Origin of the sequence: Bacillus sp. DB-2, from assembly GCF_003315125.1 — a bacterium.
Taxonomy (GTDB): Bacteria; Bacillota; Bacilli; order Bacillales; family Bacillaceae_G; genus Bacillus_A; species Bacillus_A mycoides.
On the sequence record NZ_QNRN01000008.1, the window covers coordinates 228362 to 274582 of the forward strand.

Consider the following 46221-nt stretch of genomic DNA (forward strand, 5'->3'; position numbering starts at 1 on the left):
TGCAATAAAAGGAATGGAATTATAAGTGTTTTTCTTTGCTTTTACGTGAAACATTGAATACAATGTGGGTTGGTGAGAGAACAGGATACGAAAGGAAGAATTATATGGAGATAAAAGAAATCTCTGTTCCACTACAAGGTGTTGTAGCGGACTATATGAACGGTAAAAAAGAGATACAGTCATGTTTTGATTATCTGTTAACAGAGGATGCTTTTAAACAGCGTTTACATGATTTACGTGAGAGAGAGTTTTTCCGTCAAGATTTAGTAACGCATTTATTAGAATATAATACACAATTGCAAGCGGGAGAATTTACAATTCAAAATATAAAAGCGCTTGAAGATGAAAATACATATGTAGTTATAGCTGGACAACAAGCAGGGTTATTAACTGGTCCGCTTTATACAGTTCATAAGATCATTTCAATTTTACAGCTTGCAAAAGAAAAAGAAGAGAGCTTAGGGGTTCGGGTTGTTCCTGTCTTTTGGATTGCTGGTGAAGACCATGATATGGATGAAATTAATCATACATTTGTAACGAAAAATAAAAAAATAAAAAAGACCATTTTTCATGATCGTTATCCGAAAAAGGCGAGTGCTTCTGAGTCTGAGTTTTCTATTGAAGACTGTAGAAAATGGGTCGAAGAGATTTTTAAAACATATCCGGAAACGAATTTTACAAAGGATGTATTACAATTTGTTGATGATGCTTTAGGTAAATCGCATACATATGTAGATTTCTTTGCGCACCTTATTACGAAAATGTTCGCAAATTCTGGTTTAATTCTTGTAGATTCACATCATCCTGCATTAAGAAAATTAGAAGTGCCGTTTTTACAACAAATTATAAGTAAATATAAAGAAATTCAAGTAGGGCTTCGTAATCAACAGGAAGTACTTAAGGAATTAGGATTTAAACCGATTATTGAAACGAAGACAAATGCAGTACATATATTTATGGAAATTGATAATGAGCGAGTATTGCTTGAAGAGAATCAAGGGAAATTTATTGGAAAAGATGGAGTGCATTCATTTTCGTATGAAGAATTGATGGAAGAGATGGAAAGAAGTCCAGAACGTTTTAGTAATAATGTTGTAACGCGCCCTCTTATGCAAGAATATGTGTTTCCTACGTTAGCGTTTATTGGCGGTCCAGGGGAGTTAGCTTATTGGAGTGAATTGCAACAAGTGTTTCATACGGCAGGTTTCCAAATGCCACCTGTTGTTCCGCGCCTTACAATTACTTATATGGAGCGAGATATAGCGACAGATTTATATGATTTAGATTTGCAAGAAATTGATCCATTTCTAAATAATATAGATAATCTGCGTGACAATTGGCTTTCTAATCAAATAGAGGAACCGATAGACGAGCGATTTATAGAAGCGAAAAAAGAAATAATGGATATTCATACATCATTACAACAATTCGTGAAAAAAATAGATCCAGGGTTAAATGAGTTTGCTGGGAAAAATGAACTGAAAATTAATGAGCAAATTGAACTGTTAGAAAAAATGTTGAAAAGAAATGTTGAGAAGAAACATGAGGTTCAACTGAATAAATTCCGCCGTTTACAATTTGCGCTTCGTCCATTAGGAGCACCGCAAGAACGTGTGTGGAATGTTTGTTATTATTTAAATCAGTTCGGCCTTGATTTTGTTGACCGGGTAATGGAACAATCTTTTTCGTGGGATGGAAAACATCATGTAATAAAACTATAGAATCTTGCTCTTTTGAGCAGGATTTTATTTTTATTCTGTTGAATTAACTGTGAAGTGAAATATTTCTGAATTATCCATCTTATGTTAATGTAATGAATCGCTATGTATCAGGTATATATATATGACAAAATAGCACAAAATGTAAACGGATTATTATCTTTTTCGACAGGTTTTTGTTTAAATTCCCGCAAAAAATGATAAAATTTAGTATATAATAAAATAAAATAGCGATTTGTATAGCGTACTACCTTGTTGGAAGTTAAATGAGTCGTTCTTTAGTAGCATTTCATCCTCTAGTAGTAAATTGTGTTTGTAGAGTGAGAAATGTATTTAACATAATTAATTGGAAAAAGAGTAGGTGCAGCAATGTTCAAACACGTAACAGTACTTTTGAAAGAAACAGTAGATGGCTTAGATATAAAACCGAGTGGTACATATGTAGATTGTACACTGGGTGGAGGAGGACATAGTTCTTATTTACTATCTCAGCTAACAGATGGTGGAAAGTTAATAGCATTTGATCAAGATGAAATAGCGATTCAAAATGCGAAGGAAAAATTTTCTTCTTATGGTGAACAATTTGTAACAGTGAAGAGCAACTTCCGTTATTTATCTGAAAAACTACATGAATTAGGTATTACAGAAGTAGACGGGATTTTATTCGATTTAGGTGTTTCATCCCCACAATTAGATACACCAGAGCGTGGCTTTAGTTATCATCATGATGCACCGTTAGATATGCGGATGGATCAAGATGCCCCATTAACAGCATATGATGTTGTGAACAGCTGGTCATATGAACAACTCGTAAGAATTTTCTTCCAATACGGAGAAGAAAAATTTTCAAAGCAAATAACAAGGAAAATTGAAGCTTATCGCGAGAATAAGGCTATTGAAACGACAGGAGAATTAGTGGAATTAATTAAAGAAGGTATTCCAGCTCCGGCACGTAGAACAGGTGGACATCCTGCGAAGCGAGTATTTCAAGCGATTCGTATTGCTGTAAATGATGAATTAAAAGTATTTGAAGAAGCGTTGGAATCTGCAATTGATATGGTCAAGCCTGGTGGAAGAGTTAGTGTTATAACATTCCATTCTTTAGAAGATCGTATTTGTAAAACGACGTTTAAGCGAAATAGCACAACGCCGCAATTACCACAGGGACTACCGATTATTCCGGATGAATTTAAGCCGAAATTAAAGCTTATTACAAGGAAACCGATTTTACCTTCTGACATTGAATTAGAAGAAAATAATCGAGCGCGTTCTGCGAAGTTGAGAATCGCTGAAAAACGATAAAAAGGAGAGAGAGGTATGACTAATTTAGCTGTAAAGTATAAACAACAGGCGCAAGAAGAGGTACAAATTCAAGCGCCGCCACAGCAGATGGTTAAGCCAAAAGTTAAAACGAAAATTACAAGAATTGAAAAGCTATTGTACGTAACGTTTATTGGATTTTTATTATATGCCTGTGTAGCTTTTATTGGGAATAAAGCGGGCCTATATCAAGTTAATGTAGAAGCAGCGACGATAGAAGAACAAATTGTAAAAAAACAAAAGGAAAATCAAGAATTGCAGGCTGAAGTAGAGAAGTTAAGTCGTTATGAACGTATCGCTGAAGTTGCAAAAAAACACGGGCTAGAAATTAATGCGAATAACGTGAAAGGCCTAAAGTAAGGCAAATAGGTGTGAAGAAAAGATGAAGAGAAATATGACCAAATTTCATACCAATAAGGGAGCAGGTTATTTTATGATATTTTTCCTCCTGCTCTTTTTGCTGTTATTAGCCCGATTTTTTTACATACAAGTAACAGGAACAGTGGACAATCATGATTTGAAAAAACTTGCTGAGCAGAAACATAGTAAAAAAGGAGTTCTCGAAGCGAATCGAGGAACAATTTATGATCAAAATGGTCATGTACTAGCGCAAGACGCAAATTCTTATAAACTTGTAGCCGAGTTAAAAGGAGCTAACGCCGTTAAGGATAAAGAGGATACTGCAAAGAAAATCGCAGGAGTACTCGGAAAAGATGAAGATAAAATTTTAGCTACTTTAAATAAAGAAGGCAAAAGTCAAGTGGAATTTGGAACATTGGGTAAAGACTTGACGAAAGAAAAGAAAGAACAAATAGAAGCATTGAAATTGCCGGGAATATCTTTTATTACCGAAAATGCGAGAGTTTATCCAAACGGTGATTTTGCATCTTACGTCATAGGTCATGCGAAACCTGATGAAAATGGAATCTCAGTCGGTCAATTTGGCTTAGAAAAGAGTTTGGATAAATATTTAGGTGCTTCTAATGGTGAGGTAGCTTATACAGGTGACCGTAAAGGAGTATCTCTTGACGGTGGGAAAGTGAATGTAAAGGCACCTAAAAATGGAGATAATGTGTATTTAACGCTTGACCAACGTATTCAAAGTTATTTAGAAGACGCAATGAAAGAAGCGAGTAAACATTATGAACCAGAAAATTTAATAGGGATTGTTGCGGATCCGAAGACAGGGAAAATATTAGCGATGTCTAGTAAACCTAGTTATGACCCTAATGATCGTCAAATTAAATATTTCTTCAACGACGCCATTGCAAATGCGTTTGAACCGGGATCAACAATGAAGATTTTCACATTAGCGGCGGCGATTAATGAAGGTGTATACAATGGGCAAGACTTTTATCAGTCTGGTACATATCAAGTTGGTAATCGCAAAATAAAAGATCATAACGGCGGCGCCGGATGGGGTTCTATTACTTTTGATGAAGGGGTAGAGCGATCTTCAAACGTAGCGTTCGCAATTTTAGGGGATCAAAAACTTGGTCCAGAGCGTTTTCGAAAATATATTCACGGTTTTGGATTAGATGAAAAAACAAACATTGATTTATCTGGTGAAGGGTCAAATACAATTTTATTTGATCAACAAATACAACAAGTAACAACGGCATTTGGACAAGGTTCTACAGTTACACCAATTCAACTTGTACAAGCTGCAACAGCAATTGCAAATGATGGTAAAATGATGAAACCTTATACAATTGATAAAATTGTGGATCCAATAACAGGTAAAGTACAGCTAGAGCATAAACCAGAAGAAGTAGGAAAACCTGTTACCAAAGAGACAGCCGCACAAGTAAGGCAATTACTAGAACGTGTTGTTACATCACCGAAAGGAACAGGAACTGCATATAAAGTTGATGGGTATTCAGTCGGGGGGAAAACAGGTACAGCACAAATTCCTGACGGGAAAGGTGGCTATATGACGGGAAGAGAGAATTATATATTCTCATTCTTAGGTATGGCACCGATGGACGATCCGCAACTTGTTGTGTATGTGGCCGTTAAACAACCAAAATTAAAAGATGATGAAAACGGGGCTAAACCTTTAGCTGATATCTTTAAATATGTAGCGAAAAATAGCTTAGAGTACTTAAAGATTAAGCCGAATGAAGTAAAAGACCCGAAAAAATATGTGAAAGAACAACAAACTGTCGTTCCAGATGTAACCGGAAAAACGATGGAAGAAGCGAAAAAAACAATTGATAAAGCAAAACTTCGTCCAATCGTATTAGGTGAAGGTAAAGTGCAGCAGCAAGTGCCAAAAGCAACTGAACAAACATTAAAGGGTGATCGAGTCTTCTTAGTAGGAGATAAGCCTACAATGCCAAATATACAGGGATGGGCACTGCGTGATGTTATGAATTTAGCAAAAACATTAAAGCTTAACTTAAAACCTTCTGGTACAGGATATGTAACGGAACAAAGTGTGGCGGAAGGGACATTGTTGCAACCTGGTACAGAATTAGGTGTAACACTCGTACCACCACTTGAACCGCAACAAGAAGCAGAAAAGCCATAATGGTAATAGGGAAGAAGTTCTAATTAAATAAGTACAAGCATATATTGGAACAAGCTAGGCGTAAGGGAGGCTTGTTCCAATATGCGTGTATCAAATGTAACAGTTAGAAAACGACTTATTTTTATACTTATATCGGGTATACTCATTTTCACCATTATCGATATTCGTCTTGGATATGTGCAATTTTTTCTTGGAAATATGTTAACGGATCGTGCGAAGGATTCATGGAGTCGTAATATTACTTTTGAACCAGAGCGAGGGAAAATTTTAGATCGAAATGGTGTGGAGCTTGCTACGAATAAAAGTGCACCGACCGTCTTTGTTGTGCCGAGGCAAATTGAAAAACCAGCAGAGACTGCAGAGAAGTTAGCTGCAGTATTAGGTGTGGAAAAAGATGATGTTTATAAGCGGATTACAAAAAAAGAATCGATTGTAAGGCTTGATAAAGGCGGAAGGAAAATATCGCATGACAAAGCGAAAGAAGTACGCGGATTAAGTTTAAAGGGTGTGTACATCGCAGAGGATTCTATCCGGTACTATCCATTCGGTAATTTTTTATCACACGTATTAGGATTTGCGGGCAGTGATAATCAAGGGCTTATGGGACTAGAGAAATATTATGATAAAGAGCTAAATGGTGATAAAGGTCATGTGCGATTTTTTGCAGACGCGAAAGGACAGAGAATGCCTAACGTTGGAGATGATTTCAAAAAACCAGAAGCCGGTTTGAATTTAGGATTAACAATTGATTCACGCATTACGAGGATTATGGAAAGAGAAATGAATATTGCGGAATCAACGTATAATCCTGACGGTATGATAGCAATTGCAATGAATCCGAAAAATGGTGAAATTTTAGGTATGTCAAGTCGACCAAGTTTTGATCCAGCAGATTTCCAAAGTGTTTCTCCGGAAGTATATAACAGAAACTTACCTGTATGGAGTACGTATGAGCCGGGGTCAACATTTAAGATTATTACATTAGCTGCAGCCTTGAATGAAAATTTAGTAGACTTAGAGAAAGATACATTTTATGATGATGGGGCAGCTGAAGTTGGTGGAGCTAGATTGCGGTGTTGGAAAGCTGGAGGCCATGGTAGCCAAACGTTTTTAGAAGTAGTTCAAAACTCTTGTAACCCAGGATTTATTGAACTCGGTGATCGTCTTGGTAAAGATCGATTGTTTAAATATATTCGCAATTTCGGGTTTGGACAGAAGACCGGAATTGATTTACAAGGTGAAGGTAGCGGGATTTTATTTAATTTAGATAAAGTTGGTCCAGTCGAGCAAGCGACGACTTCATTTGGGCAAGGTGTTTCTGTTACACCGATTCAACAAGTAGCAGCTGTAGCGGCCGCTGTAAATGGTGGAACTTTGTATCAGCCATATATAGCGAAGGAATTTATTGATCCGAAGAATAATCAAGTTGTCAGCAAAAAGACACCTGTTGCGAAAAGGGAAGTTATTTCCAAGGAAACTTCTGAGAAAGTTCGTTACGCATTAGAGAATGTTGTAGCGAAAGGTTCGGGTAAAGGGGCTTATATTGATGGATATCGTGTAGGTGGAAAAACTGGAACTGCTCAAAAGGTGAAAGATGGAAAATATTTAGATAATAACTATATTGTATCATTTATCGGTTTTGCTCCAGCTGACGATCCGCAAATTGTTGTTTATGTAGCAGTGGATAATCCAAAAGGAGTCACTCAATTTGGTGGAGTTGTAGCAGCACCTATTGTTGGGAATATTCTTCGTGACGCACTTCCTGTAATGGGAGTGGAACCGAGAAAAGAGCAAGTTGAGAAAGAATATAAATGGGGCGATACACCAACTGTGGAAGTTCCAAATTTAATTGGTATGAAAAAGAAAGATTTACAAACGCAACTTGTAGACTTGAAGCTTGATATAAGTGGTGATGGTGGGAAAGTAATTAAACAATCACCAGAAGCAGGAGCTAAAGTAAAAGAGGGTTCAAAAGTTAGAATTTACTTCGGGAATTAAAGGTAACTGATTGTGTTTTATGGTACAATTGGTGGAAGTGAGTTCTTTATAGAAAAATTGCTTTATTTGAGACGATAAGTGTCTCATTAATAAATAAATCTATTGATTAGACTATAGTAGCACTTACCTCCTATTTTTATATAACTAGGAGGTAACGTGTTACTTGCTAAAATAAGAGATAAATAAACAATGTAGAGAGGGTTTAGTGAAATGAAGTTGCATACACTTGTATCATGTTTGCATGATTTTCCAGTTGTTCCAACAGAAAATCCAGAAATAACATCTATTGAAGCGGATTCACGTAAAGTGAAAGAGGGAAGCTTATTTATATGTATGAAAGGATATACGGTTGATAGCCATGACTTTGCTAAGCAAGCAGCCGCACAAGGAGCGGCTGCTATTGTTGCGGAAAGACCAATTGATGTTGACGTTCCAGTTGTACTTGTGAAAAATACTTTTCGTTCGCTAGCGGTTTTAGCTGATTATTTTTATGGCCAACCAACACACAAGTTACATTTAATCGGTATTACAGGTACAAATGGAAAGACAACAACATCGCATATTATGGATGAAATTATGCGCGCACATGGTCATAAAACAGGGCTAATTGGAACGATTAATATGAAAATCGGTGATGAAACATTTGAGGTGAAAAATACAACACCAGATGCACTAACACTTCAACAGACATTTTCAAAAATGGTTGAACAAGGTGTGGATAGCACAGTAATGGAAGTTTCGTCTCATGCTTTAGATCTTGGCCGTGTACACGGGTGCGATTATGATGTTGCAGTATTTACGAATTTAACACAAGATCATTTAGACTATCATAAAACGATGGAAGAATATAAACATGCGAAAGGGTTGCTTTTCGCACAGCTTGGCAATAGTTATCATCATAATCGTGAAAAATACGCTATATTAAACAGTGATGATCCAGTAGCAGAAGAGTATATGAGAAGTACAGCAGCTACTGTTGTAACATACGGTATAGATGTTGCAAGCGACATTATGGCACGAGATATCGTAATGACGAGTGGCGGTACAACATTTACACTTGTAACACCGTATGAAACTGTAAATGTTACGATGAAATTAATTGGTAAGTTTAATGTATACAACGTGTTAGCTGCTACAGCAGCAGGTCTTGTTTCAGGAGTGAGCTTACAAACAATTATTGATGTAATTAAAGAGCTTGCTGGCGTTCCTGGACGTTTTGAAGTTGTTGATGGTGGACAAAATTACACAGTTATTGTTGACTATGCGCATACACCTGATAGCTTAGAGAACGTACTAAAAACAGCAAAACAATTTGCAAAAGGCGATGTATATTGTATCGTTGGTTGCGGTGGTGATAGAGATAGAACGAAAAGGCCAATAATGGCAAGTGTCGCAATCGAATATGCAACTCACGCAATTTATACATCAGATAATCCAAGAAGTGAAGATCCGAAGGCTATTTTAGATGATATGGTAAATGATGTAAATAGGGGTAATTATGAAGTAATTGTCGATCGAAAAGAAGCGATACGTTCCGCTATCTCGAAAGTAAAAGCAGAAGATATTATTATTATTGCTGGTAAAGGGCATGAAACGTATCAAATTATTGGTAAAGAAGTTCATCATTTTGACGATCGTGAAGTTGCTAAAGAAGCAATCACGGAGCGTTTAAACAACGAAGTGTAACAGCATGAGAGGAGGACTACATGTGCTTGAACAAGGTTTATTAGTAACGGCTGGGGTAGCATTCTTAATTTCTGTTGCCCTTTCGCCATTATTTATTCCATTTTTAAGAAAGCTAAAGTTCGGACAGAGTATTCGTGACGAAGGACCGAAGTCACACCAAAAGAAATCAGGGACACCAACGATGGGTGGTATTGTCATATATGTATCTATGATGGTGACTACGCTTATTATGGCGATTAAATTTAACAATTTAGGTGCAGAAGTATCATTGTTGTTATTAGTTACATTTGGGTACGGATTAATCGGATTTTTAGATGACTACATAAAAGTAGTAAAGAAAAGAAATCTTGGTTTAACATCAAAACAAAAATTGATTGGTCAGCTTGTAATTGCTATTGCGTTCTTTTTAATTGGAAAAGGGCAAGCATTTCACACTTATATCATGATTCCGGGAACTGATGTTAAATTTGAATTAGGTTGGGCGTATTTTGTTCTCGTATTATTTATGCTTATTGGTGGATCAAATGCGGTTAATTTAACAGATGGTTTAGATGGTTTATTATCAGGAACAGCTGCTATTGCATTCGGAGCATTTAGTATTATTGCTGTAGCTCAAGAACAATTTGGGGTAGCGATTTTCTGTATGGCAGTTGTAGGAGCTGTACTTGGATTTTTAGTATTCAATGCGAATCCAGCGAAAGTATTTATGGGGGATACAGGTTCTCTAGCTTTAGGTGGTGCTATCGCAGCTGTAGCGATTTTGTTAAAACAAGAATTGTTACTCGTTATTATTGGCGGTGTATTCGTAGCGGAAACTTTATCTGTTATTATCCAAGTTATTTCGTTCAAAACAACAGGAAAGCGTGTCTTTAAAATGAGTCCATTACATCATCATTATGAATTATGTGGTTGGTCAGAGTGGCGCGTTGTTGTAACGTTTTGGTCTGTAGGATTTTTATTAGCTGTGCTAGGAATTTATATCGGGGTGTGGATGTAATTGAAAACTGTAACTGAATATCAAAATAAAAATGTTCTTGTATTAGGTATTGCTAAAAGTGGTTATGCAGCAGCTACTTTATTAAAAAAATTAGGGGCAAACGTCATTGTAAATGACGGGAAACCATTAGCGGGTAATGTGCTTGCAGCTGAGTTACAAGCGGAAGGAATGGATGTTGTATGTGGTGGGCATCCATTAGAATTGCTGGAGAGAAACATTTCACTTGTCGTAAAAAATCCAGGAATTCCATATTCTAATCCACTCTTAGTGGCGGCGAAAGAAAAACAAATTCCAATTGTAACTGAGGTTGAATTAGCATATTCCATTTCAGCAGCACCGTTTGTTGGGATTACGGGATCTAACGGTAAAACAACAACGACAATGTTAACGTTTGAAATGTTAAAAGAAGGACAAAAGTACCCAGTTATTGCGGGGAATATAGGTACTGTAGCTTGTGAAGTTGCACAATTGGCGAAGGAAAATGAAGTTGTCGTTACGGAACTTTCATCGTTTCAATTGATGGGAGTGGAATCGTTCCAACCAAAAATTGCAGCCTTTTTAAATTTATTTGAAGCGCATTTAGATTATCACGGGACGAAGAAAGAGTATGGTTTGGCGAAAGCGAATATTTTCAAAAACCAAACTGAAACAGATTATAGTATAATTAACGCAGATGATGCAGATGTCATGGCGTTATCGGCATATAGTAAAGGAAAGAAAGTATTATTTTCGGCGACGAAAATAATTGAAGATGGTGCGTATATAAAAGATAACGCTCTTTATTTTAAAGGCGAAAAAGTAGTTAAAGTAAGTGATATTGTTTTACCTGGTAAGCACAATTTAGAAAATATTTTAGCAGCAATGAGTATTGCTAAATTATTAGGTGTTTCTAATGAAGCAATTACTGCTGTGTTAAAAAGTTTTACAGGTGTAAAACATCGCTTAGAATATGTAACAACGATTAATAATCGTAAATTTTATAATGATTCAAAAGCGACGAATATGCTAGCGACAGAAAAAGCATTATCTGCATTTACACAACCGATTGTATTATTGGCTGGTGGACTTGATCGTGGTAATGAATTTGATGATTTAATTCCATACTTTAAACATGTCAAAGCGATTGTGACATTTGGACAAACTGCACCAAAATTAGTAAGAGCGGCAGAAAAAGCAGGATTAGATGTAATTGAAAGTGTCGATACTTTAGATGATGCAGTAGTGAAGGCGTATGCTCATTCTACCGATGGTGATGTTATTCTTCTTTCACCAGCATGTGCAAGCTGGGATCAATTTAAAACATTTGAAGAAAGAGGAGACATTTTTATACAAGCTGTGCATAAACTTATATAAAGTAAATCAAAACATCAGTAGGCTAACACCTACTGATGTTTTGTTACATAGGGCAAAGGTTCTGCCCAAAGAGGTGGTGTTCATGGGTAATGAAGAAAACGCCTGATTTTATTCTCATCATCGTTACACTTGCATTGTTAACAATTGGAATGATTATGGTTTATAGTGCGAGTGCGGTTTGGGCCTCTTATAAAATGGGGGATTCATTCTTTTTTGCAAAAAGGCAATTGTTATTTGCAAGTCTTGGGGTAGTAGCTATGTTTTCTCTCATGAAAATTGATTATTGGGTGTGGCGTACGTATTCAAAAGTAATTTTACTAGTTTGTTTCGTTCTTCTTATTCTCGTTCTTATTCCTGGAGTAGGTCTCGTTCGTGGAGGGGCGCGAAGTTGGATTGGAATCGGAGCATTTTCTATCCAACCGTCAGAGTTTATGAAATTCGCGATGATTATTTTCTTAGCAAAATTTTTAGCGGAACGACAAAAATTAATTACATCTTTTAAACGAGGTTTACTACCGGCTCTTAGTTTTGTATTTCTTGCTTTTGGGATAATTATGTTACAGCCAGATCTTGGTACGGGAACGGTAATGGTTGGGACATGTATTATTATGATATTCATTTCGGGAGCAAGGGTCTTTCACTTTGCAATGTTTGGTTTGCTTGGTGCAGCGGGATTTGTAGGGTTAATCGCATCAGCACCATATCGAATGAAACGCATTACATCATATTTAGATCCGTGGTCGGATCCGCTCGGAAGTGGATTTCAAATTATCCAATCGTTACTCGCAATTGGACCTGGTGGTTTATTTGGGCTTGGACTTGGACAAAGTAGACAAAAATTTCTTTATTTACCTGAACCACAAACAGACTTTATATTTGCGATCTTATCCGAGGAATTAGGTTTTATTGGTGGTTCATTTGTGTTATTATTATTTAGTCTATTATTATGGCGCGGGATTCGTATAGCATTAGGAGCGCCAGATTTATATGGTACGTTTTTAGCAGTAGGTATTGTGGCGATGATTGCGATTCAAGTAATGATTAATGTTGGTGTTGTAACAGGACTGATGCCTGTTACGGGTATTACTTTGCCATTTTTAAGTTATGGTGGATCAAGTTTGACCTTAATGTTAATGGCAGTAGGTGTATTATTGAATATAAGTCGCCATTCTCGCTATTAAACCCTGTTTAAAAGACAGGGTTTTTCGTGTGTGTGTGAAAATGCAATATGTATATAGAAATAAATACGATTGAATAAGAACAGAGAAGTGGAGGAATCAGTAGTGCGAGTATTAGTAAGTGGTGGGGGTACTGGAGGACATATTTATCCAGCTCTTGCTTTAATTAGAGAAATAAAAAAACTAAATCCTGAAGCAAGATTTTTATACATTGGTACAGAGAATGGATTAGAGAGTACCATCGTACCGAAAGCGGGTATTCCGTTCCAGTCTATTGTTATAAGTGGATTTAAACGAAAAATATCTCTTGATAATGTAAAAACAGTGATGCGTTTCCTAAAAGGTGTTCAAGATAGTAAACGATATATTCGTCGTTTTAACCCTGATATTGTGATTGGTACGGGTGGATACGTATGTGGGCCAGTTGTATATGCTGCGGCTAAATTAGGTATTCCGACTATTGTCCATGAACAAAATAGTGTACCTGGTGTAACGAATAAATTTTTAAGTCGTTATGTCGATAAAGTTGCAGTTTGTTTTGAAGCAGCTGCAGAACATTTTCCACAGTCAAAAGTGGTTATGACAGGTAATCCACGTGCATCAGAAGTAATGGACCAAAATGGAATGAAAGGAAAACGTTCGGTAGGACTATCCCTTTCTAAAAAATCCGTGCTTATTTTTGGTGGGAGCCGCGGGGCTAGACCGATTAACGATGCTTTTGTAGAAGCGATTGAACAATTTGGGAATAAAAGTTACGAAGTATTATATGTAACAGGCGAAGTACATTATGATAAAGTTATGGAAGCCGTGAAACAAAAAGGGAATCCGAATAATGTTATTATTAAACCTTTTATTCATAATATGCCAGAGGTACTGACGGGTGTAGATCTTGTTGTTTCAAGGGCAGGGGCTACAACGCTTGCAGAATTAACAGCGTTAGGAAAACCGAGTGTATTAATTCCAAGTCCGTACGTAACAAATAACCATCAAGAAAAAAATGCACGATCAGTTGTTGATAAAGGAGCAGCTAAAATGCTACTTGAAAAAGATTTAACATCTGAAACGCTTATTCGTGACATTGATGAGATTTTATTGGATACACAAACATTACAAAATATGAAACTGGCTACTAAGCAACTTGGTATTCCAGATGCAGCAAATAAGCTATATGAAGTAATGAACAAGCTTATTAAAAAATAACATTAGGTGAACGCCCTGCATATTACTGTAATAAGGAGACTTGATATGGGGGAGATTGTCTATGGAACAATTAGTAAAAGAGCTTTTAGAAGCAAATGTTGGTCGCGTGCTAGTTAATGAACCGTTAGCGCGTTACACGACTATGAAAATAGGCGGACCAGCTGATATTTTAATTGTACCAAAGCATGTTGCTGGTATTGAGAAGACTCTAGAGTTAGTAAAGAAGTACAAGACAGGGTGGACTGCAATTGGTCGTGGTTCAAATCTTCTCGTATCTGATCAAGGTATAGAAGGTGTGGTTATTCGTTTAGGAGAAGGATTAGACCATTTAGAAGTCGAAAAACATAGAGTAAGAGTCGGTGCTGGATATCCCCTTATTAAATTGTCAACTTTACTTAGTCGACAGGGATTAGCGGGCCTGGAATTTGCAAGTGGTATTCCAGGAAGTGTTGGCGGTGCAGTGTATATGAATGCAGGCGCTCATAAGTCCGACATATCGAGTGTATTAACGAAAGCTCGTATTTTGTTTGACAATGGAACAATTAATTGGTTGACGAATACCGAAATGGGCTTTTCTTATCGCACATCTGTATTGCAAATGAAACGCCCTGGTATTGTTTTGGAAGCTGAATTCCAATTGGAGGTAGGCGAACGCGAGGGAATTGTAAGAAGCATGCAAAAGAATAAAGAGTATCGCCGTGAAACGCAGCCTTGGAATCACCCTTGTGCAGGAAGTATATTTCGAAATCCAGTCCCCTATTTTGCAGGAGATTTAATAGAAAAATCAGGGCTTCGTGGTTATACAATAGGTGGAGCTCAAATTTCTGAAATGCATGGGAATTTTATTGTTAATACTGGTGTGGCATCAGCGCAAGATGTATTAGACTTAATCGCATTGGTAAAGCGTACAATTAAAGATAAATTTGGTGTTGATATGCATACAGAAGTAGAAATAATTGGAAGATAACGGTTGTTCGTTCCGCTCATTATCATTTATGTTATAATAAGAAGATAAGAACGGCATGAGGAACATGCCGTTCTTTATGTTACATAGGGGGATCGTACATGAAAAATAGTAAAGTGATTAAACTACAAGATCGTGTACCAAAATTAAAGAATCAAAATAAAAAAAATAAGAAACCTGTTAATCATCGGTTAATTTTATACATATCGATTTTATTTTTATTAGTACTCTTTTTAATTTATTTTCGGTCTCCGCTTAGTAATATAAAAAAGATAAGTGTCTTTGGAAATCATTATATGACAGATGAACAAGTTATGAAGGAATCAGGTGTGACATATGATACGAGTTATTTCCGAGTAACAGCACATAAAGCAGAAGAAAACTTAACGAAACGAAAAGAAATTAAAGAGGTAAATGTAAAAAAACGTTTCCCAAACAAAATTGATGTTCATATCGAAGAATATTTAACAATTGGCTATATAAACAAAGATGGGAAATTACAACCGTTATTAGAAAATGGGAAAACACTCGATGTACTTCCGAACGGAAAGCTTCCAGTTGCAGCACCAATTTTTGAACCATTTAAAGAGGAAAAAATGAAGGAATTAATTGCAGAACTAGAAAAATTAACGCCAACTATTTTAAGGTCTATTTCTGAAATTCGTTATACACCAACGAATGCAAATGAAGATCATCTTACTTTATATATGAATGAAGGATATGAAGTGAGCACCACTATTCAAAATTTCGCAAAGCGAATGGAAGCTTATCCACTTATTTTAAAAACAATTGAACCTGGTAAGAAGGTTTTAATTGACTTAGAAGTGGGGGCATATACGAAGGAACTAGGTGCTGAAGAAAAAAAAGAATAGAATGATAGTTTTTACTGCGTTATTACGTATGAAATGAAACAAACGTTCTTTTATATGGATGCTAATTTGCAAGAATGCTTAATTTGATGAAAAAAATGTAAATTTTCTTAGATTCATACTAGGATTGGTACAAGTTTCACTTTTCTACAAGTACATCTTAGTGTAGACTTATACTTGGCGGTAATCTTTACACTTGAAATATAATTATTTCAAGATAGAGCAGTTATTTACAGGTTACTGCGATATTCTTAAATGAATGTTAAATAAAAATAAGAAAAATATAGGGTTAAAAAAGGGAAACGTATAAAGACGTTGAATATTTTTCTTATAAATAGTAAAGTTGCGATTGTTGTTCCATATATTGAGTTGTATGGTATAAATAAAGAAGGAGGTGCCAAAGAATGAACAGCAATGAAATATATGTTAGTCTTGACATCGGTACATCCAATGTTAAAGTCATCATTGGTGAAATGGTTAATGATAGCTTAAACATTATTGGTGTTGGAAACGTAAAATCAAATGGTTTGAAAAAGGGATCGATAGTTGATATAGATGAAACTGTTCGATCAATTAAAAAAGCAATTGAACAAGCTGAGCGCATGGTGGGTATCCACATTGAGCAAGTTGTAGTAGGTGTCAATGCAAACCAGGTACAGTTGCTCCCGTGTCACGGAGTAGTCGCTGTTTCAAATGAAGATCGTGAAATCGGGAATGAAGATGTCTTACGCGTTCTAGATGCAGCGCAAGTTGTGTCAATTGCTCCTGAACGTGAATTTATTGATGTGGTACCTCGACAGTTCATTGTAGACGGTCTTGACGAGATTAACGATCCACGCGGGATGATCGGTGTAAGATTAGAAATGGAAGGTACACTTATTACAGGCTCGAGAACTTTACTACATAACCTACTTCGTTGTGTAGAAAAAGCAGGTCTTGAAATTGTTGATATTTGTCTGCAACCTTTAGCGGCAGCGACAGTTGCGTTATCTTCGGATGAAAGAAATAGAGGGGTAGCACTTGTTGATATGGGTGGAGGATCTACAACCTTATCTATTTTTAAAGATGGAGAGTTGCAAGCAACGAGCGTATTGCCATTAGGTGGAGATCATATAACGAAGGATATAGCGATTGGGCTGAAAACTTCAACAGAAAATGCAGATCAAATTAAGCTGAAATATGGACATGCTTTTTATGATACAGCATCTGAAGAAGAGATGTTTACGGTTCCTATTATGGGAAGCGATCAAACAGAACAATATTCTCAGTTGGAATTATCGGATATAATAGAGGCTCGTGTAGAGGAAATTTTAATGTTTGTTCAAGATGAAGTGCATAAGTTAGGAGTAAAGCAAGCTGCTTCTGGATATGTACTAACTGGTGGGATAGCTTCTATGCCAGGTGTTCTTGATCTTGCATACGATATTTTACATGAAAATGTTCGTATAGCAACTCCTGATTATATTGGTGTTCGTGAGCCTCAATATACAAGTGGAGTTGGATTAATTAAACATTCTTATCAAAAAGCTAAATTACGTGGGAAAAATGTGCAGGAAAAGCAAGAACATTTTGAACCAATACCAGCACCAATGCCGGTACAACAGCAACCTGCGAAACAAAAAACTCGTAATCAAAACAATACTAATCAAAATGATGACCGCATGATGTCAAAAGTAAAACGTGCATTCCGTTATTTATGGGATTAAAATTGGACACGAAAAATGAGGTTCTAGGGGGATTTCGACATGTTAGAGTTTGATACTACTCAAGATCAATTAGCGAATATAAAAGTTATCGGTGTCGGCGGTGGCGGAAACAATGCTGTAAACCGTATGATTGAACACGGTGTACAAGGTGTAGACTTTATCGCTGTGAATACTGATGCACAAGCATTAAATCTATCAAAAGCTGAAACGAAAATGCAAATTGGTGGAAAATTAACGCGTGGACTTGGTGCAGGCGCAAACCCTGAAGTAGGGAAAAAAGCTGCAGAAGAAAGTAAAGAACAGATTCAAGAAGCGCTTCGTGGCGCGGATATGGTCTTCGTAACTGCTGGTATGGGCGGTGGAACTGGAACTGGTGCAGCTCCAGTTGTCGCTCAAGTTGCAAAAGAACTAGGCGCGTTAACAGTTGGTGTTGTAACACGTCCATTTACATTTGAAGGGCGTAAACGTGCAACTCAAGCTGCATCTGGTATTGCGTCATTTAAAGAAAATGTAGATACACTTATCGTAATTCCAAATGATCGCTTATTAGAGATTGTTGATAAAAATACGCCAATGTTAGAAGCGTTCCGTGAAGCAGATAACGTATTACGTCAAGGTGTTCAAGGTATTTCTGATTTAATTGCTACACCAGGTCTAATTAACTTAGACTTTGCAGACGTAAAAACAATTATGTCTAATAGAGGTTCTGCTTTAATGGGTATCGGTTCTGGTAATGGTGAAAATCGTGCTGCTGAAGCTGCGAAAAAAGCGATTTCTAGTCCATTACTAGAAACATCTATTGATGGAGCTCAAGGTGTTATTATGAACATTACGGGCGGCGCAAACTTAAGTTTATATGAAGTACAAGAAGCAGCAGACATTGTAGCTTCAGCTTCGGATCCAGAAGTAAATATGATCTTCGGTTCTGTTATTAATGAAGGATTAAAAGATGATATCGTTGTCACTGTAATTGCAACTGGTTTTGATGATAGTGCTTCGACACAACCACCAAAACCAATTATCCGTCCGACTGCGAATCACACGCAACAGCAACAACAACCAGTAGCTCAACCTTCAAAACAACGTGAAGTTAAGCGTGAAATGAAACGTGAAGAGCCGGTTATGCATGATCGTCATACAGATTCAGATGACATCGATATTCCAGCATTCTTACGTAACCGTCGTAGACGATAAAAGAAAAGGAGCTTTTATGCTCCTTTTTTTGTTGTCTAAATGGAAAAGATCTGCTAAGCAGATCTTTTTTTATTATTTTGCATATGGAGAGCCCAGTCCTATTTTTAAGCCATAAGCTGTGATAAATAAATTGAAACTTTAATTAATCGGGGGTGTTCATCCGAAAATGATTGTTAGCCCGACTCTCACTTAACTTCTGTACTTTTTTATAGTTGAATTTTGAGGCAGGGTCTTACTGCCCGCAAATAGCAAGATAGACTTTGTATATATATAATTCAATTATTATGTATACAAGTAAGAAATTTATATTATTCTATGAAAAATACATTTTTATTTTTTACCGACAGATTATGTCTAGAAATCACAAAATAACAAAAAAACCCCTCCACCAATTGACACACTTTCCTATTGGATATGCATTATACTAGTCTCAACTCAAAAAAAGAGGTGAATTGTTTGGTTGTTTACGCCGACATTGTTTGGTTGTTAAACGCCTGCATTGATTTTCTTTTACTTTTATTAACAGCCACCGTGTTAAAAAAGAGAATCAAAAGATGGAGGCTTGTGTTAGGGGCATTTATAGGTTCAACTATTGTTATTTTCGCCTTTACGCCTTTTGCTTCTATGATGACACATCCAATTATGAAACTATTGTACTCGTTACTTATTGTGTATACAGCATTTGGGTTTTCGACATTTAGAAATTATACACAAACTGTTTTTACTTTCTATTTTGTAACCTTTATGGTTGGTGGAGGATTAATTGGAACGCATTATTTTTTGCAAACGAACGAAATGGTAAATGGGTTAGTTCAATCTAAATCAGTTTCTTACGGTGATCCAATTAGTTGGTTGTTTGTTATTTTTGGTTTTCCAGTAATTTATTATTTTTCTAAAAAGCGTATAGAAAGCGTAGAGGTCACAAAGATACACTATGATCAAATCGTGAAAGTGAAAATTCAATTAGCTGGAGAGGAACTAGAACTAGCAGGTCTAATTGATAGTGGGAACCAACTTTATGACCCGTTAACGAAAACACCCGTTATGATTATGCATATTTCATCATTAGAACATTGTTTGCCAGCTTGGTTAACAGAACAAATTTATTCCAAAACAGAAATTCCTCAAATACCAGAAAATGATTCTGGGTGGGCGACGAAACTACGTTTAATTCCTTTCCGAGCAGTAGGAGTAGAGAATCAATTTTTATGGGCAATTAAGCCAGATTGTGTGCAAGTTCATCATGAAGGTTTGGTTGTTGTAAACAAAGTACTGATTGGATTAAATACACAACAATTATCTACCAATGGAGAGTATCAATGCATTGTACATCCGAAAATGTTGATTTCGCAAAAGATGGTAATTGCTTAATTATGAGAGGCGGGATAATATGGTGAAATTTAAATTTTATTTGGTATACCTTTGGTATAAAGTATTGCTGAAATTAGGAATTAAGACCGATGAAATTTATTATATTGGTGGAAGTGAAGCGTTGCCACCGCCGTTAACGAAAGAAGAAGAGGCAGTTCTTTTGAATAAATTACCAAATGGAGATCAAGCTGCGAGGTCGATGCTTATTGAACGTAACCTAAGGCTTGTTGTATATATAGCAAGAAAATTTGAAAATACAGGGATCAATATTGAGGATTTGATTAGTATAGGAACAATTGGTCTTATTAAGGCAGTGAATACATTTAATCCAGAAAAGAAAATTAAATTAGCAACATATGCATCTCGTTGTATAGAAAATGAAATTTTAATGCATTTGCGTCGAAATAATAAAAATCGTTCGGAAGTTTCTTTTGATGAACCGCTTAACATTGATTGGGACGGAAATGAACTGTTATTATCAGATGTTTTAGGTACAGATGATGACATTATTACAAAAGATTTAGAAGCTACTGTAGATCGTCATCTTTTAATGAAAGCATTGCATCAATTAAATGATCGTGAAAAACAAATTATGGAGCTTCGGTTTGGACTCGCTGGTGGCGAAGAGAAGACACAAAAAGATGTGGCTGATATGCTTGGGATTTCACAGTCTTATATTTCTCGTTTGGAAAAAAGAATTATAAAAAGATTACGAAAAGAATTTAATAAAATGGTGTGAAGAATAAGACCAGTCGGTATCTAGACTGGTCTTATTCTTTTTTTGTGCATTAGGAAATATGATATTTGTGAAAAATGATGGAAAAACCGTATGCATAAAATCCCCTTCAAAGGAAATACTTTACACTGTACAGCAACTCCCGATAGGAGGGAACACTTTGACGAGAAACAAAGTAGAAATTTGCGGTGTTGATACAGCTAAACTTCCAGTACTAAAAAATGAAGAGATGCGTAAATTATTTCGTGAAATGCAAAGTGGAGAGATAAGCGCCAGAGAGAAATTAGTGAATGGAAACTTACGTCTTGTACTGAGCGTCATCCAAAGATTTAATAACAGAGGAGAATATGTTGATGATTTATTTCAAGTTGGTTGCATTGGACTTATGAAATCCATTGATAACTTTGATTTAGGCCAAAATGTAAAGTTTTCAACGTATGCTGTGCCGATGATTATTGGAGAAATACGCAGATATTTGCGTGATAACAATCCAATTCGTGTATCTCGCTCATTACGAGATATTGCGTATAAAGCGTTGCAAGTAAGAGAAAAATTGATTGCTGAAAATTCAAAAGAACCAACAGCAATGGATATTGCGAAAGTTCTTGAAGTGACACATGAAGAAATTGTTTTTGCGTTAGATGCTATTCAAGACCCAGTTTCATTATTTGAACCGATTTATAACGATGGAGGAGATCCTATCTTTGTTATGGATCAATTAAAGGATGAAAAACAAAAGGACGAGCAGTGGGTTGAAGAACTAGCGTTGAAAGAAGGGATGAAGCGTTTAAATGATCGTGAGAAAATGATTATTCGAAAACGGTTCTTCCAAGGAAAGACACAGATGGAAGTTGCCGAAGAAATTGGGATTTCTCAAGCACAAGTATCACGTTTGGAGAAGTCTGCTATTAAGCAAATGAATAAGACGATTCAAGGATAAGGTCCTCACCAGCTATGGTGAGGCCTTTTTTATATATAATATTTTGCGCTCATAGTAGAGTGGGGAGGTTCATATAATGAAAATAAAATGGATGTTCTATTAGTAGCGGTTATATACTGTTTATCCACTTCAAAATTCGGCTGAAGTAAGAAGAGCCGGAGCTACCCGTAAAAATCCGATTAGCATGGACTAATAATCAGTAGGGATGGGGAAAATCCCACTGATTAAGGTTTCACTTTATTTGAGAGCGTACTTACGATTTATGATATAAGGGAGAGGATGGAACATGATACGAATTTCGGATTTTCAAATGAAGGATGTTGTAAATATTTCAGATGGAAAAAGGCTTGGAAATATTGGAGATATTGATTTTGATATAGACACAGGAAAGATTAGGGCAGTTATTATTTCCAAGCAGACACGTATGCTTGGACTCTTTGGAAAGGAAGTAGAATTTGTGATTCCTTGGGAGCGAATTATGAAAATTGGGGAAGATGTCATACTTGTCAGAGTAGATAATATTAATTCTGTAACAGAATCAATACAAACACCGACAATTTCATAAAGAATATTACAGATTCCTCTTTTTTTTTCAGTTGTCATTATGAAAAAATAAAAGTATGGTAAAATAGACAGGAAGTACCATGCTTTTTTCTGTTATTTTAATTAAAAGGAGTCGCTTTATGAGAGAACCATTTAAATATGCGGACGGTATACTGTATTTACAAGCGTGGAAAGAACTTGGAAACATTACTGTTGGATTTACGACAAAAGATGGTGGAGTAAGTACAGGCTCCTTTCATGCGATGAATTTAGGATTACATGTGAATGATATCGTGGAGAATGTTCATGAAAACAGACGCATTTTAGCGAATAAGTTACAAAAACCATTAGAAAAATGGATTTGCTCTGAACAAGTTCATGACCATCATGTTGAGAAAGTAGGACTGCAAGAAAAAGGGAAAGGCGTTTATTCATATGAAGACGGTATTCCGAAAACGGATGGCATTTATACGACTAACAAAGATGTTCTCTTAACATCTTGTTACGCTGATTGTGTTCCGCTCTATTTTTATGCACCATCACATGATATGATAGGACTTGCGCATGCTGGGTGGAAAGGGACTGTAACAGAGATTGCGAAAGAAATGATTCAAAAGTGGAATGCAGAAGGTGTTTCAAGTGATGAAATTCATGTCGCAATTGGTCCTGCAATCGGATCATGTTGTTATGTTGTTGATGATCGTGTATTAACAGCAGCAAAGCAAGTAGTAAACGGATCTGTTCCCTATAAATTAATTTCTGATGGTCAGTATGCAATTAATTTAAAAGAAGTTAATCGTATATTATGTGTACAAGCAGGCATAAAAGAAGAACATATTGTAATGTCATCTCTTTGTACAAGCTGTGAAGAACAATTATTTTTCTCTCATCGTCGTGATCAAGGTAAGACGGGGAGAATGTTGAGTTTCATAGGTTTTAAGGAGGAGTGAAGTAAGTGACAGTGCAAGGGAATTTAGCAGATGTAAACGAAGTAATTAAAGAATCTTGTGTACGAGCTGGACGTTCGATGAAAGATATTAAGCTCGTTGCAGTTACAAAAACTGTAGGGATTGAAAAAACAAGCGAAGTAATTGAAACAGGAATTATTGATTTAGGTGAAAATAGAAATGAAGGTTTCTTACAAAAATACGAGCATTTCGGTTCAAAAGTGAATTGGCATTTTATTGGATCATTGCAAACGAGAAAAGTAAAAGAAATCATTAATGAGATTGATTATTTACATTCATTAGATCGTCTTTCGCTTGCAAAAGAAATTCAAAAACGTGCTGATAAGAAAGTTAAATGCTTTATTCAAGTGAAAACATCATCTGAAGAATCAAAGCAAGGATTGGCGATAGAAGAAACAATTTCTTTTATTCAAAGTTTGCAAGAATTGGATAAGATTGAAGTGGTAGGATTAATGACAATGGCTCCGTTTACAGGAGAAGAGGAAGAGATTCGTCGCTGCTTTAAGGAATTGCGCATGCTACAGACAGAGGTGCAGGATCTAGAATTATTACATGCACCATGTAAAGAATTATCAATGGGAATGTCAAATGATTACACGATTGCAATTGAGGAAGGCGCTACATATATTCGTTTGGGAACGGTTTTAGTAGGAAAAGCGTAGGAGGAAGGAGAAAGTTATTATGAGTTGGTCAAAAGTAAAATACTTCTTTTTTGACACACCGGAAGAAAAAGAAGCAGCTCAATATAGTTATGAAAAGGAGCAAACAGACATGAAAAAGCAACAAGATCCCCCAGAACAACAAGATGTTCCGTTTGCGAAAGTGCAACCGAAGCAAAATGTAGTGAGTATTGAAACAGCGAAGCAATCTTCAAAAGTTGTTTTACTAGAACCACGTACATATTCGGAAGCGCAAGGCATTTCGGATCACTTAAAAGGTAGACGAGCTGTTGTAATTAATTTGCAAAGAATGTCTACAGATCAAGCTGTACGTATCGTTGACTTTTTAAGTGGTACTGTATACGCTATAGGCGGGGATATTCAAAAAATAGGCCCGAAAACATTTATGTGTACACCTGAAAATGTTGATATCGTTGGTGCGATTTCAGAGTTATTCGGTGAAGAAGAAGAGACAAATATAAAGAGGTGGTAATACGCCATGACAACAGTTTTAACAGTGTTACTTACTGCTATCGAGATTTACTCGTGGGCACTAATTATTTACATTCTCCTATCATGGTTTCCTGGCGCAAAGGAATCAGCTTTTGGAGATTTTCTTGCGCGTATTTGCGAACCGTATTTAGAGCCATTTAGGAGGTTTATTCCACCATTTGGTATGATTGATATTTCTCCACTTGTTGCTATTGTTGCCTTGAAACTTGCTAGAGGTGGTTTAGTGAGTTTATTCAACTATTTTTTATAGTGTGAGGTTAAATACATGAGCATCTATGAGCATTTTAGACCTGATGAAGAGGTCTTTGTGGATAAAGTATTAGAGTGGAAACAGGCTGCTGAGTACCATCAAGTCAAGTTAACAGATTTTCTTGATCCAAGACAGCAACAAATTGTTTCTATGGTAATAGGGCAAGGAGATGTAGCTGTACGGTTTGATGGTGCGATGCCTGAAGCCGAACGGAAAAGAGCACTAATTTATCCAGATTATCTAGAATTAAATGAAGAGGAATTTCAAGTAGAAGTATTAGAAATTGACTATCCTTCCAAGTTTTTCACGCTAGAACATAGGCAAATATTAGGTGCATTCATGTCGCTTGGTTTAACAAGGGAAAAATGTGGTGATATTTTGCTTCAAGAAGACCGTGCCCAAATTGCAGTTGCCAAAGAAGTTGTATCGTATATTGAAATGAACTTACAATCAATAGGGAAAATGAAAGTCACACTCTCTCCTATACAAGTAGAGAAAATTTTGCGTGTAGGTGAAAAATGGGGAGAAAAATCTGGGACTGTTTCGTCACTTCGTCTAGATGTTTTATTAGCTGAAATGCTACATATATCTAGGCAGAAGGTACAGCCTCTTATAAAAGGTGGCTTAGTAAAAGTCAATTGGAAAACAGTAGAGCAAACTTCGTATGAATGTTTTCCTGGGGATGTTTTCTCGGTTAGAGGGTATGGACGAAGTAAATTATTTTCTGTAGAAGGTAAAACGAAGCGCGACAAATGGAGAGTTTTGTATGGTATACTAAAATGATTGGTTTTTTAGAAGGAAATTCTCTTATTTTGTCGAAGAAAAGATATAATTGAAAGAGGAAATTTAGATAACTACTTGGAGGTGGCGTTGTGCCGTTAACACCATTAGATATTCATAACAAAGAATTTGGTCGCGGGTTTCGTGGCTACGATGAAGATCAAGTAAATGAGTTTCTTGATCAAATCATCAAAGATTATGAATTAGTCATTCGTGAGAAAAAAGCTTTAGAAGAAAAGGTTGCACAATTAGAAGGAAAGTTAGATCATTTTTCTAATATTGAAGATACGCTGAACAAATCTATCATTGTCGCACAAGAGGCTGCTGAAGAAGTGAAGCGTAATGCACAAAAAGAAGCAAAATTAATTGTACGTGAAGCAGAAAAAAATGCAGATCGTATCATTAATGAAGCGTTAGTGAAATCAAGAAAAGTTGCTTTTGATATTGAAGAGTTGAAGAAACAAGCGAAAGTATTCCGAACTCGTTTCCGTATGTTATTAGAAACACAACTTGAAATGTTAAACAACGATGATTGGGATAAACTAATTGAATTAGAAGACGAAGTGGACGAACTGTTGAAAAAAGAAGAAACAGTGTAAGCTTGACGTTTTTCTCATTATTACATATAATTTTAAACAACATATTTATTAAGAAAAACGAAGATAGGGATAAGTACCTTTTTCATACCTTATATAGCGAACTGAGGATGGTGTAAGCTCAGGATAAGGAGATGATGGGAATATCACCCTGGAGTTCCGCGCTGAACAAATTTAGTAAGCGTAGGCGTATATTCGCGTTAAGAATATAAAGAGGACCTTATGCATTTGTATATGGTCTACTAGGGTGGTACCGCGGGAGACTTTCTCGTCCCTTTTTGGGGATGAGAGGTCTCTTTTTTATTCCCTTTTTTAAGGTCTGTCGTTTATATATTTAAGGAGGAATTGAGCATGGAGTACAAAAATACATTACTAATGCCAAAAACAGAGTTCCCAATGCGTGGGAATTTACCAAAACGTGAGCCTGCAATGCAAGAAAAATGGGCTGAAATGAATATTTATGAAAAGGTACAAGAACATACGAAAGGCCGTCCTTTATTTGTACTACATGATGGACCTCCATATGCAAATGGTGATATCCATATGGGACACGCACTAAATAAAGTGTTAAAAGACTTTATTGTTCGTTTTAAATCAATGACTGGATACTGTGCACCATATGTACCAGGTTGGGATACACACGGTTTACCAATTGAGCAAGCTTTAACAAATAAAGGTGTAAAGCGTAAAGAAATGACAGTTGCTGAGTTCCGTAAGTTATGCGCAGAGTATGCATATGAGCAAGTAGAACGTCAACGTGAACAATTTAAGCGTTTAGGTGTACGTGCAGATTGGGATAATCCATATATTACTTTAGAGCCAGCTTATGAAGCACAACAAATTAAAGTGTTTGGTGACATGGCGAAAAAAGGTTATATCTATAAAGGACAGAAACCAGTTTACTGGTCTCCAACGAGTGAATCAGCTTTAGCAGAAGCTGAAATTGAATACCAAGATAAAAAATCAGCATCTATTTACGTAGCATTCCCTGTAAAAGATGGAAAGAACGTATTAGAAGGTGATGAGAAATACATTATTTGGACAACAACGCCTTGGACGTTACCTGCAAACTTAGGTATTTCTGTTCACCCAGAACTTGAATATGCTATTGTGAAAGTAAATGATGAGAAATATATCATCGCTTCTGAACTATTTGAGACAGTTGCAAAAACGTTAGAGTGGGAAAATGCTGAAGTTGTGAAAACGGTAAAAGGTAGCGAACTTGAGTATACAGTTGCAAAACATCCATTCTACGATCGTGACTCATTAGTTATGCTAGGAGAGCACGTAACAACAGATGCAGGTACAGGTTGTGTTCATACAGCACCAGGACACGGGGAAGATGACTTCGTTGTTGGTAAAAAGTATGGCTTAGAAGTACTTTGCCCAGTCGATGATAAAGGTGTATTAACAAATGAAGCACCTGGATTTGAAGGCTTATTCTATGATAAAGCTAACAAGCCAATTACGGAAAAATTAGAAGAAGTAGGCGCGTTACTGAAACTAACATTCATTACGCATTCATACCCACATGATTGGAGAACGAAAAAACCAATTATTTTCCGTGCGACAGCGCAGTGGTTTGCATCTATTGAAGCGTTCCGTAAAGAATTATTAGAAGCTGTTGCGGAAACAAAATGGGTACCAGCATGGGGAGAAACTCGTCTTCATAATATGGTTCGTGACCGTGGTGACTGGTGTATTTCTCGTCAGCGTGCATGGGGTGTGCCAATTCCTGTATTCTATGCAGAAAATGGTGATCCAATTATTACAGATGAAACAATTAATCATGTAGCAGATTTATTCCGTGAGCACGGTTCTAACGTATGGTTCGAGCGTGAAGCGAAAGATTTATTACCAGAAGGATTTACACATACAGGTAGTCCAAATGGTGAATTCCGTAAAGAAACAGACATCATGGATGTATGGTTCGATTCAGGTTCTTCTCACCAAGCGGTATTAGAAGAGCGCGAAGACTTACAACGTCCAGCTGATTTATATTTAGAAGGATCTGACCAGTATCGTGGTTGGTTTAACTCTTCATTATCAACAGCAGTTGCTGTAACTGGTAAAGCTCCGTATAAAGGCGTACTAAGCCATGGTTTCGTACTAGATGGTGACGGACGTAAAATGAGTAAGTCCATTGGAAACATCGTCGTACCGAAGAAAATTATGGATCAATTAGGCGGAGACATTTTACGCTTATGGGTATCTTCTGTTGACTATCAATCTGATGTACGTATTTCAGATGATATTTTAAAACAAGTAGCAGAAGTGTATCGTAAAATCCGTAACACATTCCGTTTCTTATTAGGAAACTTAGATGATTTTAATCCAAGTGAAAATACAGTAGCGGTAGCTGAACTTCGTGAAGTAGATCGTTACATGTTAGTGAAGTTAAATGACTTAATTACAAAAGTAAAAGATGCATATGAAACATATGACTTTGCTGCTGTATATCATGCAATTCACAACTTCTGTACAATTGATCTAAGTTCATTCTACTTAGACTTTGCAAAAGACATTTTATACATTGAAGGTGCAGATCACGCGGATCGTCGTGCAATTCAAACTGTATTATATGATGTTCTTGTTGCATTAACGAAACTTGTAACGCCAATCTTACCTCATACAGCTGATGAAGTATGGCCATATGTTCCTGGTGCAGAAGAAGAAAGCGTACAGTTAACTAATATGCCAGAAGCTACAGAAGTAGAGGGTTCAGAAGCGTTAAGAGCAAAATGGGATGCATTTATGACATTACGTGATGACGTTTTAAAAGCGTTAGAAGTAGCTCGTAATGAGAAGGTAATTGGTAAGTCATTAAATGCGAGCATTACGCTATATCCGACTGCAGAAATGAAGGCTATGTTAGAGTCTATTAGCGAAGACTTAAAGCAATTATTCATCGTCTCTGAGTATAAACTTGGTGGTACAATTGAAGAAGCACCAACAGAAGCACCAAAGTATGAGCATACAGCTGTAGTTGTAGCACAGGCGACAGGTGAGACGTGTGAACGTTGTTGGGTTGTTTCAGAAACAATTGGTAAAGATGCAGAACATGAAACATTATGTGAGCGTTGTGCAACGGTTGTTAAAGAAAATTATGTAAAATAATGAAAAAAAGCTGACTGCTCATAATAGCAGTCAGTTTTTTGTTGATGATATATCGAAATAACTTTCACTCTCTTTCCTATGAAGGAAAAATGTGTGTGAGGTAAGCGTGGAAATTTCGGACACACTAATTGTACATTGCAGCTGGGAGGAATGTACACGTGAATGAAATTTATATGGAAATAAAAGAAGAATTGCAATTGATGAGAAAAGAGTTGCAAGATAGACTGGCTAAAGAAGCAATGCACACATACTATATGGAATTTGGGCAAGAACTTGGATACGAAATAAAGGAAGAGACAAAGAAAAAATTGCTATTACATGATATAAAAGAGGATTTAAAAGATGTAGAACGTGCATTGTTTAAAATGGAAATAGATATGTACGGTATTTGTGAAGAAACTGGAAGAGCGATTTCTACAAAACAAATGAAAACAATGCCGACTGCTCGTACTATTCATGAATTTTTCTATGAAAAGGTAAATGTATGAATACGCACAACGATATTATGTTACCTTTTTTTAATTTATTTTATTCTTCTACAAAGGTTCATTGTGAAAAGGTAGCAGCTATGCTAAAATTTTGAGGTACACTGTCTTTGTGGGGGAAATGAAAATGATATATTATGTAATAGCGTTATTTGTCATTGCCATCGATCAAATATCGAAGTGGCTAATTGTAAAGAACATGGAATTGGGTACGAGCATTCCGATTATCGATAATGTATTATACATAACATCTCATCGAAATAGAGGAGCTGCCTGGGGTATTTTAGAAAATAAAATGTGGTTTTTCTACATTATTACAGTCATTTTCGTAGCATTTATCGTATTTTATATGAAAAAATATGCGAAAACGGACAAGCTTCTAGGTATTTCATTAGGTCTAATTTTAGGCGGAGCAATTGGCAATTTTATTGATCGTGTATTTAGACAAGAAGTAGTGGATTTCATTCACGTGTATATTTTCTCGTACAACTATCCGGTATTCAATATAGCTGACTCAGCATTATGTATTGGAGTTGTATTAATTATTATTCAAACAGTATTAGAAGGAAAGAAAGCGAAGGAGTAATTGAATGAGTGAAGTAGTACAAGTAACAGTTGCAGAAGAACAAAAAAGCGAGCGAATTGATAAATTCGTTGCAGAAATAAACAGTGAATGGTCACGTTCACAAGTGCAGCAATGGATTAAGGATGCTGTTGTGACAGTAAATGGGAAGTCGGTTAAAGGGAATTATAAAGTAAAAGTAAATGATGAAATTACAGTAACAATTCCCGAGCCAGAAGAGTTAGATATTCAACCGGAAGATATGAATTTAGAAGTTTATTATGAAGATGCCGATGTACTAGTTGTAAATAAGCCGCGTGGCATGGTAGTACATCCAGCACCAGGGCATACGAAGGGTACGCTTGTAAACGGACTTATGCATCATTGTACAGACCTATCAGGTATTAACGGTGTAATGCGTCCTGGTATAGTGCACCGTATTGATAAGGATACATCTGGATTATTAATGGTTGCTAAAAATGATGTGGCGCATGAATCACTTGTAAATCAACTTGTAGCAAAAACGGTAACAAGACGCTATAAAGCGATTGTACATGGTGTAATTCCACATGATAAAGGAACAATTGACGCTCCAATTGGTCGTGATAAAAAAGAACGTCAAAGTATGACTGTTGATGAAAATGGTAAGAATGCAGTTACACATTTCCAAGTGTTAGAGCGATTTAAGGATTTCACACTTGTAGAATGCCGCTTAGAAACGGGACGTACACACCAAATTCGTGTTCATATGAAATATATTGGTTATCCACTTGCAGGGGATCCAAAGTATGGTCCGAAGAAAACATTAGATATGAATGGACAAGCACTTCATGCAGGGATTTTAGGTTTCGATCACCCTCGTACTGGTGAATATATTGAGTTTGAGGCACCGATTCCAGAAGTGTTTGAAGAAGCGCTAAATATTTTACGGAAATAGTGTTGACAAATCATAAGAAAACTGAGATACTGACAACAGTTAAATAATGATCCTTTAACACAGCCCCGTGAGGTTGAGAAGGTAACGGTTTGAAATACTTAGGGTATGTTGTACCCTTTTTTCAAAAGTCCTCTCGCACACGCTGAGAGGACTTTTTTTTATACCATTACTCTCACGCAAGAAAAAAAGCTTGGAGGTGTAGAGCATGCAAGAGAAAGCTGTCGTTTTAGATGACCAAATGATTCGCCGCGCTTTAACACGAATTAGTCATGAAATCGTGGAACGAAATAAAGGTGTCGATAATTGTGTTCTTGTCGGAATAAAAACACGTGGAATTTTTATTGCACAACGTTTGGCAGAACGAATTGGTCAAATTGAAGGAAAAGAGATGGAAGTAGGAGAGTTAGATATTACGTTGTATCGTGATGATTTAACACTACAATCGAAACATAAAGAACCACTTGTAAAAGGTTCTGATATTCCTGTAGATATTACGAAGAAAAAAGTTATCCTTGTGGATGATGTGTTATATACAGGAAGAACAGTTCGAGCAGCAATGGATGCTCTTATGGATTTAGGTAGACCATCACAAATCCAATTGGCTGTTCTTGTTGATAGAGGTCATCGTGAATTACCAATTCGCGCTGATTATGTAGGAAAGAACATTCCAACATCTAGTGAAGAGCGTATCGAAGTTGATTTGCAAGAGACAGATCAACAAGATCGAGTAAGCATATACGATAAGTAAAGCCCTTTTAAATGTAGTCCTGTGAGGCTGCCAAAGGGTCTTGGCTTTCATATGTCAAATTTGGCATACGAAAGTGTAGGACTCTTTGTGCACAGGCACAAAGAGTTTTTTTATTGCAAAGAATTAAACTGAAGGAGGATGTAACAATGGAACAAAAGCCAGTGTTAGACGTTAATGAAGTACCGAAACCGGGAAAATGGTTATTTTTAAGTATACAACATTTGTTCGCGATGTTTGGATCAACAGTGCTTGTTCCGTTTTTAACAGGATTGAATCCGTCAGTAGCATTAATATCAAGTGGATTAGGAACGCTAGCGTTTCTTCTTATAACAAAAGGTCAAGTACCTGCCTATCTAGGATCATCATTCGCCTTTATCGCACCGATTATAACAGCGAAAACAGCAGGTGGACCTGGAGCAGCAATGCTCGGTGGTTTGTTTGCAGGACTTGTGTACATCTTAATCTCACTCGGAATTAAGAAGTCAGGATCAGGGTGGATTATGAAATTACTTCCGCCAATCGTAGTTGGTCCAGTCGTAATGGTAATCGGTCTAGCTTTAGCACATACAGCAGTTAATATGGCGATGAACGGTGCGGATGGTAAGTATAGCATTACACACTTTTCAGTAGCATTAGTAACATTAGCAATTACAATCATTTGCTCCATATTCGGGAGAGGATTTTTCAGTATCATACCAGTGCTACTTGGAATCATCGGCGGGTATATATTCGCTTACTTCCAAGGGCTAGTAGATTTAAAGCCAGTAGCTGAGGCAAAATGGTTTGTCATACCAGACTTCACAGTACCGTTTGTAACATACACTCCGGAGTTTTCATGGAAAATTGTACTCTTAATGGTACCAGTTGCACTAGTAACAATTTCAGAACATATCGGACATCAAATTGTACTTGGAAATGTTATTAAAAGAGATTTAATTGAAAAACCAGGCTTACACCGTTCAATATTCGGTGATGGGGTAGCGACATTAATCGCATCACTAATAGGTGGACCACCGAATACAACGTACGGTGAAAACATCGGTGTGCTAGCAATTACGAGAGCATACAGTGTATACTTATTCATCGGTTCAGCAGTGTTCGCAATTATGTTTGGATTTATCGGGAAAATTTCAGCACTGATTCATTCGATTCCAACACCAGTTATGGGTGGTGTATCAATCTTACTATTCGGTGTAATCGCATCAAGCGGTTTACGCATGATGGTAGATGATAAAACAGACTTAAGTGACAAACGAAACTTAATGATTGCATCAGTAATACTAGTAATCGGTATTGGCGGGGCGGTACTGCACGTAGGTGAATCGTTCCAAGTAGAAGGAATGGCGCTAGCAGCAATTGTAGGTGTACTATTAAATCTACTACTACCGGAAACGAAACAAATAAAACAATCTAAGCAGATTGCTTCATAATAATAACCTTTTAATTCAGTCCTGTGAGACCGGAAAGGGTGGCTTCTTTCATGCACCCTAGTCTCACACGACTAGGGTATTTTTATACAGGTATTGTTATAAAAATACAAAAGTGGTAACATAAAAATCAGAAAGATGAGGGATGACGATGAGCCATTTGTTAACGATGAGTGAATTATCGGAAGTAGAAATTTCAGAAATTCTAAAAGACGCAGAAGATTTCGCGAATGGAAAAGAGAGCAAAACGACAGAGCAAACATTTGTTGCGAATTTGTTCTTTGAGAATAGTACGAGGACGAGATTTAGCTTTGAAGTTGCTGAGAAGAGATTAGGGCTTGAAGTATTAGACTTTTCCGCAGATGCATCTAGCGTACAAAAAGGAGAAACTTTATACGATACGATAAGAACACTAGAATCAATCGGAACAAAAGCGGTAGTCATCCGCCATGAGCAAGATCGTTACTTCGATGAATTAAAAGATCAGGTGAATATTCCAATCTTGAACGCTGGAGATGGATGTGGAAATCATCCAACGCAATGTCTACTCGATCTTCTAACAATTAAACAAGAGTTTGGAAGATTTGAAGGTTTGAAGATTGCAATAGTTGGGGATGTTCGGCATAGCCGAGTAGCACGTTCTAATGCAGAAGCATTAACGAAACTGGGCGCGACAATTTACTTTGCAAGCCCAGAAGAGTGGAAAGATGAAGAGAACACATTTGGAACGTACAAGAGTTTAGATGAACTTGTTCCAGAAGTGGATGTGATGATGTTACTTCGTGTACAACATGAGCGTCATGACCATTATGAAACAGACATTATGAAAGAATATCACGAGCAACATGGGTTAACAGTTGAAAGAGAAAAACGTATGAAAGAAGGAAGCATTATTATGCATCCAGCCCCTGTAAACCGTGATGTTGAAATTGCAAGTGAACTTGTCGAGTGTGAACGCTCACGCATATTCAAGCAAATGGAAAACGGGGTCTACGTAAGAATGGCTGTACTAAAACGCGCATTACCAAATGTATTAGGAGGAATGAAACATGAATTATTTGTTTAAAAACGGTCGTTATATGAATGAAGAAGGAACAATTGTAGCAACAGATCTTCTCGTACAAGACGGTAAAATTGCGAAGGTAGCAGAAAATATTACGGCAGATAATGCTGAAGTAATCGATGTAAATGGAAAGTTAATCGCACCTGGATTAGTAGATGTACACGTTCATCTTCGTGAACCAGGTGGTGAACATAAAGAAACAATTGAAACAGGAACACTTGCAGCAGCAAAAGGTGGATTTACTACAATTTGCGCAATGCCAAACACACGCCCAGTACCAGATTGTAAAGAACATATGGAAGACCTGCAAAAGCGTATTAAAGAAAAAGCACATGTAAATGTATTACCATATGGAGCAATTACAGTACGCCAAGCGGGTTCTGAAATGACTGATTTTGAAACGTTAAAAGAACTTGGAGCGTTTGCTTTCACTGATGATGGCGTAGGCGTGCAAGATGCAAGCATGATGTTAGCTGCAATGAAGCGTGCATCGAAATTAAATATGGCAGTTGTTGCACACTGTGAAGAGAACACACTTATTAATAAAGGATGTGTACATGAAGGGAAGTTTTCTGAGAAACACGGATTAAACGGTATCCCATCAGTATGTGAATCCGTACATATTGCCCGGGACATCTTACTTGCGGAAGCTGCAAATTGTCACTACCACGTATGTCACGTAAGTACAAAAGGATCTGTACGTGTAATCCGTGACGCGAAACGTGCTGGAATTAAGGTGACAGCAGAAGTAACACCGCATCACTTAGTATTATGTGAAGATGATATCCCATCGGCTGATCCTAACTTTAAAATGAATCCACCGCTTCGAGGAAAAGAAGATCATGCAGCGTTAATTGAAGGACTATTAGATGGAACAATTGATATGATCGCAACTGACCATGCACCGCATACTGCAGAAGAGAAAGCACAAGGGATTGAAAGAGCACCGTTCGGAATTACTGGTTTTGAAACAGCATTCCCGCTTTTATATACAAACCTTGTGAAAAAAGGAATCATTACATTAGAGCAACTGATTCAATTCTTAACAGAAAAACCGGCTGACACATTCGGTTTAGAAGCAGGGCGCCTAACAGAAGGTAGAACAGCTGATATTACAATTATTGATTTAGAACAAGAAGAAGAAATTGATCCAACAACATTCTTATCAAAAGGAAAAAATACACCATTCGCAGGTTGGAAATGCCAAGGTTGGCCGGTTATGACAATCGTTGGTGGTAAGATCGCATGGCAAAAGGAGAGTGCATTAGTATGAAAAGACAACTTATCTTAGAAGATGGAACAGTATTAATTGGAAAAGGTTTCGGAGGAGAAATCGAAAAGTCAGGTGAGGTTGTATTTACAACTGGGATGACTGGATATCAAGAAACTTTATCTGATCCATCATACTGCGGTCAAATCGTAACATTTACGTATCCATTAATCGGAAACTATGGCATTAACCGTGATGATTTTGAGTCAATCCACCCATCTGTAAATGGTTTAATCGTAAACGAAATTTGTGATCACCCATCAAACTTCCGTAATGAAATTTCATTAAATGATTACTTGAAAGAAAGAAATATCCCAGGATTAGCAGGAATTGATACGAGAAAATTAACAAGAAAAATTCGTCAATATGGAACTTTACGCGGACGTCTTTGCAATATGGATGTGGATGTAGAGGACATCGTTAGCCAATTGAAAGCAACTGTCTTTACAGATCATGTGAAACGCGTATCAACAAAAGATCCATACCCAAGTCCAGGCCGTGGACATCGCGTTGTACTTGTAGACTTCGGAATGAAACATGGTATTTTACGAGAATTAAATAAGCGTGATTGTGATGTAATTGTTGTACCTTACAATACAACAGCAGAAGAAATTTTACGCCTTAGCCCAGATGGAATTATGTTAAGTAATGGACCTGGGGACCCAAAAGATGTACCAGAAGCAATTGAAATGTTAAAAGACATTATTGGTAAAGTTCCTTTATTCGGGATTTGCTTAGGACATCAATTGTTCGCCCTAGCATCTGGTGCGAATACTAGTAAGTTAAAATTCGGTCACCGTGGTTTAAATCATCCAGTAAAAAATCTTGCAACTGGAAAAGTAGCAATTACATCTCAAAACCATGGTTACGCAGTAGAAGAAGAATCAGTTGGAAATACAGAACTTGAAATTACACATGTTGCTTTAAATGATGGAACAGTAGAAGGTCTTCGTCATACGAAGTTCCCAGCATTTACAGTGCAATACCATCCAGAAGCTTCTGCAGGACCAGAAGATGCAAATGATTTATTCGAAGATTTCTTAGCAATGATTGAAAACTTCAAGAAAGAAGGGGAAGAGTTATGCCAAAACGCCTAGACATTAACACAATTTTAGTAATCGGATCAGGACCAATTGTAATTGGGCAAGCAGCAGAGTTTGATTACTCTGGTACACAAGCTTGTCAATCTCTTAGAGAAGAAGGTTACAAAGTAATCCTTGTTAACTCTAACCCAGCAACAATTATGACAGATACTGCAACAGCAGATAAAGTATATATAGAACCATTAACATTAGAATTCGTAAGCCGTATCATTCGTAAAGAACGTCCAGATGCACTCCTACCAACATTAGGTGGTCAAACAGGCCTAAACATGGCGGTTGAACTTGCGAAATCAGGCATACTTGAAGAGTGCGGAGTTGAAATTTTAGGAACAAAATTATCAGCAATCGAGCAAGCCGAGGATCGTGACTTATTCCGTACATTAATGCAGGAATTAAATGAACCAATTCCATCTAGCACGATTATTCATACGCTGGAAGAAGCGCATGAATTTGTAAAAGAAATTGGTTATCCAGTTATTGTTCGCCCAGCATTTACAATGGGGGGAACAGGTGGCGGAATCTGTAATAATGAAGAAGAACTAATTGAAATCGTATCAGGTGGATTAAAACATAGTCCAGTAACACAATGTCTATTAGAAAAGAGTATTGCTGGTTGTAAGGAAATTGAATATGAAGTAATGCGCGATTCGAATGATAACGCGATTGTAGTATGTAACATGGAAAATATCGATCCGGTCGGGGTTCACACAGGTGATTCTATCGTTGTAGCACCGAGCCAAACATTAAGTGACCGTGAGTATCAAATGTTACGAAACACTTCATTAAGAATTATTCGTGCATTAGGAATTGAAGGTGGATGTAACGTTCAGCTTGCACTTGATCCACATAGCTTCCAATACTATGTAATCGAAGTAAACCCGCGTGTAAGTCGTTCATCTGCACTAGCATCTAAAGCAACTGGATATCCAATTGCGAAGCTAGCGGCAAAAATTGCAGTCGGTTTAACATTAGATGAAATTATAAATCCAGTAACACAAAAAACATACGCTTGTTTCGAACCAGCATTAGACTATGTTGTTTCAAAAATTCCGCGCTGGCCATTTGATAAGTTTGAATCAGCAAACAGAACACTTGGTACACAAATGAAGGCAACTGGTGAAGTTATGTCAATCGGACGTAACTTAGAGCAATCATTATTAAAAGCGATTCGTTCTTTAGAACTTGGCGTTTATCACCTAGAGTTAGACCACTTAAAAGAGCTTGATAAAGAAACTATGAAAAAGCGTATTATAAAAGCTGATGATGAGCGACTGTTTATTGTAGCGGAAGCAATTCGTCAAGGTGTAACGAAAGAAGCAATCAACGATTGGTGTGAAATGGACTTCTTCTTCTTACAAAAAGTTGAAAATATCGTAAACATGGAACGCGAAGTAAAAGAAAATGTAGGAAATATGGAAGTATTACAATCAGCGAAAGAAATGGGCTTCAGTGACCATTACATCGCTAATGCTTGGAACAAAACAGAGCGTGAAATTTACGATATGCGCAAAGAAAGCAATATAACTCCTGTTTATAAAATGGTAGATACTTGTGCTGCAGAGTTTGAATCTGCAACACCATACTACTACAGCACATATGGTGACGAGAATGAATCGGTTAGAACAGATCGTAAGAGTGTAGTAGTTCTAGGATCTGGTCCAATCCGTATTGGTCAAGGTGTTGAGTTTGACTATGCAACAGTTCACTCTGTATGGGCAATTAAAGAAGCGGGATATGAGGCAATCATTGTTAATAACAATCCAGAAACAGTTTCAACAGACTTCAGTATTTCTGACAAATTATACTTTGAACCATTAACAATCGAAGATGTAGTGCACATTATCGATTTAGAAAAGCCAGAAGGTGTTATCGTCCAATTTGGTGGACAAACGGCAATTAACTTAGCGGCTAAATTAGAAGCACACGGTGTGAAAATCTTAGGAACATCACTTGAAGATTTAGACCGTGCAGAAGATCGTGATAAGTTTGAAGCAGCTTTAACAAAGCTTGGTATCCCGCAACCAGTTGGTAAAACAGCAACGACTGTAGAGCAAGCAGTAGCGATCGCTGACAAAATTGGTTACCCAGTATTAGTAAGACCATCTTACGTACTAGGTGGACGTGCGATGGAAATCGTATATCGTCAAGAAGAATTACTGCACTACATGAAAAATGCGGTTAAAGTTCACGCAGATCACCCAGTATTAATCGACCGTTATATGGTTGGTAAAGAAATTGAAGTAGATGCAATTTCAGACGGTGAGAATGTATTCATTCCAGGTATTATGGAACATATCGAACGCGCTGGAGTTCACTCTGGGGATTCAATTGGAGTATATCCACCACAGAGCTTATCTGAAAAACTAAAAGAACAAATTATTGAACATACAATTGGGCTTGGAAAAGGTTTAAACATTGTTGGATTACTAAACATTCAGTTTGTAGTATTCAAAGATGAAGTGTATGTAATTGAAGTAAATCCACGTGCGAGCCGTACAGTACCATTCTTAAGTAAAATTACAGGCGTACCGATGGCAAATATCGCAACGAAAGTTATTTTAGGTCAAAACCTTGTAGAACAAGGATATGGAACTGGCTATCACCCAGAAGAGAAGGAAGTGTATGTAAAAGCACCGGTATTCTCATTTGCGAAACTACGCTCAGTTGATACAACATTAGGGCCTGAAATGAAATCAACAGGGGAAGTAATGGGTAAAGATTTAACGCTTGAAAAAGCATTATATAAAGGACTTGTTGCTTCAGGAATTAACATTCCAACGCACGGATCAGTAATCATCACTGTAGCGGATAAAGATAAAGAAGAAGCGCTGGAAATCGCAAAACGCTTCCATGAAATCGGCTATAACTTATTAGCAACAGCAGGAACAGCACAATCGCTAACAGAACAAAACATTCCGGTGCAAGTTGTAAACAAAATTGATTCTGAAGACTACAACTTACTTGATATTATTCGTCAAGGGAAAGCGCAGTTTGTAATCAATACATTAACAAAAGGCAAACAACCAGCGCGTGATGGTTTCCGCATTCGCCGTGAATCAGTAGAAAATGGTGTGGCTTGCTTAACATCACTTGATACAACGAGAGCAATCTTGGGAGTATTAGAATCTATGACATTCTCAGCTCATTCAATGAAAGAAATTACGCAAACGAAGCGTCACGAGGTGGTACATGCATGATGCAAAAGCAAAATATGATCGTCGTTAACCAAAAAGAAATCGCAAAAAACATTTACGAATTAGTGCTTCAAGGGGATTTAGTGCAGCAAATGAACGATCCAGGGCAGTTTGTACACATTAAGGTAGCAGAGGGCATTACGCCCCTTCTGCGCCGCCCAATTAGTATTTGTAATGTCGATCAAGACAAGAACGAATTTACAATGCTATATCGTGCGGAAGGACAAGGAACAAAAACATTAGCGAAAAGAAAACAAGGCGAACTTGTAGATGTGTTAGGACCACTTGGGCATGGATTTCCTGTAGAAGAAGCGGAATCTGGACAAACGGCTCTATTAGTTGGTGGGGGAATTGGTGTACCACCACTATATGAATTGTCACAGCGTCTTGTAGCAAAAGGAGTACGCGTTATTCACATCTTAGGTTTCCAAACGAAAGATGTTGTCTTCTATGAAGAGAAATTCGCAGAACTTGGTGATACGTATGTTGCAACAGTTGATGGTACACATGGTACACAAGGGTTTGTAACAGATGTAATTGATAGCTATGGAATTGACTTTGACATTCTCTACTCATGTGGACCTTTAGCGATGCTTCGTGCATTAGAAGGACGCTATAAGGAGAGAAAAGCCTACATTTCATTAGAAGAACGTATGGGCTGTGGCATCGGAGCATGTTTCGCGTGTGTATGCCATTTACAAGCAGATCCGAGTGGACATTCTTACAAGAAGGTGTGTAGCGACGGACCAGTATTTCCAATCGGGGAGGTTGTACTATGAACAGATTGCAAGTTGAATTACCAGGGTTATCATTAAAAAATCCAATCATCCCAGCATCTGGTTGCTTCGGATTTGGTCGTGAGTATGCACAGTTCTATGATTTAAGTGTACTTGGATCAATTATGATTAAAGCGACAACAGAACAACCTCGTTATGGAAACCCGACGCCTCGTGTTGCTGAAACACCAGGCGGAATGCTAAATGCAATCGGTCTTCAAAATCCTGGGTTAGAAAAGGTAATGAATTCTGAATTACCTTTTCTCGAGCAATTTGATCTTCCGATTATTGCAAACGTTGCTGGTTCACAAGCTGAGGATTACGTAGCGGTTGCGAAGGCAATTTCAAAGGCACCTAATGTTCATGCGCTAGAATTAAATATTTCTTGTCCAAACGTAAAAACGGGTGGTATCGCTTTTGGTACAAATCCTGAAATTGCTGCTGATTTAACGAAGCGAGTAAAAGAGGTTTCTGAAGTACCGGTATATGTGAAATTGTCACCGAACGTGGCAAACATTGTGGAAATTGCAAAAGCAATTGAAAATGCGGGTGCGGACGGTTTAACGATGATTAATACATTGCTTGGTATGCGTCTAGATTTAAAAACTGCAAAACCAATTTTAGCAAACCGTACGGGCGGACTATCAGGGCCTGCGATTAAGCCAGTAGCAATTCGTATGGTACATGAAGTAAGTCAAGCGGTTAACATTCCGATTATCGGAATGGGTGGTATTGAAACAGCGGAAGATGTAATTGAATTCTTCTATGCTGGTGCAAGCGCGGTTGCAGTTGGAACGGCGAACTTTATTGATCCGTTCGTATGTCCGACAATTATTGAAGAATTACCAGCATTACTAGATGAATTAGGATTTGATCACATTTCGGAATGTCAAGGAAGGAGCTGGAAGTAAGTATGTCACAGTCGCTAATTGTTGCACTAGATTTTCCAGGGAAACAAGAGGTAGAACAATTCTTACATCACTTTGAAGGGGAAGAGTTATTTGTCAAAGTGGGTATGGAGTTATTTTACAAAGAGGGTCCTGCAATTATTACGTACTTAAAAGAAAAAGGACATAAGATTTTTCTAGATTTAAAACTTCATGATATTCCGAATACGGTAAAAAGCGCTATGCGTAGCCTAGCTAGTCTAGATGTAGATATGGTAAATGTTCATGCTGCTGGGGGAAGCAGTATGATGAAAGCTGCGATTGAGGGATTAGAGGAAGGTAAGCAAGAAGGAAAAGAGAGACCGATTTGTATTGCAGTTACACAACTAACAAGCACTTCGGAAGCTATGATGAAAAAAGAGATCGGCATTGAGAAAACGTTAGAAGAAGCGGTTGCTCATTATGCAAAATTAACGAAAGAAAGTGGACTTGATGGTGTTGTTTGTTCAACACTTGAAGTACCAAAATTACGTGAAGTATGCGGAAATGAATTTGTAACAGTAACACCGGGGATTCGTCTTGCAAGCGATGATGTAAATGACCAGGTGCGCGTAGCAACACCGAAACGTGCGAGGGAACTTGGTTCAAGCTACATCGTAGTTGGACGTAGTATTACAAAAGCAGAAAATCCGCTTGAAGCGTATAAAACAGTAAAACAACAGTGGGAAGGTGTAACAGTATGAAAAAAGAAATCGCATCGCATTTATTAGAAATTGGAGCAGTATTTTTACAACCGAATGATCCATTTACTTGGTCTTCTGGTATGAAATCACCAATTTATTGTGATAATCGTTTAACTTTATCTTTTCCAAAAGTACGCCAAGCGATTGCAGCTGGATTAGAAGAGTTAATTAAAGAGCACTTCCCAACTGTAGAAGTTATTGCAGGAACAGCAACTGCTGGTATTGCGCACGCTGCATGGGTAAGCGATCGTATGGATTTACCGATGTGCTACGTACGTAGTAAAGCAAAAGGTCACGGTAAAGGGAACCAAATCGAAGGAAAAGCTGAAAAAGGTCAAAAAGTAGTAGTAGTAGAAGACTTAATTTCAACTGGCGGTAGTGCAATTACATGTGTAGAAGCACTTCGCGAAGCTGGCTGTGAAGTATTAGGAATCGTATCAATCTTCACGTACGAGCTTGAGTCAGGAAAAGAGAAACTAGAAGCAGCAAACGTAGCATCATATTCTTTAAGTGATTACAGTGCATTAACTGAAGTTGCAGCAGAAAAAGGTATGATCGGACAAGCTGAAACGAAAAAATTACAAGAGTGGCGTAAAAATCCAGCTGACGAGGCTTGGGTTACAGCGTAACACTCATATATAAAAAGACGACTGCGGGGGAACGCGGTCGTCTTTTTATATCATTGCTAAAATTTCATGTAAAGAACATATAGTAGGAACATCGTACTTGGGCTGCGAGTTATTCCGATTTAACCATATCCCTTGCATTCCGGCCGTTGTACTACTAATTGCATCTGTTTCTAATCGATCGCCAATATAATAGCAATCTTTCAGTTCAAGGTTCGATTGTAATCCAACCATTTTAAAAATTTCTGGATTTGGCTTTGATAAACCAATTTTACTAGAAGTAAAAATATACTTGAAATATTGTAGAATGTTTAAAGCTGTTAATTTTTCGATTTGTTGTTCATAATCGCCATTACTAATGATACCTAATGAGTATCCTCTTTGCTGCAAGGTTTGTAATGTATAGAGTACATCTTCAAACGCAATCCAGTTGTTCTTATATAGTTCTATATATTGATTGAATCTGTGCTGAGATTCCTCGAGGGGTAAGTTTACTCCATATGTTTTAAATAAATGATACATTCGCATCCCTTGTTGTTCTTGAAAGGATAATTCTTTGGAGAAAAATTTGTTGAAATATTCTTCTGATAATGCATGCCATAGTTTCGTGGCCTCTAATTCGCTTCCAGAAAAAATATCATTGTACTTCTGGAAAAAATGTGAAATGCCATTTCTCTCAGCGGCGTCATAATCAAGTAAAGTTCCATCGATATCAAAGAAAATCATATTGCAATCTCCTTACTAATAACTACTTAGTATTTGCCGCAACTTCATATCCTCTCACAAATAATAGAGTCATATAAGAAATGATAAATGAGAAGATGCTATACATACCAACCCAAAAGAAAAACTTTGGAGTAAAGGCGAAAACACCTATTATTAAAAAACTAGCAAACGTTACAATTGGCATTACGTAATACGTTTTCGTTTTACGCGTTCCAATAACAGAAACGATAAAGATAAGTAATGGACAAATTAATAAGACGAAAATCAATTCATTCATAGTTATGTCCCCTTTTCTAATTGCAGTAATCTGTTCTTCGTAAACGTTTTGAAATAAATACTCTCCTAATATAATTTCGCTAACATATAAATAATCCCTTTTGAAAGTCAGCAATTAATGATGAATTTTACAATAAAAAACGTAAGCAAGAGAATACTTGCTTACGTTATAGGATAAACATCGCAACGATAGTGGTGACGATTAAGCCGATAATAACAGGTAAAAAGTTTCGGCGTGCGAGTTCAAATGGATCTACTTTACAAATGGCAGCGGCAGGAATAAGCGCCCAAGGAATTAAAGTCCCGCCCCCGGTCCATATGGCTGCAATTTGCCCGAGTGCTGTTAATGTAGCTGTTCCATGCCCAAGTGCTGTTCCGAAAAGGTTAGCAATTGAACCAGCAAGCGAAATACCAGAAAAGCCAGATCCGTCTAACCCGGTAATGACACCAACGATAGTTAATGTCCCAGCCGATACATATTGATTTAAAGGAACCGTTTGAGATAAGGCGATTCCTAAGTCATTAATAATTCCATGTGAACCTTTCGGTAAATAGTTTCCGATAATTTTTACAAAGCCGCTATCTCCTAAATAAAAAAGTGCAGCAATTGGAATAACTGGACCGAAAATTTTAAATCCAAATTGTAGTCCTGCTATAAAATAATCGGTCGTTTTATTCAGGCCATTTCCTTTGTAGGCGATGAGAGAAATGATGATAATCATAATAACAGTCGTCCCGCCGATAAGTGCGGTTGCGTCGCTTCCTTGTAGTTTAAACTGAATCATGCAAAGGATATCGATGGCATATACGATAGGGATACATATGGCAAGGCATCTCTTTGCCCGAGGAGATAATGAAGTGAGCGTTTTAGAAGGCTCGGTTGATGGGATAGATTCTTGTATATATAAGCCTGTATGAAATTCTTTTCGTAAGAAGAAAAATGCGACAGAAGTTGTCACAATACCCATAACGATAACGAGGGGAACACTGGCAGAAATAACGCTAGAAACAGGAAGTCCGGCGGCGTCTGCGGTTAATTTTGGTGCACCTTGAATAACGAAGTCACCTGATAAGGCAATGCCGTGTCCGAATAAGTTCATAGCAATTGCGACTCCAATTGGCGGAAGGCCGACGCGTACAGCGACGGGTAATAAAATAGCCCCCATTAAGGCGACAGCCGGAGAAGGCCAAAAGAAGAAAGAAATTGTCATCATCAAAAGGCCGATAATCCAGTAGGCGAGGGTAGGTGTACGAATCATTTTTGTAAATGGTGAAATCATCGTATCATTTATGCCGGTATGAACGAGTAAATTGCTCATTGATACGATAATGGAGATGATTAATATAGTTGGTAATAGCTCAGTAATGGCGTAAATGAAACTTTGAAAAATACCGCTAATGGCAAGAGGGATAGAGCTTGTAGCGGTTAATGCTAATAAAAAGATAAAAACGATACAAATAATCGTCGTATCTTTCCGGAGAATAAAGAAGGTAATAATGGTTAGTAAGCAAAGAACATAGAGAGCATGTAAAAGCGTTAATTCAACTCCCATAACATCCACATCCTTTAGGCGTTCGTGTAGTTTATTGTATGAAAGCAGAGAAAGTATGTGAGTATAGGAAAAAGAAAAAAGTGAAATTTCATGTACTGTAATGGTAAGGAATGAAAATGGATGTTAAAATACAATTAATCCTAAAAATGGAATTTAAGGAGGGCTTATGCGCAAAAAAATTGGATTTTGGGGATTCATCATATCTTGTAGTCTATTAATCATTTTAAATCTGTTTACAAACAATGAATGGATAAGTATCATACCTGTTTTCGGGTTTGTTTTTGTACTGTTATATAACTGGGATGATATGAAACAATATAGCAAGAAAAGTATTAGAATTATGATAGGTATCATTGTTGTTAGTTCGTTTGTCGTAGGTTTTATTTTAATAGAAGGTCAGAAGCAAATGGAGAAAATGTCTATTTTTCAACAGTGGTTGTCTTCTACGAAAGGTCTTTATATTGTAATTGTAGTAGTTATTTTTCTAAGAATTGTTATAAGCCTAGCAAGTTACATATTAAAGGAGAAATAGAATGGGGGAGTACGAATGAGAGAGAAAATAGGGTAACTAACTGTTACGATTTATTTAACCAATTATAACTAAAGTTAATTAAATATATCAGTAAGCCCTGCTAGTCAAGTGATTGGCTAGTAGT

43 protein-coding genes and 1 other annotated feature (1 of these 44 running past the window's edge) are annotated in these 46221 nt (G+C 37.1%); of the genes, 40 read left to right on the plus strand and 3 right to left on the minus strand.

All coding sequences use genetic code 11. The features are described from left to right. From panE to pyrE, 39 genes are all read left to right on the plus strand, one after another. A protein-coding gene (gene panE, locus DET63_RS16045) for a 2-dehydropantoate 2-reductase (protein WP_002066866.1) crosses the window boundary here: on the plus strand, positions 1–25 show its final stretch. The gene continues 863 nt to the left of window position 1, outside the view; the window shows 25 of its 888 coding nt (coding positions 864–888); its start codon lies off the left edge, out of view; it ends in the stop codon at positions 23–25. A 79-nt stretch (positions 26–104) separates the two neighbouring features. Beyond that, on the plus strand, positions 105–1721 hold the full coding sequence (gene bshC, locus DET63_RS16050; RefSeq protein WP_002128861.1) for a bacillithiol biosynthesis cysteine-adding enzyme BshC: 1617 nt from the start codon (positions 105–107) through the stop codon (positions 1719–1721). A gap of 366 nt (positions 1722–2087) precedes the next feature. Continuing rightward, complete coding sequence (gene rsmH, locus DET63_RS16055; protein ID WP_002014746.1) at positions 2088–3020, plus strand: 16S rRNA (cytosine(1402)-N(4))-methyltransferase RsmH; 933 nt, start codon at positions 2088–2090, stop codon at positions 3018–3020. 15 nt (positions 3021–3035) lie between these two features. Further along, positions 3036–3398 carry a cell division protein FtsL gene (ftsL, locus tag DET63_RS16060; RefSeq protein WP_002014745.1) on the plus strand — a complete coding sequence of 121 codons (363 nt, stop codon included), beginning with the start codon at positions 3036–3038 and terminating at the stop codon, positions 3396–3398. A 22-nt stretch (positions 3399–3420) separates the two neighbouring features. Beyond that, a complete protein-coding gene (locus DET63_RS16065) occupies positions 3421–5571 on the plus strand; it encodes a penicillin-binding protein (protein ID WP_087944542.1) in 2151 nt (716 codons plus the stop codon). An 81-nt stretch (positions 5572–5652) separates the two neighbouring features. Continuing rightward, positions 5653–7569: a stage V sporulation protein D gene (locus DET63_RS16070; RefSeq protein ID WP_002014741.1), complete on the plus strand. Its 1917-nt coding sequence runs from the start codon at positions 5653–5655 to the stop codon at positions 7567–7569. Positions 7570–7779: 210 nt separating this feature from the next. Next, entirely contained in the window at positions 7780–9255 is a 1476-nt protein-coding gene (locus DET63_RS16075) for a UDP-N-acetylmuramoyl-L-alanyl-D-glutamate--2,6-diaminopimelate ligase (RefSeq protein WP_113937193.1), read from the plus strand. A 22-nt stretch (positions 9256–9277) separates the two neighbouring features. Further along, positions 9278–10252, plus strand: coding sequence for a phospho-N-acetylmuramoyl-pentapeptide-transferase (gene mraY, locus DET63_RS16080; RefSeq protein WP_002014738.1), 975 nt, complete (start codon positions 9278–9280; stop codon positions 10250–10252). After that, the gene (gene murD / locus DET63_RS16085) at positions 10253–11605 is read left to right on the plus strand and encodes a UDP-N-acetylmuramoyl-L-alanine--D-glutamate ligase (RefSeq protein ID WP_002066871.1); all 1353 of its coding nucleotides are present in this window, start codon (positions 10253–10255) and stop codon (positions 11603–11605) included. An 89-nt stretch (positions 11606–11694) separates the two neighbouring features. Then, positions 11695–12786 (plus strand): stage V sporulation protein E, encoded by a 1092-nt coding sequence (gene spoVE, locus DET63_RS16090; RefSeq protein ID WP_002066872.1) that lies wholly within the window; start codon positions 11695–11697, stop codon positions 12784–12786. A 102-nt stretch (positions 12787–12888) separates the two neighbouring features. Next, a complete protein-coding gene (gene murG, locus DET63_RS16095) occupies positions 12889–13983 on the plus strand; it encodes an undecaprenyldiphospho-muramoylpentapeptide beta-N-acetylglucosaminyltransferase (RefSeq protein ID WP_002088269.1) in 1095 nt (364 codons plus the stop codon). A gap of 61 nt (positions 13984–14044) precedes the next feature. Next, the gene (gene murB / locus DET63_RS16100; protein ID WP_002014734.1) at positions 14045–14950 is read left to right on the plus strand and encodes a UDP-N-acetylmuramate dehydrogenase; all 906 of its coding nucleotides are present in this window, start codon (positions 14045–14047) and stop codon (positions 14948–14950) included. Between the two features lie 98 nt (positions 14951–15048). Beyond that, positions 15049–15819, plus strand: a complete 771-nt coding sequence (gene divIB / locus DET63_RS16105; protein ID WP_002014733.1) for a cell division protein DivIB — start codon at positions 15049–15051, stop codon at positions 15817–15819. A 401-nt stretch (positions 15820–16220) separates the two neighbouring features. Beyond that, entirely contained in the window at positions 16221–17522 is a 1302-nt protein-coding gene (gene ftsA / locus DET63_RS16110; RefSeq protein ID WP_113937194.1) for a cell division protein FtsA, read from the plus strand. 39 nt (positions 17523–17561) lie between these two features. Continuing rightward, positions 17562–18716, plus strand: a complete 1155-nt coding sequence (ftsZ, locus tag DET63_RS16115) for a cell division protein FtsZ (RefSeq protein WP_002066873.1) — start codon at positions 17562–17564, stop codon at positions 18714–18716. Between the two features lie 456 nt (positions 18717–19172). Continuing rightward, entirely contained in the window at positions 19173–20087 is a 915-nt protein-coding gene (gene spoIIGA, locus DET63_RS16120) for a sigma-E processing peptidase SpoIIGA (protein WP_033707128.1), read from the plus strand. Positions 20088–20106: 19 nt separating this feature from the next. Beyond that, the gene (gene sigE, locus DET63_RS16125; RefSeq protein ID WP_002128857.1) at positions 20107–20826 is read left to right on the plus strand and encodes an RNA polymerase sporulation sigma factor SigE; all 720 of its coding nucleotides are present in this window, start codon (positions 20107–20109) and stop codon (positions 20824–20826) included. A 157-nt stretch (positions 20827–20983) separates the two neighbouring features. Next, entirely contained in the window at positions 20984–21763 is a 780-nt protein-coding gene (gene sigG / locus DET63_RS16130) for an RNA polymerase sporulation sigma factor SigG (protein ID WP_002014725.1), read from the plus strand. 286 nt (positions 21764–22049) lie between these two features. Continuing rightward, complete coding sequence (locus DET63_RS16135) at positions 22050–22328, plus strand: YlmC/YmxH family sporulation protein (protein WP_002066875.1); 279 nt, start codon at positions 22050–22052, stop codon at positions 22326–22328. A 118-nt stretch (positions 22329–22446) separates the two neighbouring features. Next, the gene (gene pgeF / locus DET63_RS16140) at positions 22447–23256 is read left to right on the plus strand and encodes a peptidoglycan editing factor PgeF (protein WP_033707129.1); all 810 of its coding nucleotides are present in this window, start codon (positions 22447–22449) and stop codon (positions 23254–23256) included. Positions 23257–23261: 5 nt separating this feature from the next. Further along, the gene (locus tag DET63_RS16145) at positions 23262–23936 is read left to right on the plus strand and encodes a YggS family pyridoxal phosphate-dependent enzyme (RefSeq protein ID WP_113937195.1); all 675 of its coding nucleotides are present in this window, start codon (positions 23262–23264) and stop codon (positions 23934–23936) included. Between the two features lie 19 nt (positions 23937–23955). Continuing rightward, a complete protein-coding gene (locus DET63_RS16150; protein WP_002014721.1) occupies positions 23956–24426 on the plus strand; it encodes a cell division protein SepF in 471 nt (156 codons plus the stop codon). Between the two features lie 6 nt (positions 24427–24432). Next, the gene (locus DET63_RS16155; RefSeq protein WP_002014720.1) at positions 24433–24696 is read left to right on the plus strand and encodes a YggT family protein; all 264 of its coding nucleotides are present in this window, start codon (positions 24433–24435) and stop codon (positions 24694–24696) included. A gap of 15 nt (positions 24697–24711) precedes the next feature. Next, a complete protein-coding gene (locus DET63_RS16160) occupies positions 24712–25479 on the plus strand; it encodes a YlmH family RNA-binding protein (RefSeq protein WP_002033759.1) in 768 nt (255 codons plus the stop codon). A gap of 89 nt (positions 25480–25568) precedes the next feature. Next, a complete protein-coding gene (gene divIVA / locus DET63_RS16165) occupies positions 25569–26075 on the plus strand; it encodes a septum site-determining protein DivIVA (RefSeq protein ID WP_001131609.1) in 507 nt (168 codons plus the stop codon). Positions 26076–26126: 51 nt separating this feature from the next. After that, positions 26127–26351 (plus strand) — a binding site (T-box leader). Between the two features lie 72 nt (positions 26352–26423). Further along, positions 26424–29189, plus strand: a complete 2766-nt coding sequence (ileS2, locus tag DET63_RS16170) for an isoleucine--tRNA ligase (RefSeq protein ID WP_002066877.1) — start codon at positions 26424–26426, stop codon at positions 29187–29189. Positions 29190–29347: 158 nt separating this feature from the next. After that, positions 29348–29677, plus strand: coding sequence for a TraR/DksA C4-type zinc finger protein (locus tag DET63_RS16175; protein WP_033707130.1), 330 nt, complete (start codon positions 29348–29350; stop codon positions 29675–29677). Between the two features lie 124 nt (positions 29678–29801). Next, on the plus strand, positions 29802–30260 hold the full coding sequence (gene lspA / locus DET63_RS16180; protein WP_002128849.1) for a lipoprotein signal peptidase LspA: 459 nt from the start codon (positions 29802–29804) through the stop codon (positions 30258–30260). 4 nt (positions 30261–30264) lie between these two features. Then, entirely contained in the window at positions 30265–31173 is a 909-nt protein-coding gene (locus DET63_RS16185) for an RluA family pseudouridine synthase (RefSeq protein ID WP_113937196.1), read from the plus strand. Positions 31174–31378: 205 nt separating this feature from the next. Beyond that, positions 31379–31921 carry a bifunctional pyrimidine operon transcriptional regulator/uracil phosphoribosyltransferase gene (pyrR, locus tag DET63_RS16190; protein ID WP_001156489.1) on the plus strand — a complete coding sequence of 181 codons (543 nt, stop codon included), beginning with the start codon at positions 31379–31381 and terminating at the stop codon, positions 31919–31921. A gap of 146 nt (positions 31922–32067) precedes the next feature. Further along, entirely contained in the window at positions 32068–33351 is a 1284-nt protein-coding gene (uraA, locus tag DET63_RS16195) for a uracil permease (RefSeq protein ID WP_113937197.1), read from the plus strand. 148 nt (positions 33352–33499) lie between these two features. After that, positions 33500–34414, plus strand: coding sequence for an aspartate carbamoyltransferase (pyrB, locus tag DET63_RS16200; RefSeq protein ID WP_033707132.1), 915 nt, complete (start codon positions 33500–33502; stop codon positions 34412–34414). Next, a complete protein-coding gene (gene pyrC / locus DET63_RS16205; RefSeq protein WP_033707133.1) occupies positions 34398–35684 on the plus strand; it encodes a dihydroorotase in 1287 nt (428 codons plus the stop codon). Before pyrB ends, pyrC begins: the two co-directional genes overlap by 17 nt. Then, entirely contained in the window at positions 35681–36778 is a 1098-nt protein-coding gene (locus tag DET63_RS16210) for a carbamoyl phosphate synthase small subunit (RefSeq protein ID WP_002121861.1), read from the plus strand. Before pyrC ends, DET63_RS16210 begins: the two co-directional genes overlap by 4 nt. Then, positions 36763–39981 (plus strand): carbamoyl-phosphate synthase large subunit, encoded by a 3219-nt coding sequence (carB, locus tag DET63_RS16215; protein ID WP_113937198.1) that lies wholly within the window; start codon positions 36763–36765, stop codon positions 39979–39981. Before DET63_RS16210 ends, carB begins: the two co-directional genes overlap by 16 nt. Beyond that, positions 39978–40757, plus strand: a complete 780-nt coding sequence (gene pyrK / locus DET63_RS16220; RefSeq protein WP_002137972.1) for a dihydroorotate oxidase B electron transfer subunit — start codon at positions 39978–39980, stop codon at positions 40755–40757. Before carB ends, pyrK begins: the two co-directional genes overlap by 4 nt. Continuing rightward, entirely contained in the window at positions 40754–41665 is a 912-nt protein-coding gene (pyrD, locus tag DET63_RS16225) for a dihydroorotate oxidase B catalytic subunit (protein ID WP_002111413.1), read from the plus strand. Before pyrK ends, pyrD begins: the two co-directional genes overlap by 4 nt. Positions 41666–41667: 2 nt before the next feature. Further along, the gene (gene pyrF, locus DET63_RS16230; protein WP_000083510.1) at positions 41668–42384 is read left to right on the plus strand and encodes an orotidine-5'-phosphate decarboxylase; all 717 of its coding nucleotides are present in this window, start codon (positions 41668–41670) and stop codon (positions 42382–42384) included. Further along, on the plus strand, positions 42381–43013 hold the full coding sequence (gene pyrE / locus DET63_RS16235; RefSeq protein WP_033707138.1) for an orotate phosphoribosyltransferase: 633 nt from the start codon (positions 42381–42383) through the stop codon (positions 43011–43013). The genes pyrF and pyrE overlap by 4 nt, the downstream gene beginning before the upstream one ends. Positions 43014–43058: 45 nt before the next feature. Here pyrE and DET63_RS16240 read toward each other — a convergent pair whose 3' ends face one another. The 3 genes from DET63_RS16240 to DET63_RS16250 all read right to left on the minus strand — a co-directional run bounded on the left by DET63_RS16240 (position 43059) and on the right by DET63_RS16250 (position 45565). Then, complete coding sequence (locus DET63_RS16240) at positions 43059–43736, minus strand: HAD family hydrolase (protein WP_113937199.1); 678 nt, start codon at positions 43734–43736, stop codon at positions 43059–43061. Between the two features lie 22 nt (positions 43737–43758). Next, on the minus strand, positions 43759–44013 hold the full coding sequence (locus DET63_RS16245) for a YbeF family protein (protein WP_002066887.1): 255 nt from the start codon (positions 44011–44013) through the stop codon (positions 43759–43761). 166 nt (positions 44014–44179) lie between these two features. After that, the gene (locus DET63_RS16250; protein WP_113937200.1) at positions 44180–45565 is read right to left on the minus strand and encodes a hypothetical protein; all 1386 of its coding nucleotides are present in this window, start codon (positions 45563–45565) and stop codon (positions 44180–44182) included. A gap of 166 nt (positions 45566–45731) precedes the next feature. Here DET63_RS16250 and DET63_RS16255 point away from each other — a divergent pair, with 166 nt between their 5' ends. Continuing rightward, a complete protein-coding gene (locus DET63_RS16255) occupies positions 45732–46097 on the plus strand; it encodes a YoqO family protein (RefSeq protein WP_002066889.1) in 366 nt (121 codons plus the stop codon). Positions 46098–46221: the final 124 nt, after the last annotated feature.

Bases quoted from the DNA above. Each gene is read 5' to 3' on its own strand.
- spoVE (WP_002066872.1), top strand. From the start codon at position 11,695: ATGAAGAAAACGCCTGATTTTATTCTCATCATCGTTACACTTGCATTG.
- pyrF (WP_000083510.1), top strand. From the start codon at position 41,668: ATGTCACAGTCGCTAATTGTTGCACTAGATTTTCCAGGGAAACAAGAG.
- pyrK (WP_002137972.1), top strand. From the start codon at position 39,978: ATGATGCAAAAGCAAAATATGATCGTCGTTAACCAAAAAGAAATCGCA.
- rsmH (WP_002014746.1), top strand. From the start codon at position 2,088: ATGTTCAAACACGTAACAGTACTTTTGAAAGAAACAGTAGATGGCTTA.
- divIB (WP_002014733.1), top strand. From the start codon at position 15,049: ATGAAAAATAGTAAAGTGATTAAACTACAAGATCGTGTACCAAAATTA.
- ftsL (WP_002014745.1), top strand. From the start codon at position 3,036: ATGACTAATTTAGCTGTAAAGTATAAACAACAGGCGCAAGAAGAGGTA.
- DET63_RS16075 (WP_113937193.1), top strand. From the start codon at position 7,780: ATGAAGTTGCATACACTTGTATCATGTTTGCATGATTTTCCAGTTGTT.
- DET63_RS16070 (WP_002014741.1), top strand. From the start codon at position 5,653: ATGCGTGTATCAAATGTAACAGTTAGAAAACGACTTATTTTTATACTT.
- DET63_RS16240 (WP_113937199.1), bottom strand. From the start codon at position 43,736: ATGATTTTCTTTGATATCGATGGAACTTTACTTGATTATGACGCCGCT.
- carB (WP_113937198.1), top strand. From the start codon at position 36,763: ATGCCAAAACGCCTAGACATTAACACAATTTTAGTAATCGGATCAGGA.
- DET63_RS16155 (WP_002014720.1), top strand. From the start codon at position 24,433: ATGACAACAGTTTTAACAGTGTTACTTACTGCTATCGAGATTTACTCG.
- ileS2 (WP_002066877.1), top strand. From the start codon at position 26,424: ATGGAGTACAAAAATACATTACTAATGCCAAAAACAGAGTTCCCAATG.
- uraA (WP_113937197.1), top strand. From the start codon at position 32,068: ATGGAACAAAAGCCAGTGTTAGACGTTAATGAAGTACCGAAACCGGGA.
- DET63_RS16065 (WP_087944542.1), top strand. From the start codon at position 3,421: ATGAAGAGAAATATGACCAAATTTCATACCAATAAGGGAGCAGGTTAT.
- pyrE (WP_033707138.1), top strand. From the start codon at position 42,381: ATGAAAAAAGAAATCGCATCGCATTTATTAGAAATTGGAGCAGTATTT.
- pyrB (WP_033707132.1), top strand. From the start codon at position 33,500: ATGAGCCATTTGTTAACGATGAGTGAATTATCGGAAGTAGAAATTTCA.
- ftsZ (WP_002066873.1), top strand. From the start codon at position 17,562: ATGTTAGAGTTTGATACTACTCAAGATCAATTAGCGAATATAAAAGTT.
- bshC (WP_002128861.1), top strand. From the start codon at position 105: ATGGAGATAAAAGAAATCTCTGTTCCACTACAAGGTGTTGTAGCGGAC.
- DET63_RS16185 (WP_113937196.1), top strand. From the start codon at position 30,265: ATGAGTGAAGTAGTACAAGTAACAGTTGCAGAAGAACAAAAAAGCGAG.
- DET63_RS16245 (WP_002066887.1), bottom strand. From the start codon at position 44,013: ATGAATGAATTGATTTTCGTCTTATTAATTTGTCCATTACTTATCTTT.
- DET63_RS16210 (WP_002121861.1), top strand. From the start codon at position 35,681: ATGAAAAGACAACTTATCTTAGAAGATGGAACAGTATTAATTGGAAAA.
- DET63_RS16150 (WP_002014721.1), top strand. From the start codon at position 23,956: ATGAGTTGGTCAAAAGTAAAATACTTCTTTTTTGACACACCGGAAGAA.
- sigE (WP_002128857.1), top strand. From the start codon at position 20,107: ATGGTGAAATTTAAATTTTATTTGGTATACCTTTGGTATAAAGTATTG.
- pgeF (WP_033707129.1), top strand. From the start codon at position 22,447: ATGAGAGAACCATTTAAATATGCGGACGGTATACTGTATTTACAAGCG.
- DET63_RS16160 (WP_002033759.1), top strand. From the start codon at position 24,712: ATGAGCATCTATGAGCATTTTAGACCTGATGAAGAGGTCTTTGTGGAT.
- DET63_RS16255 (WP_002066889.1), top strand. From the start codon at position 45,732: ATGCGCAAAAAAATTGGATTTTGGGGATTCATCATATCTTGTAGTCTA.
- murB (WP_002014734.1), top strand. From the start codon at position 14,045: ATGGAACAATTAGTAAAAGAGCTTTTAGAAGCAAATGTTGGTCGCGTG.
- ftsA (WP_113937194.1), top strand. From the start codon at position 16,221: ATGAACAGCAATGAAATATATGTTAGTCTTGACATCGGTACATCCAAT.
- pyrR (WP_001156489.1), top strand. From the start codon at position 31,379: ATGCAAGAGAAAGCTGTCGTTTTAGATGACCAAATGATTCGCCGCGCT.
- pyrD (WP_002111413.1), top strand. From the start codon at position 40,754: ATGAACAGATTGCAAGTTGAATTACCAGGGTTATCATTAAAAAATCCA.
- DET63_RS16250 (WP_113937200.1), bottom strand. From the start codon at position 45,565: ATGGGAGTTGAATTAACGCTTTTACATGCTCTCTATGTTCTTTGCTTA.
- DET63_RS16135 (WP_002066875.1), top strand. From the start codon at position 22,050: ATGATACGAATTTCGGATTTTCAAATGAAGGATGTTGTAAATATTTCA.
- pyrC (WP_033707133.1), top strand. From the start codon at position 34,398: ATGAATTATTTGTTTAAAAACGGTCGTTATATGAATGAAGAAGGAACA.
- lspA (WP_002128849.1), top strand. From the start codon at position 29,802: ATGATATATTATGTAATAGCGTTATTTGTCATTGCCATCGATCAAATA.